Annotated in this window: 41 protein-coding genes (2 of these 41 cut by a window edge); 14 read left to right on the forward strand and 27 right to left on the reverse strand. The window is 50.3% G+C overall.

The features are described 5' to 3' along the window. From ABFZ83_RS06430 to ABFZ83_RS06445, 4 genes are all read right to left on the reverse strand, one after another. A protein-coding gene (locus ABFZ83_RS06430) for a DUF2341 domain-containing protein (protein WP_411818612.1) crosses the window boundary here: on the reverse strand, nt 1–1430 show its 5' portion. Its footprint begins 385 nt before the window's first position; the window shows 1430 of its 1815 coding nt (coding positions 1–1430); its start codon is at nt 1428–1430; the stop codon falls past the left edge of the window. Nucleotides 1431–1447: 17 nt separating this feature from the next. Continuing rightward, nucleotides 1448–2959, reverse strand: coding sequence for a ShlB/FhaC/HecB family hemolysin secretion/activation protein (locus ABFZ83_RS06435; protein WP_411818613.1), 1512 nt, complete (start codon nt 2957–2959; stop codon nt 1448–1450). A gap of 480 nt (nt 2960–3439) precedes the next feature. Further along, complete coding sequence (locus ABFZ83_RS06440) at nt 3440–4402, reverse strand: FecR family protein (RefSeq protein ID WP_411818614.1); 963 nt, start codon at nt 4400–4402, stop codon at nt 3440–3442. Between the two features lie 8 nt (nt 4403–4410). Continuing rightward, complete coding sequence (locus ABFZ83_RS06445; protein WP_411818615.1) at nt 4411–4899, reverse strand: RNA polymerase sigma factor; 489 nt, start codon at nt 4897–4899, stop codon at nt 4411–4413. Nucleotides 4900–5786: 887 nt separating this feature from the next. Between ABFZ83_RS06445 and ABFZ83_RS06450 the strand changes: the two genes are divergently transcribed. The 3 genes from ABFZ83_RS06450 (at nt 5787) to ABFZ83_RS06460 (ending at nt 12682) form a co-directional block, all read left to right on the forward strand. Next, the gene (locus ABFZ83_RS06450; RefSeq protein ID WP_411818616.1) at nt 5787–7991 is read left to right on the forward strand and encodes a TonB-dependent receptor domain-containing protein; all 2205 of its coding nucleotides are present in this window, start codon (nt 5787–5789) and stop codon (nt 7989–7991) included. Between the two features lie 261 nt (nt 7992–8252). Further along, entirely contained in the window at nt 8253–9575 is a 1323-nt protein-coding gene (locus ABFZ83_RS06455) for a putative porin (RefSeq protein WP_411818617.1), read from the forward strand. 80 nt (nt 9576–9655) lie between these two features. Then, nucleotides 9656–12682: an amidohydrolase family protein gene (locus ABFZ83_RS06460; protein ID WP_411818618.1), complete on the forward strand. Its 3027-nt coding sequence runs from the start codon at nt 9656–9658 to the stop codon at nt 12680–12682. A 61-nt stretch (nt 12683–12743) separates the two neighbouring features. On the opposite strand, the gene ABFZ83_RS06465 is transcribed toward ABFZ83_RS06460, so the two are convergent. Beyond that, a complete protein-coding gene (locus ABFZ83_RS06465; RefSeq protein ID WP_411818619.1) occupies nt 12744–13415 on the reverse strand; it encodes a Fe2+-dependent dioxygenase in 672 nt (223 codons plus the stop codon). A 14-nt stretch (nt 13416–13429) separates the two neighbouring features. Next, nucleotides 13430–13993, reverse strand: coding sequence for a hypothetical protein (locus tag ABFZ83_RS06470; protein ID WP_411818620.1), 564 nt, complete (start codon nt 13991–13993; stop codon nt 13430–13432). Between the two features lie 448 nt (nt 13994–14441). On the opposite strand from ABFZ83_RS06470, the gene ABFZ83_RS06475 reads away from it, so the two are divergent. After that, on the forward strand, nt 14442–14915 hold the full coding sequence (locus ABFZ83_RS06475; protein WP_411818621.1) for a hypothetical protein: 474 nt from the start codon (nt 14442–14444) through the stop codon (nt 14913–14915). Nucleotides 14916–15229: 314 nt separating this feature from the next. Here the strand turns inward: ABFZ83_RS06475 and ABFZ83_RS06480 are convergent, their stop codons facing one another. From ABFZ83_RS06480 to ABFZ83_RS06500, 5 genes are all read right to left on the reverse strand, one after another. After that, nucleotides 15230–17314 (reverse strand): TonB-dependent siderophore receptor, encoded by a 2085-nt coding sequence (locus tag ABFZ83_RS06480; protein ID WP_411818622.1) that lies wholly within the window; start codon nt 17312–17314, stop codon nt 15230–15232. Nucleotides 17315–17700: 386 nt separating this feature from the next. After that, entirely contained in the window at nt 17701–18432 is a 732-nt protein-coding gene (locus ABFZ83_RS06485) for an SDR family NAD(P)-dependent oxidoreductase (RefSeq protein ID WP_411818623.1), read from the reverse strand. Nucleotides 18433–18556: 124 nt separating this feature from the next. Further along, on the reverse strand, nt 18557–19876 hold the full coding sequence (locus ABFZ83_RS06490; protein ID WP_411818624.1) for an MFS transporter: 1320 nt from the start codon (nt 19874–19876) through the stop codon (nt 18557–18559). Nucleotides 19877–20090: 214 nt separating this feature from the next. Further along, nucleotides 20091–22202 carry a TonB-dependent receptor gene (locus ABFZ83_RS06495; protein WP_411818625.1) on the reverse strand — a complete coding sequence of 704 codons (2112 nt, stop codon included), beginning with the start codon at nt 22200–22202 and terminating at the stop codon, nt 20091–20093. A gap of 205 nt (nt 22203–22407) precedes the next feature. Further along, complete coding sequence (locus ABFZ83_RS06500) at nt 22408–23598, reverse strand: alpha/beta hydrolase (protein WP_411818626.1); 1191 nt, start codon at nt 23596–23598, stop codon at nt 22408–22410. A gap of 290 nt (nt 23599–23888) precedes the next feature. Here ABFZ83_RS06500 and ABFZ83_RS06505 point away from each other — a divergent pair, with 290 nt between their 5' ends. From ABFZ83_RS06505 to ABFZ83_RS06515, 3 genes are all read left to right on the forward strand, one after another. Next, entirely contained in the window at nt 23889–25487 is a 1599-nt protein-coding gene (locus ABFZ83_RS06505; protein WP_411818627.1) for a carboxylesterase/lipase family protein, read from the forward strand. A gap of 227 nt (nt 25488–25714) precedes the next feature. Continuing rightward, nucleotides 25715–27352: a long-chain-fatty-acid--CoA ligase gene (locus tag ABFZ83_RS06510; RefSeq protein WP_411818628.1), complete on the forward strand. Its 1638-nt coding sequence runs from the start codon at nt 25715–25717 to the stop codon at nt 27350–27352. Between the two features lie 114 nt (nt 27353–27466). After that, a complete protein-coding gene (locus ABFZ83_RS06515) occupies nt 27467–28168 on the forward strand; it encodes a TetR/AcrR family transcriptional regulator (protein WP_411818629.1) in 702 nt (233 codons plus the stop codon). Between the two features lie 142 nt (nt 28169–28310). Here ABFZ83_RS06515 and ABFZ83_RS06520 read toward each other — a convergent pair whose 3' ends face one another. From ABFZ83_RS06520 to ABFZ83_RS06565, 10 genes are all read right to left on the reverse strand, one after another. Further along, nucleotides 28311–30512 (reverse strand): S9 family peptidase, encoded by a 2202-nt coding sequence (locus ABFZ83_RS06520; protein ID WP_411818630.1) that lies wholly within the window; start codon nt 30510–30512, stop codon nt 28311–28313. A gap of 14 nt (nt 30513–30526) precedes the next feature. Beyond that, on the reverse strand, nt 30527–33139 hold the full coding sequence (locus ABFZ83_RS06525) for a TonB-dependent receptor domain-containing protein (RefSeq protein WP_411818631.1): 2613 nt from the start codon (nt 33137–33139) through the stop codon (nt 30527–30529). 254 nt (nt 33140–33393) lie between these two features. After that, nucleotides 33394–34431, reverse strand: a complete 1038-nt coding sequence (locus ABFZ83_RS06530; RefSeq protein ID WP_411818632.1) for a FecR family protein — start codon at nt 34429–34431, stop codon at nt 33394–33396. Further along, complete coding sequence (locus ABFZ83_RS06535; protein WP_411818633.1) at nt 34424–35044, reverse strand: RNA polymerase sigma factor; 621 nt, start codon at nt 35042–35044, stop codon at nt 34424–34426. Before ABFZ83_RS06535 ends, ABFZ83_RS06530 begins: the two co-directional genes overlap by 8 nt. A gap of 36 nt (nt 35045–35080) precedes the next feature. Next, the gene (locus tag ABFZ83_RS06540) at nt 35081–36466 is read right to left on the reverse strand and encodes a hypothetical protein (RefSeq protein ID WP_411818634.1); all 1386 of its coding nucleotides are present in this window, start codon (nt 36464–36466) and stop codon (nt 35081–35083) included. Between the two features lie 957 nt (nt 36467–37423). Further along, nucleotides 37424–38557: a LuxR C-terminal-related transcriptional regulator gene (locus ABFZ83_RS06545; RefSeq protein ID WP_411818635.1), complete on the reverse strand. Its 1134-nt coding sequence runs from the start codon at nt 38555–38557 to the stop codon at nt 37424–37426. Nucleotides 38558–38781: 224 nt separating this feature from the next. Continuing rightward, nucleotides 38782–38988 carry a DUF2783 domain-containing protein gene (locus tag ABFZ83_RS06550; RefSeq protein WP_411818636.1) on the reverse strand — a complete coding sequence of 69 codons (207 nt, stop codon included), beginning with the start codon at nt 38986–38988 and terminating at the stop codon, nt 38782–38784. Between the two features lie 8 nt (nt 38989–38996). Beyond that, a complete protein-coding gene (locus ABFZ83_RS06555; protein WP_411818637.1) occupies nt 38997–40628 on the reverse strand; it encodes an FAD-dependent oxidoreductase in 1632 nt (543 codons plus the stop codon). Then, nucleotides 40625–41590: an MBL fold metallo-hydrolase gene (locus tag ABFZ83_RS06560; protein ID WP_411818638.1), complete on the reverse strand. Its 966-nt coding sequence runs from the start codon at nt 41588–41590 to the stop codon at nt 40625–40627. Before ABFZ83_RS06560 ends, ABFZ83_RS06555 begins: the two co-directional genes overlap by 4 nt. A 14-nt stretch (nt 41591–41604) precedes the next feature. Beyond that, nucleotides 41605–42093, reverse strand: a complete 489-nt coding sequence (locus tag ABFZ83_RS06565) for a 2,4'-dihydroxyacetophenone dioxygenase family protein (protein WP_411818639.1) — start codon at nt 42091–42093, stop codon at nt 41605–41607. A 286-nt stretch (nt 42094–42379) separates the two neighbouring features. Here ABFZ83_RS06565 and ABFZ83_RS06570 point away from each other — a divergent pair, with 286 nt between their 5' ends. Genes ABFZ83_RS06570 through ABFZ83_RS06580 form a run of 3 tightly spaced genes read left to right on the forward strand, consistent with a single transcriptional unit; the run spans nt 42380 to nt 45767 of the window. Further along, complete coding sequence (locus ABFZ83_RS06570) at nt 42380–43156, forward strand: SDR family NAD(P)-dependent oxidoreductase (protein WP_411818640.1); 777 nt, start codon at nt 42380–42382, stop codon at nt 43154–43156. 23 nt (nt 43157–43179) lie between these two features. Then, nucleotides 43180–44796 (forward strand): long-chain fatty acid--CoA ligase, encoded by a 1617-nt coding sequence (locus ABFZ83_RS06575; RefSeq protein ID WP_411818810.1) that lies wholly within the window; start codon nt 43180–43182, stop codon nt 44794–44796. A gap of 26 nt (nt 44797–44822) precedes the next feature. Then, the gene (locus tag ABFZ83_RS06580) at nt 44823–45767 is read left to right on the forward strand and encodes an alpha/beta hydrolase (protein ID WP_411818641.1); all 945 of its coding nucleotides are present in this window, start codon (nt 44823–44825) and stop codon (nt 45765–45767) included. A 1-nt stretch (nt 45768) separates the two neighbouring features. Here ABFZ83_RS06580 and ABFZ83_RS06585 read toward each other — a convergent pair whose 3' ends face one another. The 4 genes from ABFZ83_RS06585 to ABFZ83_RS06600 form a co-directional block, all read right to left on the reverse strand. Then, nucleotides 45769–46320: a VOC family protein gene (locus ABFZ83_RS06585; RefSeq protein ID WP_411818642.1), complete on the reverse strand. Its 552-nt coding sequence runs from the start codon at nt 46318–46320 to the stop codon at nt 45769–45771. 17 nt (nt 46321–46337) lie between these two features. Continuing rightward, complete coding sequence (locus ABFZ83_RS06590; RefSeq protein WP_411818643.1) at nt 46338–47123, reverse strand: glucose 1-dehydrogenase; 786 nt, start codon at nt 47121–47123, stop codon at nt 46338–46340. A 9-nt stretch (nt 47124–47132) separates the two neighbouring features. Then, the gene (locus ABFZ83_RS06595) at nt 47133–49442 is read right to left on the reverse strand and encodes a TonB-dependent receptor (protein ID WP_411818644.1); all 2310 of its coding nucleotides are present in this window, start codon (nt 49440–49442) and stop codon (nt 47133–47135) included. Between the two features lie 762 nt (nt 49443–50204). Continuing rightward, a complete protein-coding gene (locus ABFZ83_RS06600; RefSeq protein ID WP_411818645.1) occupies nt 50205–50453 on the reverse strand; it encodes a transposase in 249 nt (82 codons plus the stop codon). Nucleotides 50454–50722: 269 nt separating this feature from the next. On the opposite strand from ABFZ83_RS06600, the gene ABFZ83_RS06605 reads away from it, so the two are divergent. The 4 genes from ABFZ83_RS06605 to ABFZ83_RS06620 all read left to right on the forward strand — a co-directional run bounded on the left by ABFZ83_RS06605 (nt 50723) and on the right by ABFZ83_RS06620 (nt 56199). Further along, nucleotides 50723–52507 carry a hypothetical protein gene (locus ABFZ83_RS06605; RefSeq protein WP_411818646.1) on the forward strand — a complete coding sequence of 595 codons (1785 nt, stop codon included), beginning with the start codon at nt 50723–50725 and terminating at the stop codon, nt 52505–52507. Between the two features lie 144 nt (nt 52508–52651). Next, nucleotides 52652–53320, forward strand: coding sequence for a DUF4386 domain-containing protein (locus ABFZ83_RS06610; protein ID WP_411818647.1), 669 nt, complete (start codon nt 52652–52654; stop codon nt 53318–53320). An 879-nt stretch (nt 53321–54199) separates the two neighbouring features. Then, nucleotides 54200–55483 carry a site-specific DNA-methyltransferase gene (locus tag ABFZ83_RS06615; RefSeq protein ID WP_411818648.1) on the forward strand — a complete coding sequence of 428 codons (1284 nt, stop codon included), beginning with the start codon at nt 54200–54202 and terminating at the stop codon, nt 55481–55483. Then, nucleotides 55480–56199 (forward strand): DUF5681 domain-containing protein, encoded by a 720-nt coding sequence (locus ABFZ83_RS06620; RefSeq protein WP_411818649.1) that lies wholly within the window; start codon nt 55480–55482, stop codon nt 56197–56199. The genes ABFZ83_RS06615 and ABFZ83_RS06620 overlap by 4 nt, the downstream gene beginning before the upstream one ends. Before the next feature lie 301 nt (nt 56200–56500). On the opposite strand, the gene ABFZ83_RS06625 is transcribed toward ABFZ83_RS06620, so the two are convergent. Both ABFZ83_RS06625 and dgcA read right to left on the reverse strand, forming a co-directional pair. Then, complete coding sequence (locus tag ABFZ83_RS06625) at nt 56501–57583, reverse strand: hypothetical protein (RefSeq protein ID WP_411818650.1); 1083 nt, start codon at nt 57581–57583, stop codon at nt 56501–56503. Then, nucleotides 57580–57671 carry the 3' portion of an N-acetyl-D-Glu racemase DgcA gene (gene dgcA, locus ABFZ83_RS06630; RefSeq protein ID WP_411818651.1) on the reverse strand. The gene runs 898 nt beyond the window's last position, so the window shows 92 of its 990 coding nt (coding positions 899–990); the start codon falls outside the window, past its right edge — the gene reads right to left on this strand; it ends in the stop codon at nt 57580–57582. The genes ABFZ83_RS06625 and dgcA overlap by 4 nt, the downstream gene beginning before the upstream one ends.

A 57671-nucleotide genomic window follows, 5' to 3' on the forward strand; every position in this document is an offset into this window, starting at 1 on the left:
GCAGTTTCCGGAGCCATGATGTATCCGTCTACTGAGCTACCTTCTGCGCGAATTCTTCGGTTCAATTCTTCCTGACCAATGCTGAACAAACGCCCTAATGAAGAATGGCTGTGCTTCTTCGTAAGCTCTAGATTCGTAACCGCAGCGCGGGAATCAGCACCATGCGTGTGCTCTCGGAAATACTGAGAGAACTTTTTGTTGTATCCGTTTGTTCGCCCAAACATTCTCCATTTGGCAAACATAATCATCCACGAAATCGCGGACATGATTGAAAGCAGTATTATGATTACCCATGCATCAGTGGTTAGTGCACCAACAAGTATGGCAAAGTAATTGTGATGCTCTTCTTTGACCTGCTCAGGTTCTGGAGCAAAATGTACAAACCTGGTTCTCACGCCCTGACTGTTGGCCATCAATGCTATTCGTGACGAAGACCTTGCTTTATTCGACCGATAAACCTCATCTAGTGATCCGATAAAGCCATCCGAAAGCCCATCGCTCGTAGCACCGATTCTCTCGCCCTTTGTTAATGCCGGCAGTTCCGCTTCACCTACAGCGGCAACCGCCCCATCAACAAATAATTTTATTGTTTCGTCGTCGGCGACGATTGCCAAATGGGCCCATGTACCGCGTGACAAAGGTTCAGATGCTGTCCATGCGCTTTCACCAAGCCGGACTGTCGGAACGTCATCGACGATAACCAACGATAATGATGTGTCCTCATTTGATTTTGAGAAAACCGTCTCAACACGCGGCTCGTCGGCTTCTTCACCTTCGACCTGCTTTGGCCGTATCCAGGCAGCAAATGTTAACTCGCCGTCTTCCTCTTGAACTTGAATAGACGCGCTTGATTGTACGTCGATGCTACTCTCGGCACCGACCTCGATTCCTGCGCCGACCATTCCCGATAGAGTCGGCGATACACCCATCGCTTTGAAGACATTATTATTGTCAGTTACGTCTTCCGGAATTCCAGCATCGTCGCTTAGGTGAAGGACATAAGAAACGTAGCCGTCATAAGTTGCCGGCGCATCCGCCACCGCTTCCGCGTCGTCATTTCCATAGTAAAGCCATAGCTGTTGAACCATCCCCGGGGTAACTACAGGAACTTCAACCCATGCATATGCCAACTCTGCTAGCGGGTCATACCGCTCAAAATGATAGTCGAGCGGCATTCCATCCGCCTGGTTGACGAAACGGATATCGCTTCCGTCTTCTTTGGCTTTAGTGAAATCTAGAATTCCTGAATGGATACGAACAAGCACTGGCACATAAGGTACATCAGTATCCATCATCTCAATTTGCGCTGCATCTAACGTTAATTCATGACGATAGCCCCAATCCTCATCTAGGCTTGACTGGGCCAAAGCAGGTGCCGCCACACTCGCGAACAGAGTCGCAAGACAAATACGCAGTTTTTGTACTGACATTTTTTGTTGTTCCTTACTTAGAATTCGTTCCACACTCGGAATTGAATTCGGAATTCATCACCAATATCGAGTAATGTTGAATTTTCACGATGAAATGGCTTAGCGATAGAAACGTTTGCGTTAAGTCCGCTCAATGCACGCAGGCGAATACCACCGCCAACACTAACTAACTCCGCCGCGCTGTCCTGAACACTCAAGGGATTATAAATGCGAACATATCCGGCATCGCTAAACGTATAGAGGCGCAACTCATCGATTAGGCCGTTTGTCACGCCGTGAAATGACGGTGAATCAATTTGAAGCTGACCCGATAGGCCATCATCCCCTAATTGGAAACTCTCGTAATAGCCACGAACACTCTGTACACCGCCGATAGAAAATTGTTCATTCGATATGACAGGCTCTCCCGCCCATTGCCCGGCTATTCCCGCGCTGACATGCCAATCACTGTCGAATTTATATTTGTAGGAAGCATTGGCCCGGACGACAGACCAATTCGCTTTAGCGTTAAACCGCTTTATGCCGAACTCAGCGTCACCCGCCGCTAAACCGCGAACCCCAAACACCGCCGTTAGGCCAAGGTCCATATCATAGCTCGTACCTCGCTTTGCCTGCGAGTATCCGATAGAAACCGGCATGTAGCTGATAGGCGTATAAGACGGATTATTTTCCGAGAATAGGCTTTCTTCAAAATCTTTATAGTCAATTCCGAAAGTGAACTGGTGAATACGTGGTGAAATAGGATCACCCGTTACCTTCGAGTAAATCGTTCGTAAACCGAGGATATTACCCTTCCCCAAAACATTGATATCTCCAATCGCAGAAACATCACTATCCGTATGAACAGCATAGCCCACTAGGGTAAGTGGCAATTTACGTAATGGCGCAACATAGGAGGCCGAGACAACCCACGATTCTCCGGGAGCCTCCGGGCTCATCTGGGCCTGGAGATTCATACTGTGCTCGCGCTGAAAGAGATTTCCGTAGCTAATCGAGGCAGCAACTTTGTACCGTTTCGTGTTAGAGCTAGCGCGATCATTCACTTCGATAGAACCGTGAAGCGGCAACTTGTCATCAACCATGAGGTCGACATCGACAGTACCCGGCTCAAGACCAGCCCGCAGCGTCGGCGTCACCAATCGATCTGCAGATTTATTCACCGCTGCGAGTTCTTTTGATACCGCGTTATAATTAGGTACACCGCCCTCTCGTAGAGAAGGTACGCGTTCCCTTATGTCTTCTGGGGAGTAGTAATCAGCCCCGTCAACGCGAAGACGACCAATCTTCATCTCCACGACCTTCAGGCGAACAACACCATTGCGAACGTCTTGTGCGGGGATCACCACATTGACGGTTTCAAAGCCTTTTTCCTGATATGCCGCGAGGAGCGCTTTACGCGCTTCGTCCACATCGCTCACCAACTTCTGATGCCCTAAATAAGGCATCACTGCGGCCTCAACCTCTTTACGCGACAGAACGCTGTTCCCCTCAACCTGATAGTTCAGAACATCAATTCTACGCTCCTGCACGGCTTGCTCAGATGCGTCCTGAGCACAAAGCTTTGGAGGAAAAAAAACACATAGAGCCGCTATGCTCACACAACCAACTGCGCGCAGATACATTAATATACTCCGTTATCGGATAAAGTGCCCGGCAGCATCAAAGGCGGGCAACAAAAAGCGTAATTAAGTAAAGCGGATTACCCGGCTAAATCGCGACCGAACCATTTTGCGTAATAATCAATTTGCCGTTTGTGCAATGTGATTGCGTCAAACATGCCACTTCCCCAATTCCAATTATTGGCGCTCCGCCCCAAACGTCACACCAAACCCACCGTGATACGCACCCGGCATTTACCGGCGCGCAACGCGAAAGCCCTTCGTGAACTTGCGCTGTCACATCAAGGACGTTGCAGCCCCCGATGACCTCAACAGATTTTTAAGATTTTAAAAAAGGTTCACAAAAGGCAGCACGATAGAATTGCAATGCCTAATTGATCCGCAAAATTTTCAACGAAGAACTCTACGTGGCGCGAGCGTCAAATAGCCATTGTCCTCATATAAATTGAGGTCGTATATTTCTGCGACGCTTTCCGCAAATGCACGCGAGTCAGACAATCTAAATACGCCGCTTAGCTTGGCCTCCGCCGCCAAACTACTTGCGAGGCGAATTTTATTATTGCTATAGCGGTTCATCTCATTGAGGGCTTCCGCCACTGGCGTTTCGTTTAAGATTAACTGCCCTTGGCGCCACGCGGTAACGACCTCGATCTGAGGTTGGTCTATCGCAATGCTAGGATGCACCTCGCTTTGACGTAGTCGATCACCAGGAACAAGCTCAATCTTTTCAGCTGAGTTCTCACCACGGGTTACCTCAACAATACCGCTCAATAGGGTAACGTCTACGCGCTCATCATTACGGCGCACAAGAAATGATGTTCCAACCGCGCGGACTTGGCTATCGCCAGCGTGAACTATAAACGGCCGAGACGTATCATGCGCGACATCGAACCATGCCTCGCCTCGCTCAATTTCTAAGTGCCGGAAATTACGGTCGTACCGCACGATAGCTCGCGTATCAGTGTTAAGCACCATTTCGCTACCGTCAGGTAACATTACATTTCGCTGTTCGCCGATCGCGGTTTCATAAGCGGGGGGACGTCCCGATAGAAACAGGACAATACCAACCGTTAGGAATAACATCGCTGCTGCGGCAATGGGTTGGAAAACAGTTTTCCACCGCCGCGGCCTGGTCGTCATTTTTACATCAAGATATTCGTCAACCTCAATTTGGCCTAACCCGTCCCAGACATCGTGAATTTTTGTATATTCCGGATCGGCCTCCGACTTACGCAGCAAAATAGATTGAAAGGTACTCGAATGCCCTCGCGTGCGGTCACTAAGGCGCACAGTTTGCAGCGCTGCTTCGTAAAGCTCAGGGCGGCGTTGCTCTATCGAATAGGCATTAGTCATCGCGCGCTTTACCACCCCTCCATCCACTCAGCCAAAATGGCGATTCCTTTCGCAATGCGCTTCTCTACGGCGCTTACGGACATGCCGTGTCGATCAGCTATAGTAGAAAGGCGTTCACCATCCAAGCGCTGCGCCTTCAACATTTGTCGAGTAAGCGGATCAAGCTTTTGAAATCCCTCATTGAGGCGTTCCAACTTTTGTTTAGCGTCATAGACTTCATCAGGACCTGGAGCTTCATCAACGATTGAAAATTCTTCTACCGGTTCCGCGGCTATGCCATTTCTTGCTTGCTGTCGCGCCTGATCAATCGAGAGGTTCACAGCGGTTCTAACGAGGAAACCTTCTGGCCGCTCCACAACTTGGTTCTTTTTATACACCTCAAGGCGTCGATATGCTTCCTGAACGAGATCATCGACCGCGTCACTCGCAAGGCCACGCTTGTAAAGCGCGCGCCTGACGCTGGTCAGAACATCGCTAAGTACTGGCGGGAACGACACGCAAGCGAACTCCACTCGTAAAGCGTCTCTATCCCGGACATTTATGTAATATTTATGTCATTCAGAACATTCATTTAAAATGAGCAAACCGTCAAAGGAACACTACTTCGTATTCTTGACTTGAAATTTTCAAGCCCCCCTTAACGCGGATTGCTTTTTGGTAGAATAACTTACGAGTAGACAACCTTATGGCGATCATCGCACGGGGGTATATTAGGTGAATTTTCAAGAATAATTCCTTGCGCCCAATAAAACTCGTTCGCTCTGCGTACGGTCCACTGATTTTTATTTGCGCACAATTAATTCTACCTTGTGATTTTGTCACCAACTTGTTATCTCAGTGGCACGTACCGCACAAAGGTTCCGTTCAAAAATTCCTGAAGTTGGTCTTCCGCCTTTAGATCAGCTAACGGAGCATACTGAAATTACAGAAATTAAGTTTAGTCATTTCAAGACTAAGGCGGAGCAGCGCGTAGCGCTCATGGGGAATGTATGATGTGCGAGTTGCCGAAAGTAACGGCACGTGTCGCGTTAATGTGGGCATTAACGCTCACGTTAGTCATATCCGCTCTCGGTATCGCCGCACATGATATCCAGGCAGAAGATCATGTCGCGCTTCATTGTTCGTACTGCGTAACTGCTTCGCAAGTTGATAATGGCGATACGTCAACGTCACTCCCCCTCCTTGATGGGCCACATTTTACCCTCATCGAACCCACAAGTTTTAAAAGCCCATCCACTAATGTTGTTTCCAGAGGCTATGCACGAGGGCCACCGCGCTAAGTAGCGCATACGCTCTCAGATTTCTCCCAACTATTCGAAAATTATCTGGCCGCGTTCCTGAACGGGAACACGTCGGTCGTGCTCAACCTTTTTTAGGAAAACCAATGAACAGTAAATTCAAGTTATCACTACTCGTCAGCGTTGCGTTATCGCAATCGATTTCGGCTTCTTTTGCGCAAAGCGAACCGAATGCGGGCGTGACCAATCTGAACCCGGGAGATGACACAATTGTCGTCGAGGGGCTCATGCAAAAAGCGCAAATCAATCCGGTTAAGGTCCTTTCTGGTGAAGAACTCATTCGTCGCCGACAAGGAACCCTCGGCGAGACCCTAAGCGGAATGCCGGGTGTCCATATGGATAATTTCGGCGGCGGTGCATCACGGCCAGTCATTCGCGGCCAGACCATTCCCCGGATCGAAATCTTATCCGATGGCGCTAACATCTTCGACGCTTCTGCGCTGTCGCCTGATCATGCCATCGTAACTGACCCGCTATTGCTTGACGCCATCGAAGTACAACGTGGCCCCGCAGCTGTCGTTTATGGCGGGAATGCACTTAACGGTGCGATCAACCTGGTCGACAGCAAAGTGCCAAAATCACTGCCCGAAGACGGCATCGACGGCGCTGGTGAGGTTCGGTACAGCACGGTCGATAATGGTGTCTCAACCGCCGGCCGCGCAACCATGGCTGCAGGTCCTTTCGCAATCCATGTCGAAGGATCAACAAGCGATGCCGATAATTACGAAGTGCCGGACGAATTCGGCGCAGAAGAACTAAAAGACTCCTTCGCGCAAAGTAACAGCTACAGCGTTGGCGCTTCATGGGTAACCGACAAAGGATATATCGGCGCTGCTTACACAGTACAAAACGCTGAATACGGCCTACCCGGTCACAGCCACGCCAATGCGGCGTGCCACACCCATGGCCTTGACCTTCATTGCGCGACCCATGGAAGCTATACAGACCCGTTTGTTGACTCCAATGATGATCATATTGCGAGAATCAACCTTAGAAATGAACGCGTCGATGTTCGTGCCGATTTTGAGAAATTATTGCCAGGGCTCCAACATGCCCGACTGCGCCTCTCCTACACAGACTACAATCATGACGAAGTCGATGGATCATTGACTTTTTCACAGTACACAAACGAGGCATATGACGCCCGCCTTGAGTTGACTCATGAACCCTTTTTCGGGTTCACCGGAACTTTAGGAGGTCAATATACGGATGCGGCTTTTACCGGCCTTAACTTCAACACGGCTCATGAAAATGACGACCCGCAAGAATATACCAGCGAGAATATAGGGATTTTCTTGACGGAACAGCGCTCTTTTGGGCCGATTGAAATTGCACTGGGCGTACGGAAGGATTGGCGCACACTCGAAGCAACAAAAGGGGTATGGAGCGATTATTTTAAGCTCGTGCCGGGTTATGATTATCCTCAAGAACTTCTCGACCTTTTCCCGGTCTGGTATGATGAATATTTCGAGAAAAATTTCCCTGCAACAAAACACAATCCCCTTTCCGCATCATTAGGCGCAAAGTGGAACCTCGATAACGGCTATTCAGTATCCGCAACACTGGCACGCTCGCAACGCGCGCCAAGCGTTCGCGAACTTTATGCCCGGGGCAATAATCTTGCGACAAATAGCTATGAAGTCGGCCTCGCAAAAACCGAATCTGTCTCTAGCCAACTTCCACCAAGCACAACTGACGTTGAAGAGACGACAAAATCGATCGACATTACCTTAAGAAAAGAAGGTGGGCCAATCGAATTTGAGTTAGGCCTATTCCATCAAGACATTGATGATTATATTTTCGCGCAATTGATTGAAGAAGAAACCAACGGTCATCGCCTCTTCGTCTATACCGCGGAAGACGTCACCTTTACGGGTGTTGATGGTCAGGTCAGTTATCGTTTTGACGACACCGCAATCGTAACTCTGTTCGGTGATTATGTTCACGCAAATCTCACCGATGATAATAGTGACGAACTACCGCGCATTCCGCCGGGACGGCTAGGCGCACGCTATGACTTCGATCAAGGCCCATTCGCCGCTGGTCTGGAATTCTACCGGACCTTCAGCAAAGATACGGTCGCCTCATATGAAACCGTCACCGACGGTTACAATATGCTCAATGCGACTTTTGCCTATCGTTTGGAATTATCGTCAAACCGGACCGCAGAAGTCTATGCCCGCACGACGAACCTTACCGATGAACTTGCATATGTGCACACATCTTTTGTGAAGGATCAGTCGCCACTCCGTGGACGTAGCGTCGTCTTTGGTCTACGCACGACATTCTAATGAGGGTGCGGAGATGCTTTACCGGCATCTCCGCATTTCCCCCGGTTCATGCTTACTCGCTAAAATACCGTGTGTAAGATAGAACCCTTCGGATCACTCGCCTCTTTCTCGTGTCCGAAATTCTCAGCGCAAATCCCAAAACTTATCCCGGTACGGTAATTTTTTAGCGGATTTTACCCGGCATTGGCGACCTTTACCCACTGCATTGACGCGATCATTTGGAAATTCCCGCTAAGCTTTGCCTAGCAACAGGAATTCCCCATGCGCCGAACTGGATTGAATATTTGGGTTGCACTGTTTGCCGCTCTCATTTGCGCGCAGCCCGTATCTGCCGCGCCGGAAGCGGTAGACCGACCAGATGAATTGCGGTCAATGCTGACCGAACTCAGGGCTGAACAAGCAAATCTTGCAGAGAAGATTGATCGCCTCGAAGCCTTGCTAAACAGCAATTCAATTAAATCCCCCGCCGGCTCTGTTGTTCGACTGCAGCCGGATGAGCCAGCGATAACGGTTTCCGATCAATCTGAACGCGGACGTCCGAAAGCAGACGCCACCCCAAGAAACAAGCTTGATTTCTCGGGCGATCTTCAACTCCGTTACGAGGGTAATTTCAGCGATGATGACCTTCCCGACAGAAACCGTGGCGTAACTCGTGCGCGCTTACGCGCGAACTATAAAGTCAATTCTCTATTCTCAGTTGGCACAGAGATTTCAACTGGTGACAGTGATGATCCGAATAGTGTCCATGTTACTCTTTCGGATTTCGCGGATGATTTTGAAATCAGTTTAAGTCGGCTTTTTGCCCGAATTGACTTGGAAAACGGCGTTACGTTACTGGGCGGAAAGTTCGCAAACCCTTTCCTGCGAACCGACCTGGTTTGGGATGGTGATGTCAATCCTCAAGGGGCTGCAGCAATTTTCGACCTTGCCTTGACGGAAAGCATCCGCGTCACGACCGCGGGTATTTATTCGATCCTCGACGAAGTGACGCTAGGCCCAGACAGTGATATGATTGGGGGACAAATCAATGTTGGTCTAAGACCCAATCGGAATTGGCAATTTTCAGGTGCGGTCAGTTATTACGATTATAACTTAAAAGCGCTCGCTGGGGCTGACGCTGGTGATTACCGCAGCAATCTTCGCGACAATTGGGGCGGGTATTTATCGGAATATGAGCTTTTAGACCTATTGGGGAGTGCCTCTTATTTTGGTTTGGGCGAGCGCTGGCCCATCACCATCAGCGGCGATTATGTGAAAAATTATGGCTCGGCAGCTGGTAATGATCATGGTTACAGCACGATGCTGACCATTGGGCGCACCACTTCGGTTCATGATTGGCGACTGGCCTATGGCTATTCGCAAGTCGGCATTGATGCAGTCTTAGGTGCATTCTCAAATGACAATCTGGCAATTGCTACAAATTACCAATCCCACTTATTGGGCGTTGATTTTACCCCGTTTGATCATGTCGTGCTAAACGCGACACTGTATCATTACAAACCGCTAGAAGCGGTATACGCTGGCAATCATGATCCCGACGATTGGCTCGATCGGCTGCGTCTAAATATGACGGTCAGTTTTTAGCGCGGGGCATTACCCCAAAAAGCGAGAGTTTACCCTTAGCCTCAATTGCTCAGTGTTTTGAACGACACCATTCTTGAGCGATGACAATTCGCGAATGGCCTAGAGCACTCATCAACCGGCGAGACATGCTCGGCGCGGGCAGCCTCGCCGCCGGCATCGCGGGCCTTTCGGCCTGCGCACCCGCTTCTCAAAACAAAATCAGCAAGAGCGCGCTCTCCGCGACGACAGTCACTGAAGTGACGAATATCTCAGTCGCACCATCACCCGACGGGAAATGGCTCGCCTTCGATCTGTTGGGCTTGTTATGGATCATGCCCGCATCTGGTGGTGATGCGAGATGCATATCCGATGCGTATGCCGATCTTGCCTATCCATGTTGGTCGCCCGATGGAAGCCGCATCGCTTTCCAATCCTATCGATCTGGCAATTTTCACATTTGGTCAGTGAATGCCGATGGGAAAGATCTGCAGCAACATACGAGCGGACTTTTTGACCACCGCGAGCCAATATATACACCCGACGGAAAAGCATTGCTCTTTTCGTCAGATCGTACTGGCCGTTACGCGATTCACAAACTTGAATTCCGTACAGGCATCATCAGCCAATTGACCCACGGTGAAAGTCAAGATAGTGAACCCTGCATTGCCCCGGACGGCAAAACCATTGCCTATGTAGCAGACGCTCTGCGCTTGATGCTATTGGATAAAGCCGGCGAAACCACATCAATAGCATCCGTTAAAAAGCCCGCAAATTGGACGCGGCCTGCGGGACTATTTGCGCCGACCTTCAGCCCGGATGGGCAGTTATCCTATGTCACGATTGTAGATGACGAAGCAAAGCTGCACGTGGGAAGCAAAGTGACCGTCGCGAAGGAAGACATATATCCCTTCCGCACCGGCTGGCTGGGCGAAGGCGGCTTTTATTACGCATCAAATGGAAAAATTAGGGTTCGGTCAGCATCCGGCAAGACGCGCGTCGTAGAGATGACGGCTAGCGTGCCCGTTTCGCGACCATCCTATCTGCGTAAAAACAATAAGCCGACGGATGATAGTCCGGTTCCGGTTAGAGGTATAACTTCGCCTACCCTTTCGCCCAACGGAAAACAGATAGCATTTGGTGCGCTGAATGACCTCTATCTTTTGACCATCGGCACACCGCAGCCAAAAAAGATCACGACGGGAACCTATGCTAAGCAGCACCCTGCCTGGTCCCCGGATGGAAAGTCCCTTGTCTACTCTTCCGATCGCGCCGGAACGATGGACCTATGGCTGCATGATTTAGAAACCGGTAACGAACGCCAATTGACTGAATTAGATGATGAAGCCGCTGTATTTCCCTGCTGGCACCCCGATGGATCAAAAATCGCTTTTCTGAATCATGCAGGCGCTTTGCATCTTCTTGATCTTGGCACAAATGAAATAACGCAATTATTTAACGCATTGTGGCTACCTGGCCGACCGAGCTTTAGCCCTGACGGATCGAAGATCGCCCTCGCCGCGTTCAAACCCTACTCCCGACGGTTTCGTGAGGGCCTATCGGAAATTCTCGTTATCGATGTTACCACGGGCGAAGGCATCTACACGCCCATCGCAAAAGATAAATCCATTGCAACCCGCGGCGATGACGGACCGATTTGGTCACCGGATGGTAATTATTTCGCCTATGTCTTTGCGAGCACGCTTTGGATACAGCCCATCGACAAGCATGGCGCATTTAATGGTGCTGCGCGGAAAATAAGCAGTGAAGTCACCGACGCCCCTAGCTGGAGCGGCGATTCAAATACACTTTTATATTTAAGCAACGGAAAGTTGCGGTTAGCTGAGATCGATAGCGACAATATATATACCGCACCGCTCAACCTGACTTGGAGCGCAGCCAAAGCGCCCGATATAATGGTCATTCGCAATGCTCACATATGGGATGCTCTTGGTTCTGATTACCGCGAGGGCGATGTCGTAATACGCAATAATCGCATTGCCGGCATTGAGCCCGCCGGTAGTATTAGCAGTAACGTCTCGCATAATATTGACGCAAACGGTCAAGTCTTGATGCCGGGTCTTATCGACATGCACACCCATCGGCAGGTGCACGGTTCCGGCTATGGTGATCGTATCGGCCGCGCGCTTTTATCTATGGGCATAACCGCAACGCGATCACCTGGTGGTGCCGCCTATTACATGACGGAAGACAAAGAAAGCATCAACGCCGGACGGCGGATCGCACCACGCCATTTCGGAACTGGTGAAGCGCTTGACGGGAACCGCATCTATTACAATTTCATGCGCCCGGTGACAGAGCCCGGGCAGCTTGATCTCGAACTATCGAGAGCCACGGCGCTTGGTTATGATATGGTAAAAACCTATGTGCGGATGGATAATCAGACACAGGAAAAAGTAATCAACGCGGCGCACGCAATGGGATTACCCGTCAGTTCGCATTATCATTATCCGGCATTGCGCTTTGGAGCCGACGGTGTCGAACATATGGGCGCGACCAACCGTTTTGGTTTTTCCAGAACCACCACAAGGCTTGGCGCGGGCTATGACGACGTCAACAAGGTCTTCGCGGCCGCACGAGGGGGCCGTACGCCCACGCTTTTTTCCGCAAATGCGCTCTTACCGGAATATCAGGATCTCGTTTCCGACGTCCGTATTCGTACCCTCTTGCCGCCGTGGGATCTCGCGCGTTTTGATGCGCTCGCGGAAATGATTAAAAACGAAGATAGAGAACCACTATTAGCGTCACTGGAAAACAAAATCGAACAAATCAAATCCATGATGGCTAATGGTTGGCGGGTCCATACAGGGACCGATGCACCTATTGATACAATCGGCGTGAGTTATCATCTCAATTTGCGCGCGATGACCCGCTATGGAATTTCAGCCTATGAAACGCTATTAACCGCCACCCGCAACGCAGGTGAATATTTGAATGAGCCGATCGGCACCATCGCGCCGGGTCAGATTGCGGATTTGATACTGGTAGATGGTGATCCGCTTACGGATATTGCCGATCTAATTAATGTTAAAACCGTTATCTGTGGCGGTATTGCCCACGACGTCTCTACAATTGCCGCACCTTTTGCGACCACAGAAAACCAGAATTGATTTTCGATAGAGAGGGTCTCTGCGACCCAAAAAAACGCCGAACGGAGACTGAATAGGCAGATCAGGTTTCCGCCCACATTCTCCAAAGATCGCTGGTATTTCGAGTTAAAGTGTCAAATGCCTCGGTTTTACCCGTTTCCGCAAACATGGTGGCGCGCAGATTTTCAAGTTCGAACAAGACTCTGCGTTTATCGGCTTCGCGAACAAGGCTTTGAATCCACCCCACCGCAACATCACGACGGCCTGATGTAACTTCAGTGACCTGATGCAATGAATTTGCGGGATATAGAATTGCCGCGCCGGCCGGCAATTTAAACGAACGCGTTCCCGCAGGTTCATCTATTTCAAGTTCGCCACCCTCATAGGAATCCGGATCAGAAAGAAAAAGCGTAAACGCAAGATCGATGCGCGTTTGGGGTGCCTCGCCCATGAGCGCATTATCGACATGGGGCCCGTAGCGCATTCCGGTGGTATAGCGGCTAAACAAAATGGGCGGCATTACGCGCGGCATAGCCGCCATCGAAAAATATCTGTTCGCCGACAGGGCCCCGACGACCATGGCCTGCATTTCTGCATAGTCGTCTGAGGCACCATCAACTTGTTTGTTTTCTTTTACACCCGCGGCGGCCCATCCAGCGGTTGCGCTACCGTCGATGAACTGTTGTTTGTCAAATTGCGCCGATAATTTAGAGAGTTGATCAGCGGTCAATATATCCGGGATGCAAATAAGCAAAACTAAATCCTTTATTACATATCCGGTGCAGCACCCTTCTTTAAGCTATGCGCCTTCCCGGAAACCGTGCCGTCGTCTTTAACAAACGCGACGCTATCCATAACGAAAAAGACTGTAACGCAATCTTCGATTTGTGTCTTACCGGCCCATGCAATATCCACGCAGAGCTTATTGTCTTTTGCTTCCCACGTGCCGGTCACAGGCTCCTTTACCTGTGCGCTACAAACGCCTTCATATAGCAAATAGCCGTCATTCGGAATTTCAGTAGTCGGGCATTTGCTCAATTCAACTTGATCATAGCGGATGTTGTATCCACCAACTTTTCCATCATCGCTATATTGGTGCGCATAATGATAAGGAATCACCAGCGAGTTCCCTGTTACAGCTTGATCGATTTGCTCTGTGGTTAACGCAGGAAACGATAAGGTGGGCCATACTTTGTGGACACCAATACCATTCTCACCGCCTTCACCGGCCAACATCAGCGACAACGCTTTGCCGAAACCAGTCGGATAAACAAATTCCGCAGGATCCGCCGGTTCTTGTGGCGCACCTGCCGCTACTGCCTGCGTAGCCATTGCTGTCGCCGCTACTGTCCCAGCTGCCGCAGACCAAAGTTTGATCGTAAATTTTTGCATGTTTTAGAACCTCGTTTGGTTTTAGATACATCAACAACCGAACTGGTCCGCGCCAACGCACAGACTAGAACAATCTTCATCCGCCAAACACACCATAGCCTACTGTCGAGGTCAGCTAATTCCTCGGGTAAGTCATTTTGATTAAGGGTAACGCGTTCCAGAGCGGCAGGATTGCACTGGCAACCGCCAGACGGAACGCCAGATAAACAATTGAAATACTGATGAAATCAGCGCCATTTAAAGTAAGAGATTATCAATTGGGGCGAGCCGACGATGCGCGGCATAACCTTCATCGCATTACCCAAATGTGCGGGCATCTAACCCAACCATTTTATTGCCGCCATACGCCCTAAATTCCACAATGAGCTTTATAAAAAGGATTGGTGCCATGCTTCAAAAAACATTCTGCTCGGTTATCGCACTCGCAATTTTCAGCGTGTCGGACGCTCAAGCTGAAACAGCTCAAACGAGCAACACCGAGGTTGAAATGACAACACCGGTCTTTGAAATGTTTCGCTTGGCACCTGGCCAAACCGAGGCGTTTATTCGCAGCATGGCAGAATGGGACAAAGTAAGTATTGCCGGAGGCCAACCCCCGACACAGCTATTTCTACATGCTGGGGGTGAAGGCTGGGATGTTCTTCTCTATAAACCCGCCCGCCCGAAACCTACGCCGGCCCAAGAAGCGGCAATGGCGAAAAAGGTCGAAGAGCTTGGTCTTCCCACTGGTGCGCTTTACTTTGTGACGGTCCGCGAAAAAATGGCCGACCACGTCCATTTTGAAGCGTCAGGACCAACGACTGCTGCTCAGTGGGTTGCGGAACTTGATCGCTTACGCGCAGACAAACCCCGTAAAAAGTAATTCCAACTCTCTTCGCCGAAAAAATATTGCGGAATGAGCACAAGGCTCAATTTGCCGCCTGGCGATAGACATCATTACTTTAAGTCATTCAACGCCAAAATAGAGAGCGATGCGCATTGTTGTTCGCTTCGCTTACTTTCGATTGAATTATAGACGATACGAAGTGATTTGACCGATGGGATGTTGATCCGGTGTTCTTACGGGCGTGTTAAAAGCGCGAAAAATTAAATAATAAACACACTATTCGGATCACATGATTGGCATACAAATAAAAAGGCAGGCCCAGATTGGGCCTGCCTGATCAACATTATTTATTAGAACCGATACGACAATGTCGCATTGAATAATTGGTCGTCGCCAAATTGACATGAGCCAAAATGACTGCACGACGAATAATAGAATTTATCGAGTAAATTCACGGCATTAACTCGTAGTTCCCAGTCCTGATATTCGGCCGAGACGACCGCATCAACAAGCGTATAACTAGGCACTTCAATATAAAGCGGTGATGCAGTATCGCCACTTGTCCGCTTACTCACATAACGAACACCAGCACCAAACCGGAATCTAAGATCGTCTCCGGCCTCGATGGTTTTGGTGGCAAAGAAGCTAGCGGTGTTTTTAGGCAGCGTATCGCGCTGTCTGTCCTCACCGGATACGAGCGTCGAGTTGTTCGCAAAACTCGCGGTGAGCGTAATATCACCCGGTACGCGGTGATCTGCCTGGACCTCAAAACCCTCTGACTTGATTGTACCCGTCTGGATACTTGTCAGCGGATTCGATGGGTCCGGACGAAGGGCATTTTTTTCTTTGATGTAATAATAGCCAACGCGTACCAATGTGGTTCCCAATGGCTGCCATTTGATGCCGCCCTCATATTGCTCGCCTTTAAGCGGAACATAGGAGTTCCCGAACTGGTTCAGACCGGAAACTGGCTCGAATGACTGTGAGTAACTGCCATATGGCGAAATCGTATCGGTCACATCAACCGTCAAACCAGCGCGGAAGGTTGTCGCCTTGGCCTCCTGATCAGCTGAAAACGTATCCGTCTGATCGACATTGTCATGCCGGACCCCAACCACTAGCGATGCGCGATCCGCGATCCGCATCTGATTTTGCGCGTAGAAACCATAAGATTTCTGAATTTGCGTCGCTTCAGGCCCAAAGGCCGCCGCAGGCGCTGATCCGTAAACCGGATTATAGATATCAAGCGTTCCCCCGCCGAAGAAGGCGAAAGCCTGAGAGGTTATTTGTTCGAAACGGGCAAAATCAGCGCCGACTAGCACTTGGTGCTCGATAAAGCCGGTGTCAAAATTAATCACCGCGTGGTTTGCAGTGTTAAACACTTTATAGTCAGCATTAATCGCAAACAAATGCCGCGCAACCGTCGTGTTGCCTGCATCAATGAATGGATCTAGCGGATTGCTGAAATAATCACCGTAAATTTCGCCATATTCCGTATGCGCATCTTGGTAGCGAGATGAACTATGGAAACTCAGCATGTCCGAAAATTCGTGATTGATAATCAATGTAGCCTGAAGGTCGCGTTTAGGCCCTTTATTGAATTCCGGCTCGCCAATTTGCGTGCGACGGCTGACCTTTTGAAAGCCGAGATCATCAGCCAGATATGTCGCTGCTGAAGGCGCATATTGTACTGGCCCTGTGTAATCCCGCTGGAACAAACCAATAAGCGTCACGTCTGTCGCGGCGCTTGGCTGCCATGTAAACGAAGGCTGGATAACCACACGGTCATCTGGCGTACCGCGCTGAACCATGTTTGCGTCCCGAACCACGCCAACAATACGCGCTGCCACGGTATCACTTAACGGGCCAGTCACATCCAATACCGCTTCTTTGCGGTCATAGGTGCCGTAGCTGATTGATGCTGAGCCGCCAAATTCAAATTGTGGACGCTTGCTCTGCATATTCACAAGGCCGCCCGAACTACCTGCCCCATAAAGCACAGCAGATGGGCCAAACAATACCTCAATGCGCTCAAGCGTATTTGGGTCTGCGCGCGGCGTATAAACGAACCCGAAGTTTCGTTTCAGTCCATCAAGATAAGTGGCGGAGAAAAAACCACGCGTATAGTTGAAATCACCCCGCGTATCATCACCACCACTCGTCACACCTGCGGTGTAGCGCAGCGCCTCACGGATGTTGAGCGCGCCCTGCTCCTTGATCTGATCAAGCGAAATAACCGTTATTGATTGCGGAATTTCGGTATTGGGTGTGTCCGTTTTGGTAGCGGTAACTGCGCGCGTACCCGTAACAACGATTTCGTCGTCTTCGCCACCTTGTTGCCCCCATGCAGGTGACGCAATGATCGCCATTGTCGCCGCCGACGCCATCAAAAGTCGCCCCGCGGACTTTGGCAGTCTGTCGTATTTTCGAGCCATTTTCGGCCCCCCTCTTATAGTCATTGCTGATTTCACAATCCTATAAGCGCAACTTGTGCGAGTGATAGTTACCAAGGGGGGTAAGGACTGTGGTCTTTGGGTAAGAATGGGCCGCATTTTCATCGACCACGCGACGAAAACCGGAAAATTCTCCAAATTGGTGGTTAATGTCGTCTACTTACTCTTTAGTAGCAGGTTTAGAGAATTTAATGACCATGATAGCCGCTTTATACTACCGCCTGACCTCGACAGAAAACCGTTGGCTAGGGTTTCACCTCACCCGTCTACGTCCTACAAAGCGTCCTGATTGGCGAGTTTCGCGGAAACATCGCTAGGCGATAATTTCAATTAGGCAAATAAATGATACGCTATTCTCTTTAGTGTTATTAAACTTGTTTAGCACCCCCATCAACACATAACTCCGTACCCGTAATAAATGACGCGTCATTACTTAGTAAAAATTTTGCAGCGGATGCTACTTCGCGAGGATGTGCCATGCGACCTAGAGGAATTGTTGAAATGATTGAGGCTTTCACTTCCTCCGGCACGGAGGCGAACATTGATGTCTCAGTCGGTCCGGGGCTAACGACATTTACCCGAATACCCTGAGGTGCCAATTCTGCTGCCCAACTCCGTGCGAATGATCTGAGCGACGCTTTCGTTGCCGCGTAAGCACTGTAATTCGGCACACCGGCTTGACCTGCAATCGAACCGATCAAAACAACCGCCCCACCACGCTCCATCGCCGGCAATGACGCCTTTAATGCAAAGACGTGATTGCGCACATTTGTCGTAAAATGGTGATCAAAATGCTGAAGCGAAAAATCATCAAGCGCTAAGGGTTCTGAAACGCCCGCATTCAATATCAACGCATCAATTTTTCGGTGTTTCTTCTGAATATCCGAAACGACGCTTTCCAAATCATCAATACGGCTAGGGTCTAAAACCACGCCATGCACATTCTTGCCGATATTACTCACGGCCATGTCGACATCATCTTTGTTACGACTGGTAATAAAAACGATTGCGCCATCTCCAACCAACCGCGCCGCAATAGCAAGGCCAATCCCCTTTGCTCCACCTAAAACGAGGCATATCTTGCCGTTCATATCACTCATATTATGGTTATCCTTGGCCATTGCGCATTACGACTGCACTCATCAGGAAGGCCAGCGCAACTGTTTTAAGGCGTTAATCAAATACCGATTGTTTCACCCGAAAGCCCGAAAGACTCTCGACTTTCTAAAATGTTTTTCGATTACTCAGAAGTAAAATGCACACGAATGAAATTGCACATGCGCAGAAGAGGTAAATCGCAATTGATAAGCCTGACTGAAATTGTTCATAAAGCGATGTTGCGATAATCGGTGCGAATCCCCCGCCAACGACAGCCCCGAGTTGGTACCCCATCGAAGCACCCGAATACCGTAAATGAGCCGGGAACAATTCTGCGAATAACGCCGCTTGCGGTCCATACATCATGCTCACAAATGCTAACTCAATCGCGATTGCTAGGGTAATCAACACGAACGATCCCGTTCCAATTAGCGGGAACAATGCAAAGCTCCAAATACCCGTAAGTATCGCACCGGTCATAAATAATTCCCGCCGCCCCCACCTGTCAGATAGCCAGCCGGAGGCAATCAGTACCGGTACCATAGTCAAACTTGCGATCATTACCGCGGAAAGCATGACGTCTTTGGGCAATTGCAGAGCCGATACGCCGTAGGTGATCACATATGTAATAGCCACATAGAAACAACAATTGTTCGCAAGAAAGGCACCCCCAGCGAGTAAAATCTCCTTCGGATGATTCAGTGCAGCCTGAAGCACCGGCGATCGTTTTTTTGACGGTGCTGAACTTTGCTCAACGCTGCTCTCAACTTTTTTGAACTCTTCTGTCTCTTCAAGCCGAAACTGAATATAAAGCCCAATACCGACGAGCCCGATACTCAACAAGAACGGTACGCGCCATCCCCATGCCTGAAAATGTTCTGGCGCAAGAGTCGCGATTAACACCAAGTACAATAGGTTCGCGAAGACCACACCGACCGGGACGCCGATCTGAACAAAACTTCCATAAAATCCGCGTTTGTCACCCGGTGCATTTTCTGTTGCCAGCAAAACCGCACCGCCCCATTGCCCGCCAACAGCGAAGCCCTGAATCACGCGCAATAAAATGAGCAGGCATGGCGCAATCGGACCTGCATATTCATAAGTCGGCAGTAAGCCAATTAATGTTGTGGCCACCCCCATTATGACCAATGCCGCAACCAAGGCTGTTTTACGACCGACGATGTCTCCAAAATGTCCAAACAGCACACCGCCTATCGGCCTGGCAATAAACCCGACCGCAAACGTGCTGAATGCTGCAATCTGCGCAATAAATGGTGATAGATTAGACGGAAAGAATAGTGTCGGAAAAACCAAGGCCGCCGCCGTTGCGTATATAAAGAAATCATACCACTCAATTGTGGCACCGGCCGCGGCTGTTATGGCCACTTTAAAATTTGATTTTTCAGTTTTCGTCGTACCCTGATCTACCACGCCGACATTTACCATCGCCAATTTCCCCACTAAATAATTTGCATGCGGTAATTTCATACCACTGTCATTGAATAACTATTGCTCGCCTATTCATTGCATCGAATAGGTACCCACTTGGCGCGTTGAACTAGTAACCTCGCAGTGGTGCAAAACTAAAATCCATGCGACGGTCTCAACGCCCTCCGGATTACTCTCAAGAACGTCGGTAATCCGGAGTGACTAATTCAATTTAGTAACGATAGTTGACCTGTATCCCGAACTCACGACTTGGCTGAAGTGTACCTGCGGCCATTGAATTTAGGACGGTGGAATAAACCAATCCACTGCCATACGCCGCAGAGTCGGTCAGGTTTCGCCCATAAAGACCAACCTGCCATTTCCCATTTGGCAGCGTATAATTTGCGTACGCATTTAACCGTCCGGCAGGACCTTGCGATACTTCGGGAAGATTGAATTCAGAAAAGTAAACTGTACTTTTCCAATCAAATCGAACACCGAGGTTCAATTCGCCGCCGTTTGCTAAAGGCGTATTATATTTTGGTTCTATACCGACCATAAATTTGGGGGCGTTCGGCAACCTATTGCCGGAAAGATCCAGATCACCAAGGGACTCTCGCGCAGGGTCGCCGGTTATAAAATTATTGAACGTTGCATCCAACCAGCCGCCATCAAGTTTAAGCGTAAACTCCGGTGTCAAATGGAGAGCAAATTCTGCTTCAGCGCCGTTAATTGTCGCCTGCGCGGCATTCGTAACGCTAGAGCCCGAACCATCCTCAACGGTGAACCGAATTTGATATACTTGTAAATTTTCATAGTTCATCCGGAACAATGCGAGATTGCCGGTCAGAAGCCCATCAAAGTAGGAGCCCTTTAGACCAAGTTCCCACATCGAATTTGATTCTGGCTCGAAGGTACTATTGTTATTGAACCCGCCCCCTTTGAAGCCGGTTGCATATTTTACATAACCCGTTCGATTATATCCAAAGTCGTATGATGTTCCGACCTCGAATGTTGGCTTAGACCAGTCCATTGCGGTTTCGGCCGTAACCGCGCCCGCTACAGATAATTGTGTATCTTGCTTTTTATCCTTGGTGTATCGCGCGCCGCCGAATATTTTCCACGCCGGAGTAATCTCATATTTTGCGTGCCCGAAGAACGCGTAAGATTCGGTATCAACTGTATTGGGGTTACCGATCGGAAAAGGAACGACAAATGGAACTATAGTGAAGCCTTCTGCATATGCGCTGTCATCGTAATAATTTGCACCAAGAATATATGTAAGGCGACTTGAGTCGTCCGAGCTGAATAATATTTCAGCCGTGGTCGTTTCCCGCTTAACAAAACGATCATAATCAATGTATTGTACGGCCGTTCCGTCCCCGTCCACAATTCTGGAATTTTCGGATTCACGTCTGGTGACTGTACCACTGAGCGAGCCAAACCCAATATCCCAATCCCAAAAGAGCCCTGTGCTCCACTCCATCAACTTCACTTCGCCCTGGTTTACGGCAATCTCGGAGTCACCGGGCTTGGCCATAAACGTATCCTCGAGCGGTACCGGAAGGTCATGCGCCACCTGCCCCGCATAGTAATATGGCGCACCAGCAGTATTGGACTCCTGATACTGACCAAGAATACGCGCGCTAAATGTATCTGTTGGTCGCCATTCAAACTGAAGCCTGCCCGCAAAGTCATTTTTATCGTTCAGTCGACGCGGGCCTGTTGGGGCAATATTTTTTACATCACCTCTGCGATAAGTTTGCTCGAAGGCAATTCGTCCCAGTAACGTTCCATCTCCACTAATTGGACCACTAGCGAAGCCTTCGACGTGCTCGCCAGCTGGCAGTCCAGCTGATGCACTAAGACCAAACTCCGGATCATCGGTCGGTGTATTGGAAATGATATTTACCGCCCCACCGGTCGCATTTCTTCCAAACAGGGTCCCCTGAGGACCGCGCAACACTTCGACCCGTTTCACATCAAAAAGGGTAGCCAGCGCCAATCCGGGATCAGCCACATACGCTCCGTCTACATGGAAACCAACACCCGGATCACTTGAAATCCCTTGTAGGTTTGTACCGATACCCCGGATCGCAATATTTGTGTTATTACCATTAAACCCAAAATGGACGTTCGGGCTTTGTGTTACGAGATCAGGAAAGGTCTGAATATTTGCTTCCCTCAACTGCTCACCACCATATGCAGAAACGGCAATGGGTGTCTCTACAAGGGTCTCTTCCCGGCGAGACGCAGTAACAACAACCTGATCGTGATTGGTTGACGCATTGGCGACATTCTCGGTTGTAACATCTTGTGCAAACGCCAATCCCGCTGCGCTCATGACACCTACAGATGCTGCCGAATACAAACTTAATTTATATAAATTGAATTTTGTAGAATTATAGAACATAAACAATTGCCCCTCCCTATGGACACTTTGTTACAATTTCCCTCGCGCTTTATTATGGTCGCGCCTATTTTCGATTAGCGCCTATTAATTCGTATCGGCACTAATTGAATTTCTTCGAAGTTGTTAAACTGCAATTTTATGAAAGTGTTCTTTTTGTGAAATAAGCCAGGTCAGCTGCAGTATCCTGACTAATGTCAGTACACCACGCAGGAAAGACTTCCACCGCATGCGTCGTACCCATAACCTGCCGACATCGTGCGGAAACCCCGGACCGTAAAAGTAGCCTATAGAACTCCACCCCCTCATCACGCAAAGGGTCACATTCGTTTACGCTTATGATTGTTGGGGGAAATCCTTCCACATCCTCTTGCTTAGCAAATGCGGGCCAGGCCAAGACGTCTTGAGATTGAAACGCCTCAATACCGTAGGCCATCAGCCCACGATTATTATAAAGATGCAGAAATATGCCGTTATTTTCGATTGTTGATGGATATTTTGGGTCTGGGTATTTTCCCGCAATATAGGGGCACATGGCATATAGCCCCTTGATCAGGTCAAGCTTTTTCTCTCGCTTAAGCGATAACCCCGTGGCGAGAGCGAGATTTGCCCCGCCACTATCACCAGCGATCACAACCGCATCCTCATCAATGTTGAGTTGTGCTGCATTGGCGCACAGCCACTTCAAACCGCTCACACAGTCATTTAAACCTGCGGGAAATGGCGCAACTTCAGGTGAGGATGAGGCGCGCAAGCTATTGCGGAAGTCGACCATTGCAACGGCAACACCCTGAGCGGCGATAATGCGGGCCCATGCCTGGTAATTTCCATCAAAGCAGGACCCCGTCATCATGCCGCCACCATGTATGTAATATACACACGCTAGCCGATCAGCATTATCAGGCCGGATGAAGCTTATCTTTACCGAGTTTCCATCGGGGTCGGATTTGAAGGTCAATACTCGTTGCGACAACCCAGCAGAGGGCGCGACTTCTTCCGTGTTCATCTGAGCACGCGATGCTTTTAACGCCTCTGCTCGCTCTGCCGCTGCTTCACTCTCCTGTTCAGCAAGTAGATCTTCGCGACTTAATACATCCGTACCCGGCGTGGCGCGCAACCGCTCACCTAAAGCCGACTTGATCCGCGGATCAATTCGCGGGTCGATGAGAGGATTTCTTGTCGGCTGTAAATTTGAGACACATCCCCCATCGCTCGCCTCATTAAGGGGCGCCTTCGCGCTGGCTGCACCAATAGCCACCCCTGAAACGGCACCGCCAATTAACAATTCGCGACGACTCGGCGCGCGCAGCGAAATCGAAGATTTTGCCATTTTCCATCCCTTTTATACCCTCGGCTTTGCCGCCGACGTGACTTCGTTTCTCGAGTCACAATCGAAGTATGTCTCCAAATCAAACTGATTTCAACTTATTTCTTTTCTCAAAGAGAAATAAGTTGTTGACAGCCACGGGCCGCCACTTCAATAGTAATTGCAGGGACTTATGCAGCTTAACGGCCGCCCTCCACGTCGCAAACTATAAAAGCGACCACAAAAAAAACCGATTGCACAGCGATAAAAAATCGGGATTGAGGGGCACGCTGATTAAACAGGGAGGAATATAGATGCTGTTTCACCGACGCGAATTGCTGGGTAAAGGAATTGCTCTTGGTGCGAGCTTAACGGTGCTGGGCGGAAGAGCGTCGGCAATTTCAACAAAGGACTTATTTCCAATTGTCGAAACTGAAAACGGGAAACTAAGAGGATTTACAAGCGGCGGCGTTCACGCCTTTAAAGGCGTTCGATATGGTGCCGACACATCGGGGAAAAACCGGTTTATGCCCCCGGCCCCACCCCCAAAATGGGCAGGCATTCAAGATGCTTTAGACTATGGTCAGGTTCCGCCCCAAGGGCCTGATAGTCGTATTCGCGATTACGCCGGTCTCATTACGTTCGATGTGTTACCGGGCGGTATGGGCGAGGATTGTTTAAATCTGAATATCTGGACACCTACATTAGATCAGAATGCCAAGCGACCAGTAATTTTGTCTTTGCATGGTGGCGGGTTTTCATTCGGGTCGGGCAATCAATCCGTGTTTGATGGAGAAGCTCTTGCGCGATACGGAGATTGCATTGTTGTCACGGTCTCTCATCGCCTTGGGGCTTTTGGGTTTATTAAATTATCCGATCACGATAAAAATTTCGCCACATCCAGCACCGCTGGCATGCAGGATCTCGTTGCAGCTTTGCGCTGGGTTAAAACAAATATCGAATCCTTTGGCGGAGATCCAAATCGGGTTTTGATTTTTGGTCAGTCCGGTGGCGGGGCAAAAACCTCAACGCTGATGGCTATGCCCTCGGCGCAGGGGTTATTCCATCGAGCCGGGGTAATGAGTGGAAGCCTGCTGCGCTCACAATCTCAAGAAACTGCACAGGAAAACACACACCTCCTAGCCAAAGAACTAGGAATAGGAAAGCGCGACCTTGCGAATAAACTTCAACAGCTCTCGTTTCAGGACCTGCTCGCAGCTCAGCTAACGATTACAGCCATCCCCGGTCGGCGATCAGAACGGCAATTTGCTCCGTCCATCGATGATGAATTGCCTACAGATCCATTTGATCCGAGTGCGCCTGATATATCAAAAGATATTCCAATGATTATTGGCACAACGTTAGATGAATGGACCTTCCTGTCTGAAGAATTCGACCTAAGCGAAGCAAGTTTACTCGAAACCATTAACGAAAAGGTCGGCGAAGACAACGCCGCTGACCTATTATCAATGTATCGCGACGAAGATTTTTCTGCGAGCCCTTATATCATCCAAGGCAGATATCTCGCCGATTCAGTGACACGGGTGAGAGCAAATCTCCAAGCAGACCGAAAGGCCGCACAAGGCGGCGCACCTGTCTGGACATATCTGTGGTCGGCCCCAAGTCCCGCTTTTGGTGGTCGGTACGGCGCAACACATTCTGCTGATCTCGGCCCTAGCTTTCGCAACCCGCAAACACCCCTAAGTGGCGCAACCATCGAAAGCGCCCGTCTGGCTGATCAAATCTCGTCATGCTGGGTATCCTTTGCAGCAACGGGAAATCCGAACCATGACCTCATTCCTCACTGGCCAAACTTCAACAGTGAGGATCGATCAACCCTGATATTTGATCGCAGAACACATGTAGAGAATGATCCAAGGTCATCTTTCCGGACATATTGGGAAAGCACCTAACGATATCTTGGGGGCATCCTACCGCGAGCGATGAAATACATCTTCAACCAAAAGCGTTCTTATGAATAAAGGCTTTTTCTCTGCCCAACAGCGCATTGCAGCGCTCGTTTAAATTAGATGTCGAGTAAATCGATGACCGAAAATGCTTGGAAAACATAGTTGTCGCTTGGTTGTCGGCTGGATACTAAGATATAATCAGTGAAGGGAATATTATTTTGCTAGGACAAATGCAGTCGTGGGGGCTAACTGTCGATAAATTCCTCGACCACGCCAAGAAATGGCATGGTCAACGCGAAATTGTAACGCGCAGCATAGAAGGTCCGATAACACGCACGAACTATTTCAACGTCCATGAACGCGCAAAGAAGCTTTCAAGTGGGCTTATTGATATGGGTATCAAGCCAGGTGACCGCGTTGGCACGCTTGCGTGGAACACGTCGAGACATCTTGAAGTTTGGTTTGGGACAATGGGAATTGGTGCTGTTTGCCATACCCTCAATCCGCGTTTCACGGCGGATCAATTAGCCTATATTATAAATCATGCTTCGGATCTTATAATTTTTACCGAGCACGCTTTCCTTCAGCAACTAGAGTCGATCAGAGAACGCATTCCGAGCGTAGAAAAAATTATCGTTCTCTCCGACTCTTTGCCAGATAGCGAATCCAGCACGTCGGTAATCAATTACGAAAGTCTGATTGATGGCGGAGATACGGATATCGAGTGGGGTAATTTTCCAGAGGATACCGCCGCCGGCCTTTGCTATACCTCCGGCACAGTTGGCAATCCCAAGGGCGTATTATATTCGCACAGGTCGAATGTTCTGCACACCTTAGCAAGCTCCTCGACTGATATTTTTTCCCTCTCCGCAAGAGACGTTGTATTGATATCTGTACCAATGTTTCATGCGAATGCATGGGGCTTGACATTTCTTTGTCCAGCGATGGGTGCAAAGATGGTGTTACCGGGCCAGAAGCTAGACGGCCCCTCACTCCACGAACTCATCGAAACCGAAGGGGTTACGTTTTCAGCCGCCGTGCCCACAGTGTGGCAAATGCTTCTCACGCATCTGCGCCAATCTAAATCTAAACTAACGTCACTTACGAGAATACTCGTTGGTGGTGCGGCTGTCCCCGCTTCTTTAGCACGCGCATACCAGGACGAATTCGGCGTCAAAGTAATTCACGCTTGGGGTATGACGGAAGTTTCACCGATTGGAACGGTTAATACCCCAACGGCCGAAACAATTACCCTGAGCGAAGAAGAACAATTTCGCGCTTCATTAAATCAAGGCCGCGCGACGATGTTGACGGATATAAAAATCGTTGATCAAGACGGTGAGGATCTTCCTCATGATGGTCTAGCTTCTGGGCGTCTGATGGTTCGGGGGCCCTATGTCGTTGATCGATATTTCGGCGACGCAGCAGATACCGAAAGACTTGATGACGAGGGCTATTTCGACACCGGCGACATCGCAACGATTGATAAGAACGGGTTTATGAAAATCGTCGACAGGTCAAAAGATATAATAAAATCTGGCGGAGAATGGATATCATCGGCAGAGATTGAGACGCTCATTCTCTCGCATCCTCATGTTGACCTCGCCGCCGTGATTGGCATACCCCATGAAAAGTGGACAGAACGGCCACTTTTGGTGTTAAAGTTGAAGACCGACGCGGAGCGGACCAAAGAGAGCTTCTTATCCTTTTTGGACGGAAAAGTCGCTAAATGGTGGGTTCCTGATGACGTTGTCTTCGTAAACGATATGCCCGTAGGACCGACAGGCAAAATAGACAAGAAACTCGTTCGGCAATCGCTTGCCGGCTACAAATGGTCAGAAAACCCGGCGACACATAGCCGCCCCTAGGCGGCTATTGGTTCTCATCGAACTCCACCGTACTAGTTCGAAAATAAGAAAATTCATTGACCCGTATAAAAACAGAGAATTAAGCAGGTCGGTAGACAAACAGGAATTCAAGCAGTGGAATCGAAACAAAAACCAGTCAGAAGAAAGACACGCGGTAAAGTTCAAGCCGCCCGACGCTCTGCCTCGATGACGTCAATTTTGAATCATGCCGAAACTGTTTTTGCAATAAAAGGATTTAACGCCTCTTTCAAAGAAGTCGCTCAGGAGGCCGGCGTCGATACCGCGCTGTTACGCTACTATTTCGGCAATAAGAGTAAGCTATTTAAGGCTGTGTTCCAACGTCGCGCGCCGAAAATCAATGACCTCAGACTTAAAGCAATGGCGGAGTACCGTAAAACTTGTAACGGCGAAATGACGTTAGAGGGAATTATCGATGCATTCGTTAGGCCATCTCTCGAAATGTCCATCAAAGACAAAGGCTGGCGAAATTACATGGCGATCGTTGCCTATGTGAACAGCTCCGGCGGCGAGCTAGACCAATTAATGTCGGAAACGTTTGACCATGTATCTCAAGAACTAATTTCTGACATGAGAAAAATTCTAGTCGATGCTTCAGACCAAGAATTATACTGGGGATATCACTTTCTAACGGGTGCCTTCACATTTTCACTGGGTCAAACAGGACGTATCGACATACTCTCTCAAGGCGAAGTCTCATCAAAAGATATGGCCGCCATTGCCGATAGACTACCGGTATTTATCGCTGCTGGCGTTCGCGCGATCTGCCAAGGAAATATGAAAAACATAACGACATAAGCTGAAAACTATCGAATGTATTTTCCATTGGAAGGTCTATTCAGCCTATTACGGCCCATAATACACCGCTGGAGACGACTAACGGCAACCTTAACGTTACTTATACTCTCTATACGTATTTTTTAAACTAATTAGATACTAATCAAAATTCGCAATATGTAATCATCGCTGCTCCAGGTTTATTTTCCCGGCAACTTTCGTCACGCATCTCGCGCCAGCGCTCAAATTGATCATGCTGCGCCCGCCCTTCACCTTCGATTCCTAACATCCAGAACAAAAACCAATCCAGATTTCTCTGCGCAATTTCCTTTTTGCGGGTCGGTTCACTAACATTGTGACCTATCTTCGGATAGACAACGAATTCCGTCGGCATTCCCGCAAGGTGCGCGGCTTTAGGTGAACCCATCATAGAGATTGCCTGCGACTCGACTCCCGCCTCAAACAGCGCCGCCGTATCGAGTCCATCGAAAAAGAATACGGGAGAGGTTTCCAAATAACGTTGAGGCGACTGATAAAGCCCGGCTCCCCACAGTTTATGATAGCCCTGTTCGTAAAGGTAACCGGGACTAAAAATATAGGTGAGCATATTGTTCTGCGGTCCCTCCCCGAAGGACGCCGCGACAAATTTCTTGAATTTCGTCATGACCAATGCGCCTAACCACGCCCCATGACTGTGCCCAATTATTCCGAGACGGTGTGGGTCCGCCAGATCAGCGTCGATCAATGCCTGAATGCCCAGGATCACATCTTCGGGTGCTCCGACATCGGAATGTTCTGGATTAGCGTGATTATAGCCAAAACTATCGGTCCCACGATAATTCGGAATGAATACGGCTATGCCGTTCAGCGGAAAAACCTCCAGCGGATACGGCCAGATTCCGCCATATAATGTATAATATTGTGCAAAGGCATTCGTCATGGGCATCGATGGACCACCATGCAAAAAGGTCAGCATAGGTACCGGTTTCTTCGTCGCATTCTTGCTAGGCGGCGTCAGAAGCCATCCCTGTATTAAAGCGCCATCTTCCCCTTTCCACTTCACCTCTGTAACAATCGGCATTTTCTTTTTGTTAATGCGGTTGTTGAGGTTCGTGATCTGTACGACCTCGTCATTTCGCCGCACAAAAATCTCCGGCGCGCGCGCTATGTTTTCATTGACGAATGCAAGTACGGTCTTATTCGCATCAAACTGAGGCAATGCAATATCACCATCAATGTTTCCTACTTCTGGGATCGGTTTCCGCGCATTTAAGGAATAAATTGATCTCTTCGCGTCGCTGATCGCTGATACGAATGGGTCACCCTCGTCAAATTGAGATATCCGTGCACTGGTCGGGTAAAAGGTTACGTCATGCCACCCATTTTCATCATTCGATGAAAGCGCCTTTTCAATTGAAACGCGCCGCCATTCCCGCTGGCTTCGCCAAAATCCAGAAGTTCGGTTACGGCGAACAAAAATCTCCTGATCATCGTTCGTCCATTCTCCCCCTGTATAATAGACAGTCTGACTATTCTCCAGACCATGATTTGCTGCCCCAATCGCGAGAAAATCCCGGCTTTCAATATCGAACACGCCTATACTGGTGTAGAGACTTGCGAAGGGATTATCTGTATTCGGATCATCTAAATATCTAACCGATAATTTGTCGCCGCTTGATGACCATTCAAACCCGGTCACCACACCCGGGATATTCGCCTTGCTGGGTTTTCCGCCAATGCGCGTGATCCACAACGACCGTGCCGACGGCTTTCCCGCCTCGCGAAAATGTGGGCTCACAAAGTGCGTGAGCCTCGTTTTGAGGTGATCAATCACGACGCCTTTTTCGCCGCTATGTAGCTGCTCATAAAGGGTTGGTTGACGGCTTTCTTTTGCTCTATCGGATAAAGATATCCATGCGAGCTTTTTTCCATCATTGGAAAATTTATAGGAAATAACGCGTTGCGTACCGTCTGTAAGCCGTGTCGAATTCCGCGCGTTAATATTCGTCTTAAATACCTGCGGGGTACCATCTACCGTAGATATATAAGCCAGTTCATGCTTGTCAGCGATCCAAGAAAGGTGGCGCGCGTCCTGCGGCACGGAAACCCGGAGCGGTTTCTCATTCGCCGCCGCTTTTTGAATGACGATTTGTCGCCCAGTGACCGACATAGTTTGTTCGGGCGGTTCGACAGCGTAGGCAAGCCACGCACCATCAGCAGAGAGCGCCAATTCCGACACCCGCCGAATTTTGGCATAGTCATCTATTGTAAAAGGCTCGGGATCTGAAGCGGCGGCGTTGCCGCCAGCTCCAGAAATCATGAATGCAAAAATTACAAACCAAGTTCTCAGCTTGCTGAATTGCATTTAAGCGTCGCCTTTTAGAATTGAGTTGAGAGTTCAACTGAAACAAAGCGACCCAAGGGTGACGCATTTGTGGGGTCGTAGCCGAAAAGCGAAAATGTCGGCGCATCAGGCGTGCTTGGTGGGTCCCGGTCAAAAAGATTGGAGACCGAAACGCGAATTTTCGCGTCGCCTAACGCAGACATAAAGGATGACTCCCCGAACGCATAAGACGTCGACAGATCAATCGTCGTGTACGAGTCAACAGTTTGGGAATCCGGTAGATTGTCGTATTTGTAGCTATTTGTATGGTTCACGAACAAATTCGCGTCAAACCCACCATTCGAATAACCCACGCGCCCTCTCAATCGGAGGTGTGTCGGATTGTACAACGTGTCAATTCTATTGACGGATGCCGATGTTGGGCTGGCTTGTTGTTTGTAATGTAACAAATACGAACCAGACAGGCCAATTGCAAAGTCGCCTACCGATGATTCATATTGGTATCCCGAGTCAAAATCGATCGTCTGTACCGAATTCAGTGAAAGATTCTGTGTCAGCTGCACTGAACTAATGATCTGTGCATCGGCCGCATCAACATCATCTTCATACGTAACAACACGAGACACACCGGCCATGATCGCGTTGATTTCATCCAATGTCGGCGAGAAAACAACAATTCCGGGCGGGAATGCAGCGGGATCATTGAACGCAATATTCGGTGCATCAAAGACGCTTCGGTTACCAGGAATGGGCGTGTTACCGAGGCGGTTCGCATATTTAATGTCGAGGAACGTACCCGTAAGCGTAAAAATATGGGGGCCAACCTCATGATCGAAATTGAAACCGGCTGAAAACGTCCTCGATGTTTCCGCTGACAAATTCGGTGCCGTACCAGAAATGTAAATTGCCGTTACATCAGCGATGGACGGGTCTGCCGCCGTCAAACCGATGGCATTATTGATGAAACCGGTCGTTGCAACAAATGCCGCATAATCGGTCGCGCCAACATAGCCAAGCGGCGGCGGGCTAAACGAGCGCCCATACGATCCGCGGAGACGAAGCTGTTCGATCGGTGCCCATAGAACGCCGACTTTTGGCGTCAATTTTGTTCCAAAATCGGAATAGTCTTCGAACCGTGCCGAGGTGCTAATCTCTAACCGGTTTACACCCGGAACGTTATTATCCTCAGAGACCAAAGGCGCGTAGAGCTCGCCAAAGACACCATAAACGTTTCGGTCGGCCGCTCGTTGCACTGTATCCGTATCAATTCGCTCATTAGAGAAAGACTCTTCACGATAATGGCCACCGACGGCAAGTGAAAGATCGCCCCCCCAAAGCGCGAATAATGCACCCGACGCTTTCGCATCCATCGTCCATAGTTTTGAATCGAGCGATGTATGCCACGATGAATCACCGGTTGTCGGAATTTCACCGTCGGTCGTACTGAACGCACCGGATAAGTCCACTGACCAATTTGAATCGACATCCCATCTCAACGCACCTGATGCGTGAATTGTCGTGGTGTCGGGTAGAATTTTGAAACTATATGTTCGACCCGAGGTGTCCCTGACGCCTTTTCGGTTGCCATATAAAAAGTCTGCTGAGAACTCCAGATTCGGCAGTAATTCCTGCGACCCCGAAACCAAAACAGAATGGCGCTCTTGACTCGGGAATAGATCATTCGGCAGGTAAGCCCCCTGCGAGAAGGACCGATCTTCCGCGCTCAGATTACCGCGATCGAAATATTCATATGAGACAAGCGCGTTACCGCTATCCCAATTTTCACCTAGCGTTACGCTAGCGCGATATTCATCAAGATCACCGCGGGTATCGCCACCATAACGCGCAGTCGCTTCGATACCGTCGAAATCATCGCGCAAAATATAATTGACCACACCAGCAACGGCGTCACCGCCATAAATTGATGCCGCACCATCGGTCAGCATTTCGACGCGCTGAATTGCGGAAGCGGGTATCAGTGAAATATCGACAAAGTTACCAAGACCTGATGCCGGCGCGATACGCTGGCTGTTCAATAGAACAAGTGTACTGCCCGAACCCAAGCCGCGTAAGTTCGCACTCGATCCATAGGTCCCTGCACGGCCACTATTGTAGCTTGCGCTAAAATCATTAGGCAGGCCGCCGACAACGGTCGCATTTGACCCACCACCAAAATTTTGCGGAATTGTTTGCAGGAAATCCTGAAGCGTGGCCGCACCAGTGATATCCAGATCGTCTCGATCGAAGGTCATGGTTGGCGAACTATCCGGCGCTATGCCGCGAATATTCGTACCCGTTACAATAACTTCGTCGCGTTTATTCTCGTCTTCTTTTTCCTCACGAGTTTCATCGCTGATTGTTTCGACATCCTGGGCGTTTGCCACGCCGAAAGCCAAGCTAGCAACCCCCGCTAATAATGTAGTCTTCATTTTACCGTCCGCCATTTGCCCCTTAGGCTCCTGCTTCTTGCGTGAGACGACTATCACCTCACTCTCAGTCAGGTCGGCGGAAAATTCAGTATTGCGGAGCAACCCATCAAGAGCTTCGACCACGGTCATTCTGCCCACAACCGGATTGGTGTTTGGGCTATCAGCCAATTCATAAGGATAAAGTGAGCCGACACGTGCTTGGCGTGATAATTCAGTCAACGCCTCACCCAGAGTTTCTTGATTTATTTCAAAATCAAACTCTCGCGGCGGTTCTTCTGCTCGGACAATATCAGCACACGTAAGAATGCAACACGCAAAAAATATAATTGCATGCCCCCACCCTATTATCTTTGCAGAGCCCCTATGCATTGGCCGCGCGGATCAAATCCCTTTCCTTTTCGCCGGCCTCATACTCAAAGGACTGACGAAATTTTTAAATCCTCGTATTCCATTAACATTTTTTTGCAAAATTTTTATGCATCTTTCGATAGAATGATTTTTCCTTTTTCATCACGCTTCGCCTTAATGCCAAACGCCCGCTCAAGTGAGTCGAACATCCCCTGTATATTTCCGGCTTCATAAGATCCGGCGATCGGCAACAACTTTAGCTCTGGATCGGCGATAGATATCTCAAGATCGGTATAGCGGCTCATCTCGGCGACGACATCTGCCAATGGCTCGCCAGAAAAAGCCAAAAACCCATCGCGCCACATTAGCTTTTTCCGAACATCCGATTTATCCAATTTTTCACGGCGCGCCAATTTTTCATCGAACACAGCACTCTCGTTCATAGAAAGCGCAGTAAGGGATCGCCATTCCGCGTCTATTTTTTTCTCTTTCGCCTGAGCCGTATTCACATCTTGTGTAAACAGCTCGACCACCCCTTCCGCGACCGTGACCTCTACTTCCTCGCCCCGCAAACGGACCGTAAATGCGGTTCCTACGGCTTGAACCAAACCTTGATCTACATGCACCTGGAAAGGACGGTGTTTCTCTTTCGCGACTTCAAAATGCGCCTCACCTTTGGCTAAGCGTATAATTCGCGCCGCGCGATCAATGTCTACCGCCACTTGCGTATCGGTGTTCAAGATCATGATCGATCCATCAGCAAGTTGAATTGTTCGTTGCTCACCAATAGCCGTACGAAACGCATCTTCTTGGCTGCTCGGTGCCCAAGGTCCTAGCCCAAAAACAAATGCGGAAATGACGACCATCAATGATGCCGCGATCGCGCCAGATGCCATTATCCATTTTTTGGCAACTGGAACGCCACTGCTTTCCACTTTCAATGGATCAATTCGGTTATACTCTTCGAGCAAATCCGCCACGTCCCACATATCGGACATGCGCTCAAACGCCTGACGATGCCGCGTGCTTTGCTTAATCCACGCGCCAAAATCCAGACGCGTCTCTGTCGTCATCGCGTCATCTTCCAAACGCATGACCCAAAGCGCGGCCTCCTCCTCTATGAGGTCGTTGTCAGGTAATTCAACTACATTCTTATCATTCATGATCAGGCGTCACTTTCGCTTCCCTAAATGAATCTTTTCTATTTATTACGCCGCCCTCTTTTGTCTTAATTGCCCCGAATTCGTGCGGATCGTAGCCCAATTCCCTCATACGCCGACTACATTTTATCAACCCCTGCGCGCCATGCTTTTCGACAGAGGAAACAGATATTTCCAGGCGCGCCGCAATTTCCTTAATTGGTAGACCTTCAATTTTCCGCAGTATAAAGACTTTCCGGCAAACTGGTGGCAATTCAGAAATCGCAATCGTCAATGCATTCAGCTTGCGCCGGCCATCCCATATTTCCTCGGCGTTGTTTCCAACTTCGTCCAGTGTGTTATCGTCGCCGCCAAAATCCTCTAGATAGTCGAAATCTTTACTCTTGCGTTTTGCTAACTCAGTTAGGGCAGCATGCTTCGCCGCTCTGAATAGCAGTCTTTTTGGGTACCGAACCTTTGTTCTCGCCTCTGTGGCAAAGACCTTGATAAAGGCTTCTTGTGCTACATCATCAACATCCTGCGGCCGCGAAAAATAGCGGTATAGGTACTTCTTTATTGCCTTCTCGTGACGCAAGTAGCTTTCCAGCACCTTGCTCATTTGAGATTTACGTCTCATGCCCCCGCCCTACACCGCGTACAAAATTCGATACAATTAGTTGGCTCCGCTCACATTCGAATAGATTCTTATTATCTCTCCCGACGATATATTGTTATCCGTCATTCCATCAGCGGCAAGGCCCAAAAACCACTCACCATCAAGATACTCAAACGAATAAGCTATAGCTTGCGTCTCAATCTTCTGCACCTCATTCCAGTTTTCCAGATCGCTACTCGAAAGAATAATTGCCTGATAGTTTTCCGCATCGAACGACGTGCCGAGCACATAAACCTCGCCTTCCAAGATCAAGACGTCATTGATATGCGGTCGCCCCGGGATTTTGACGATGTCGACATTCCCGTTTTGCGTTAACCGATAAAGATTACGGTGCGTGAATGACCACGCAGCTATAATTTTATCCCACCAATTTCTAAAATGAACATTTGACTGATAAATCGGAGCCAAGGGAAAGTCACGTAATTGCGGATTAATCGGCATACGGTCGAGTTTCGGAGTGTATAGCACATCTCCACCGAACGGCACTGCCCGCGAAACCGTTAAACGTAAGTCCGCATCTCCCATATCCGGAAACAGATCTGTGTCATGGAATTGTAGGTGCCAATTTTTGTCTAATGTCCAGTACCCATTCCGGGCGCTCGATTGCGCAACGAAAAGTCCTTCGCCGAATTCGGCCATTCGCCAATATCGGTAAGCATCCCTGCTTTCTCCATGAGAAACAGGTAGTCGCATCCATGACACACCATTATCGGTCGATCTATACAAGCCGGCAAAACCATTGCTGTTCTCGACAACGCCGGCGGATGCCACGATTGCACCCTGAAAACCAATTACGTCAAACACGTGGACTGCATGTTCGAGGTTTCGATATTTGAACCATCCGTCATTGTCGAGGGCGTATATATTTCCATACGCCCACGGATCTTTTGGATCGATATCCGGCACATAAAGGCGACCGTCTATTTCGCGGAAGAACTCGATGGCCTCTCCGTAAACCGGTTGCTCCTGTGCGATGCGGATATTAGCGTTTTCTTCTTTTGGCTTTTGCCAATAGAGCGACCAAATTGGTACCGGGCCCTGATTTAACCCCCAATCACCACCGCCGAAATAAATGCGCTCTCCTTTGCCGCCAATCGTCGCCGTTTCCATATCCCAGACACTGCGCGCATAGGCATGTTCCGCAGTTGGCTCAGGCCAACGATCAGCGTTTGGATTGCCGACAATCTCGCAGTCATAGGTCTGAGCATGCTGTCCGATTAATCGACAGGTGGACCCAACCGTTTTCGGCGAATCGGTATGCTGGGCATCATTCGTCGCACCCGCCAGCAACAAGCGATCCGCGGGGTCTTTCGATAATTGAAACGCTATAATCCAGACGCCAATCATGGACGCCACGGCAGCGAAAATTGGAATAGCCCTCACGAAAAACAGCCCTCGTAAACTCAGAATTGACGAAAGCGGCTGGATATGCCGCTCTCCCGACACAATGACTGCGGAATTCACAAAACCCGTAAGGCAGGAGCGGATTAATTTGGATTTCGCATAAAATTACCACGAGCGGAGAAGTTCGCAGAACACCGCCAAACCGCACGTCTGCTCAGAAAATCGTCTTTAGGAAAGGACTGAATGGTGGACGGTGCAGTCTGCCGCTAATGCTGCTTTGCGTCTTGGTTTTCAAAAACAGGATATTTACAGGGAATTTGATCGAATCTGGCTCGGTTTTGCGGATTTCCACGCCCAAAAAGCGCGAAAACTCGGACAGTTAAGCGCAAATTGGGCTTTACACCATGCCGACGGCTCAGCTCCCTCACCGCAAAAAAACAATAACGCGCTTACGTGCTTTCCTATAACAATCTCGCCGTTTACGCCGGATGCGACGAGTAACGCCTCGCCGAAGAACTTGAAGAATTGGTCAGCCTAGATCTCAGTTTTGAGATCGAAGCAACCGGCTTTTCGATCCTAAAGATCAATCATCTGCTTGAGGGCTTAAAGCCCGGGGAACCAAATGATCCTGCTGATTACCTTCCCGCGCCTGATGGCCCGGCGCGATACAGAGATGGACGAGATGATCAGCCGAGTAATTACGGATTAATATCTTGAGATAATACAGAAATCACGAGCTGATTGAACATTACAACTTCGCGCTACCGCACCGCAGTTCACCAAAGAGGTCACCTACTGCGCGAGAATGCGAGGTCGTTGGGCACATCATCTCGCACTCCCATTTGGGCGAATTGCATCATGAACACGGAAGATTCTAGCTTTCAGCTGGGACAGATGGCGAATTCACAAATTGACTGTTTGCAGCATTACCGGCCAAAGCCAAATCTATCGGATCACTTTTAGACTGCAATTGAGCGCCGCGCGGTGCTAAATTACTTACGTCAAATTGAACAATCTGGATATCATCTGGCTGCGCGAATTCACGCCGACCTTTGCATAGATTGATCGCAAATGGTTTTCCGTCGTGCGCACACTGATGCCCAGATCAGCAGCGATATCTTTATTAGATGCACCCTGCCCGAGCAGCCTTGTGATGTCTTGCTCGCGAGCGGTCAGGCCCAATGAGCTGAGTTGATCACCCAACAACGCCGCCTGCGGCTCATCGTCATCGGTCATCACTAAGAAGGCACCGATGCCCCTATCCCGCATCAACGGCTGTATACGGACCGATAGATTATCGGCGCAGTCGGCTCTGATTTTGATCAACTTGCCAGTCTCGACTACCTTGGTACCGCGCCAGTCTTCTTCAATGCATGCGCGCGTCACCTGCTGCAGTTTTTCCGTGTTGCCATCCACATGATAGTCTCCGAACTCATCGCGCACTATTGAAAACGATGCTGCACCTTTTTCGTTCGCATAAACGACCGTGCCGTTCCTATCGATCAGGACAACGCCCGTTTTCTTCGATGCACGCTCAAGGCTTTCGATGATCGTACGGTTTTTGACTAAAGCGTTTTCAACCGTCAGGCCGTGTAATGCCGACAATGCAGCCGGAGCAAAATAGCGAGCACGGATCACATCCTGTTTGGTGAAATTCGGCGCATCCGATGGACGATGAAAACCTAAAAGGGCCACTTGATCTCGGTTTCCGAAAAGGCGGAAGGCGAGCACCAGCACATGGTGTATGTGGTTCGGCTCGAAGAATTCCTGATAATATTCCGATCTGATTAAGCGCCGATAATCGCAGATATCAGCGAGGCAAAAGAGATCGTAACCGAATCGAGAGAGATTGCCGAGCCGTCCGCCCGGTGCCATGCCGAACTGTAGCACCGGATCCTGACGATAAAAGTAGGCCGCATACTGCTGATGTGAGCGGTCGGCGACCTGATGGCAGGCGTTCTTTCCGATGGCAAACGACTTTCCGTTTAAATGAAACTGACGAAATGATGCCGTCTGCGCGGACACACATTCGGCCAGCGGCCGTAAAATTTTGTCGGCAACATCCTCGAACTTCCTACAGGCCAGCATCTGGCTGCAGACTTCCATCGGGTTGCGTTGACTCGCTTGCATTACTCCCATCGCCCACTCTTCCCTAGTATGTCATTCTTTTTAGGCGCTATAAACCCGGGCTGCCATAGACTCCAAACTGCTGTCGCAAACAGCGAGGATTCCCAGAAGTCCGGTTCCGCAATGCTACATGAAATCAGCGAACGCGGAAACAACGTTATGAATAACAATACAAAACAGGCAATTATTTTCATACTGCGCCGCAGCATGGGTTCATCAGTGTGCGACTAAAGGAGTTCCTCTTTCGCGGTCCGAATCGCCTCATGCAATACATCTTCGGCACCGATCTGATTTGAAAGAATCAAGGCAAGGCGAGCGAGAAACTGCGGTGCCGCCTCATCTCCAACAGCGTCTACCGCTTCAACAAGCGCTGCATAAAATGCGTCCGCATTCTCATATGCAGGCTCGAATTTAACCACGCCGGATGTTTGCATTCCGCTTTTCATATGCGCCGTCCCGCTGCTCGCTCAACACATTCTTCAACGCCTGTGCCGGACCACTTCCGCCAGCGCGCAGCAACATGCTGGTCAGGTCGGAATAGATAGGCAGTTCCGGGTTTCATATCGTAGCGCCGGCGTAACGCACCGCTGACGTCGTCAAGCGCTGCACCTTTGGCAATTGTCTTCACCGCAATTGGAATGCCGCCGATATCTAGGCGCGTCGGTAGGTTCAGCCCGTTTGGTTCATATGCAACGACAGTGAATTCACCTTTCAACTCTTGCAAAAACCAATCGTCTTTGCCGTTTTTCGATAATGGCGCATCTTCCGCGGGCGAGCCCGGAGCGATATGGCAGGCAAAAATGTCATTATCAGGCGTGTTTAAGGGGGTATCTATTAAATGCGCGGGCTCGGACAGGCGACCAGAATTCACTAGTTTCTGAGCAAACGGATATTTCGCGGCGAGCGATAACGCCTGATCGCGCAAAATGCGGCTCGCCTTTGACTTTGGTGTTATAAAGTCGGTCGCACGCGTCGAATGGAGAATGTTTTCACGCGCGGCGTAAACGCGCTCGCGGCTATACGTATCCAAAAGACTGCACGACGCCTCACCATCGAGGACAAGTTTCATCTTCCAACCGAGATTATCTGCGTCCTGAACACCAGCATTACCACCGCGCGCGCCGAAGGGCGACACCTGATGGGCAGAGTCGCCGGCAAAAATGACCCGCCCATGAACATAATCGCTCAGTGTACGGCATTGAAAAACATAGACGCTGATCCATTCTATTTCGAATTTTGCATCATCACCGAGCATTGCTTTTATACGCCGTTTGACGTTCTCCAGTTTCTTTTCTTCCTCGGCATTCGCTTCCCATCCAAGTTGGAGATCGATGCGCCATATGTCATCTGCCTGGCGGTGCAACAATGCAGTCTGTCCTGAATGAAAACTCGGGTCGAACCAGAACCACCGTTCGTTCGGAAACTCGCCTTTCATTTTTACATCAGTGATCAGGAATTTGTCCTTGAACACTCGCCCGTCAAAGGTCAGCCCCAAATGACGGCGAATATCGGATCGCGCGCCGTCGCAGGCGATCAACCATTCGCAGTCAAGATTGTATGGGCCGTCCGGCGTCGCAACCTCGATGCACACACCGTCATCTGACTGCCGGATTGACCTCGCCTCGTGGCACCAGCGGACTTCCCCACCCAGTTCAAGCAGCCGCTCCAATAGATATTGTTCTACCCAATATTGCTGGAGATTGACGAAGGCCGGCATTTTGTGACCACCTTCGGGCTGTAGATCGAATGTATATAGCAGATGGTCGTCGCTGAAGACCTTACCTTTACGCCATTCAACACCGCGTTTCAGCATGATGTCGCCGACGCCTAGCCTATCCCAAATTTCAAGCGTACGTTTTGCCTGGCAGATTGAGCGCGAACCTTCACTCAACGTGTTGGATTTTTCCAGCACCACTGCTTTCACACCCTTCGACGCAAGGTCTATCGCCATAGTGAGCCCGACAAGCCCCCCCCCAACGATTATAACTTGATGTGCAGCCGGACGTGCACCGTCCTGGTCACGTGAACGTACATAACCGAAAGAAAGCGATGACGCGCTCCGACTGTCCATCATGAATCAGCCGCGCCTTCAAGTTCCAACCACATTTGGCGATCCCGCTCATCTGTCCAAACGCGTGGATCTCGAATTCCATTGGATTCATCGAATGCACGTGTCACGTCGAACGGCATGCAGTGATCGAAAATCACCCAGTGTCCGTATTCTTTTGAAAGACGTTCATACACTGACTTGTATGCAGCGTTCAGGTCGCTACCCGCTTTAGTTTCTTTTTCGACGGACCGATAAAGATCGGTGACGAAAGCGCGTGTTCCGTTGATGCCGTCCGCAATCGACTCCTCTGTTATCAATGCGTCGCCACGCCCTGGCACCACTGCTTTCGCGCCAAGCGCTTCTATCCGGTCTAGCGTCAAGGGCCAGTCGGTCAGATAGGCGTCGCCGGTATAAGGCGTTGCACCATACTCGACAAGATCGCCAGCGAAGAGCACCTTCTCCTGCGGCAACCACACAACCGTATCGCCCTTGGTGTGCCCACGGCCAAGTTGCAAGATCTGCACCTCTAGCGACCCGAGATAAAGCGTCATCTTACCGTTAAATGTCATGCTCGGCCAAGTAAGGCCAGGGATTGAGTCAACGCCCTTAAACAAGCGCGGGAAGCGCCCGATTTCAGAGGCCATATCCTCCTTACCACGTTCGACAATCAAATCGCGGGTATCCTGGCTCGCGATCACATGTTCCGCGCCATAAGCCGATGCGCCGAGGACACGCACCGCATGATAATGCGACAACACTACATATTTAATCGGCTTGTCTGTGACGCCGCGGATTTTGTCGATCACATCGGTCGCCATTTCTGGGGTAGCCTGAGTATCAACAACCAATACGCAATCATCGCCGATGACGACGCCGGTATTTGGATCTCCCTCCGCAGTATAGGCATAAGCGCGCTGGGGTGAGAGCTCGGAAAAAGTTACGACCTTTTCTTCAAGGTCAGCTTGCGATGCAAAATTCTTGTTCATGATACCTGTGCGAGTTACGAAGGAAAATCTGCGAGATGCGCGAGGTGATCCGCGGCACCATTGGCGGCCGCGAGTTCGTACATCAACCGTGCATCAACAACGCCCGCGACGCCGCCGTCTTCGTCATGGCCAACGATAGGACCGTGAACGACGGCGAACATAATCGTACCGGTCGGAGAGTCAGGTTGGTGACGGGTCGCAGCTTCCTCGTAAAAATACGAACCAACCCCGCCGCGATCGTCATCATAACCAAACTCGCCTTCTAGCACGATGCCCTCAACCGCACCGAGATGACTGTGAACCGGAGTATCTAGATCGGGATCCACTTTGAGCAGGATGGTAAACCCACCTGTCTTCTTATCGAAATTGAGCAGCTTGAAATTCGTGCCTTCCATGACCCATGGCGTCCACGGCAGCATCGCCGGGTTGAAAAACGCTGGCCGCGCCTGCTTGAGAATATCAAGCTTGGTATGGCCTAGGATAGGTTCATCATTTCCGTCCATGTTTTATCTCCCTTACGTTGCAGGCACATAAGCCCGCTTTATTTGACCGACAGGTTACACATCACCGAACAGTACTAAATGACGGATTATACCTAGTTTTCTCAGACTCGACGGCGCTAAATCGCGCCGGCCGAGGTCTAGCGTCAAATATTGCAGCGCAACAATACCAGTGAGTGATTTTCGCTATGGCCGCTTAGGCGTCGCGGCATTTAAACATTGACGAAGAAATCTCGAGATTGACGACAGGTTGGTTCCCATACGTAGGATACAGCCGAGGAGCAGTAATTTGACGCAACGCCTATTAGACAGAATAGCTATCATAACTGGTGGTGCCTCCGGTGTCGGCAAAGCCGCTTGCAGACTATTCGCCGAACATGGTGCGCAAGTTGTCGTCGCCGATCTACATTTGGAAAGGGCGCAAGCTGTTGCAGAGGATTGCGGCGGGGACGCTGTCCTCCTCGATGTCTCAAAAGAGGATCAATGGCGAAACCTGATCGAGCATTGCCTTGAGCGCCACGGCAGGCTCGACATTCTCGTTAACAGCGCTGGAATTGGACGAGCAGGTGATTTTGAAAATTTATCAGCGGACGACTGGAATGCCATGATCGCAGTTAACATGACTGGCGTTTTTTTTGGATGCAAGCACGGCGTCAGTGCCATGCGAAAGTCTTCCACAAAAGGTTCTATAATCAATATATCTTCGCTAGCAGGCCTTGTTGGCGGCGAAGATATCGCGGGCTATAGCGCCACCAAAGGCGCGGTCACCATGCTGACTAAATCAGTTGCGCTTCATGCTGCAAAATACGGCATCAGGTGTAACAGTGTGCATCCTACATATGTGGATTCGGAAATGCTCGACGATGTCGCCCAACGATTTCCCTCACGACAAGCAATGTTGGATGGCATGGCATCGCTTGTCCCCCTTGGACGAGTGGCAAAACCTATCGACATTGCGGAGGCGATATTATTTCTTGCTTCTGATGAATCTTCGCTGATTACTGGTTCGCCTCTTATCATTGATGGTGGACAACTCGCCGGGCTTCCAAGCCGTCATAACGGATAAATCCAATGTCTCTTCCAGGTTTAATGCAAGATGCCCCGTTGATGATTTCCTCCTTACTCCGATACGCGGCGACATACCACGGCGGACGCGAAGTCGTGACACGAACCGTCGAAGGACCGATTCACCGCTACACTTATCGCGACGCCTATCGGCGCGCCGCAAAGGCGGCTAACGCCCTTCTCGCCGAGGGGATCAAGCCTGGCGATCGCATCGCAACCCTCGCTTGGAACACCTATCGGCATTTCGAACTGTATTACGGTGTTTCCGGTATTGGTGCCGTGCTGCACACGGTCAACCCTAGGCTGTTTGACGAGCAGATTAAGTATATTGTCAATCACGCTGCAGACCGGATTATGTTTGTCGATCTGACTTTTGTGGAGTTGGCTGAAAAGCTGCAGAGTTCATTCAACTCGGTTGAGCGGTATGTCATCCTAACGGATGCGGCGAATATGCCGGATACGCGCCTGCGCGACGCCGTATCCTATGAAGAATTCATCGAAGGCTCCAACGATTATATCGAATGGCCCGAATTCGATGAAACAATAGCGTCTTCGCTTTGTTATACCTCAGGCACGACCGGCGATCCCAAAGGAGTCCTATACAGCCATCGGTCCACCGTTATTCACGCCCTAGCCGCGGCTCAGCGGGGCGCGCTTGATCTGGGTGCGGAGGATGTGATCCTGCCCATCGCGCCAATGTACCACGCTAATGCTTGGGCAATGCCTTATATAGCGCCGATGGTCGGTGCCAAACTCGTACTACCCGGCCCAAAAATGGATCCCGCCAGCATAATTGAACTGATCAACCAGGAGCAGACGACATTTTCCTGCGCCGTGCCGACTGTATGGACTATGGTGCTCGACCATCTCGAACGCCACGGAATGCGAATCGACTCAATGAAACGAACTACGATTGGTGGTTCGGCCGTACCGCAGTCGATGATCGACAGATTTCGCGAAAAATATGGTGTCACTGTAGCTCAGCTTTGGGGCATGACTGAAACCAGCCCCATGGGCACCGTGTCGTCCCTCACACCGGAGGTCTCTGCGCTACCGATTGAAGTTCAGCGGGCGCAATTGTCTAAACAGGGTCGCGCACAATACGGTATCGAGATAAAGATCATCGATCCAAACGGCGCTATGGCCCCCCGCGACGGCGAAACGTCGGGCGACCTCTGGGTGAAAAGCCCCTTCGCCGCAAAATGCTATTACAAATGCGAAGACGAAACGCCGTTGGATGAGCAAGGATGGTTTCCAACTGGCGATGTCGCCACTTGGGATCGCTACGGATTTATGAAGATTACTGATCGTACAAAAGACGTGATAAAATCAGGCGGCGAATGGATAAGTTCCATCGAACTTGAAAATGCGGCGACGGGTCATGAGGCCGTAGCGCAGGCGGCCGTTATCGGCGTTTATCATCCGAAATGGGAAGAACGCCCGCTGATGCTCGTGGTGCCGTCAAGCAGTGCCGATCTCGACACCGGCGCACTACTCGAATTTCTCGCCGGTAAATTCGCCAAATGGCAGTTGCCGGACGACATCATCATTGTCGATGAACTCCCGCTGACCGCGACCGGAAAAATCAAAAAGTCTGCGATACGCGAGACCTATAGGAACTATAAATTTCCGACTGCCTGACCGACACCACAAAAAGGAAAGCACATTTGGCGCTTGAACCGCAAACGAAAGCTTTGATGGACGCCATGAACGCCATGGCGGCACCAAAACTTTACGAAATGCGGGTGGAGGAAGCGCGCGTCGCGCTCGAAGCGATCACCTTAGAATATAGATGCAAGCCGCAGGTGGTCGCCCGCGTCGACGACCGGCAGATAAATGGCCCCGGCGGCGACATTCCTTTGCGGATTTATCAGCCCGTAGAAGGCGGTCGCGATCTGCCGTTATTGCTTTACTATCACGGTGGCGGATTTGCGCTTTGCAGTATTGAATCCCATGACACGATCTGCCGATCCTTGTGCAATGACGCTGGAGCAATCATCGTTAGCGTCGATTACCGCCGCTCGCCCGAACATCCCTTCCCGGCCGCACCGGAGGATTGTTATGCGGCGCTCGAATGGGTATCCGAACAGGCCGAATTCCTGGGCGGCAACTCCAACCGCATCGCGCTGGCGGGCGACAGCGCCGGAAGCAACCTCGTCGCGGCGGTAACCCTGATGGCGAAAGCGCGCGTCGGCCCGACTATCGCTTTCCAGGCGTTATGCTGCCCGGGGCTCAATCTGAATCCGGCGTATATGACACCATCGCGCCGACAGTTCGGCGGCGGCGAATTTTTCCTTTCTTTCAAGGATCTCCACTGGCTGACGGAGATGTATTTCCAGCAACCACGCGATATCGAAAACCCGATCGCCTCACCGCTATTGGCGACGAATTTGTCGGGCCTGCCGCCGGCTCTGATCATCACTGCCGATCATGACATGCTGCGCGATGACGGCGCGCTTTTCGCGGAAAAGCTGCGCGATGCTGGGGTTGATGCAGAGCATGTTGAATTTGAAGGTACAATTCACGGGTTTATCGCATTCGCCGGCGTCCTCGACGCGGGCCGTGATGCAATTTTACTAATCGCGCGCAGGGTCAGAGAACGTCTTTCCTAATCTATCCTAGCCGGCGGACAGGGTCGACCCCGTTCCAGCCTTCTGACTGGACCCTGATGCTGGCGAAAAGATCTTCAACTGCGTCGTTCAATTCAATCAGCTCAATCATGCCCGGCAGGTTCCCGGCGGTGTCGATATAGGCGAACCGTTTTCGCCCGACCGGCACGACCTCTCCGCTGAAGGCGAGCATCGCGCCGTCATTGAGATAACGGTCAACATCCGCATCGAAATTATCTGTTGTAATCGCCCAATGGTGAAACGCGCCGAACCCATGCTTTTCAATAACATCTTTATAAACGGACGGACAATCATCATGCTGCACGATCAGTTCAAAACTCATCGTTTCCGTGAACGCCATGGCAACCGACAGATCAACCGACGTCGGTTCATCATAATATTTCATATTCTCGGCCGCGAAATGCTCCATAATCATCCACGGCCCGATGTTCAGGTTTTTCACCCAGTGCATGGCCGCTTTTTCAAGATCATCGACCACGTAAGCGACCTGCATGATCGTCCCGACGGGTTTGCCGAATTTGCACATTCGCGCCATTCCATCATCCTTCTGCGTCAGTTGACCAAATTCATGCCGCCATCAACGACGAGCCGACTGCCGGTGATAAACCTGGCCTCATCAGAGGCGAGAAACAGTGCGGCGTTGGCGATATCTGCCGGATCGCCGAACTCGCCCATAGGAATCCGCGACAGATAATCGTCGCGCACCGCCTCGAACGGTGCCCCTGCCAATTTCGCGGTGTCTTCCATCAATTTATCATGCATAGGCGTGCGGATCTGCCCAGGATGGATTGTGTTGCAGCGAATCTTATAGCCATTCTGCGCGCAATGAAGCGCGATAGACTTCGTCATCTGCATCACCGCCGCCTTGCTCGCACCGTAGGCCGTCAGGAACGGCGTAGGCACGAGCGCAGCAATCGACGATAAATTGATGATCGAACCACCGCCACTTTCCGCCATCACGGGGATTGCCTCACGGCATCCGATGAAAACACCTTCAGTGTTGATCGTGAACATACGCCGCCAATCGTCTAACTGCGCAGTTTCGGGAGAATCCTTGCCGGAAAGATCGCCAAGGCCGGCATTGTTGACGAGAATATCGAGACCGGAAAAACGGCGGCGCGCCTCATCAAGCGTTGACCGCCAGTCGTCTTCGCTAGAAATATCCTGAACGAAATACGGAACTTTTAGCTCGTGCGATGCGGCTTCGGCGGCCGCTGGATCAATATCCGTCAGTAGGATTTCGGCACCCTCATCGCGAAAGCGGCTGACAATCGCCGCGCCGATTCCTCGCGCGCCTCCGGTGACGACGGCGCGCTTTCCATTCAGCCTGCCAGACATTGCTGCCACCTAGAATGATTTCTTGACGGAAACACCCCAGCGCCGCGGCGAACCAAACACACCTTCGACATGACCGAAGCTGGACACGGCCGAAACGCCGCCAGTTAGATAAAGCTCGTTGGTCAGATTGGTTCCATAGACGGCGACGGTCCAACCGCCGGAGTCGTTGACAAGCGCGAGGCGCGCGTTGAAGAGGCTCACCCCTTCTTGATACAGCTCTGGCGTATTGGCGGAGTCAATGAAGTGATCACCACGATAGCTCCAGTCTCCACGGATATTAGCAATCCAGTCATTACTGATAGGATACTCAAAGTTAACGCCGAGATTGGCAGTCCAATTCGGTGACCGGGCAAGCTCATTGGTGAGCGCTATCGTCGCCCCCGGATTCAACTCATTGTATTCCGCATCGAGAAAACCAATGCCGCCGTCGAAAGAAAAATACTCGTTCGGACGCGCTTCGAATTCAGCCTCGACACCAATCGTCCGCGCTTCGCCTGCATTCTCAACGATCAGCACGAGATTGCCGGTCGTGTCCGCACTCACGATGTTAAGCTGAATGTCCTTGTAGTCGTAATAAAACAGCGACGTGTTGACGACGAGCCGGCGATCGAAAAACTCGGTCTTGACGCCGGTTTCATAAGCCCAAACGAACTCTGGTGCGAAGGAGCCGACCTCCGCCGTCGTGGTGGGACGACCGTTAAAGCCGCCGCTCTTGAACCCGCGCGACGCCGACGCATAAAGAAAGGTGCGGTCTGTAGCCTGGAATCCAACGCTGGCTTTCGGCAGGAAGGCCGACCACTCGTCCTCCACCGTCGTCGCTGGAATAATCGGCGCGCCTGAATTCACACGCAGATGTTCGAGGAAATAAGTCTTCTCATCCTTCGACCACCGGAATCCACCGGAAACCGAGAAGCGATCGGTGATATCCATTGTGTTATGCGTGAAGAAAGCGATGCTTTTCGTGTCTATGTCATTGTAGATATCAAAATCGACATCGAAGCCTACATTGACCGGATTGCCCATACCGCCGGCGCAAACGACGGTCGGGTCAATTCCGAAATCGGCGCAGGTCGTGCCCGGCGCGCCGCCGAGATAAATACCCGCTCCCGGTAAAGCCTCAAGCGCATCAAACAGGCCCGACGCCAACCGCACATCGTTCTGGTCCGTCGCGTTCTCATCGAAATAATATCCGCCGAGAAGCCAGTTAAGGCTGCCGCCCATAGCGTCGCCGCTTAGCTGTAGTTCCTGACTAAATTGGTTCTGATCGACAAAATTATGCGTCTGAATATATTGCACCGGAGAATTATCGCCGTCGCGGGAAAATTCCGCTTCCATTGAACGATAAGCGGTGATCGACTTCAAGGAAACCCAGTCTAAATCCCAGGTGAGCGTGCCACCAACACCCCAGATGTCATGATCATCCACATTAGGTCCGGTGGCGGAGCTGTTGAACGGATTGCCGGGATTCACGATCACCGGCGTAGTAATCATCATTGGATCGCCGACGAGCCCCTGCCAGAGCGGAGCCAGGCCCTGTGTCGGGTCGTAGGATAGCGCGGCGGTATTGGCGCTGCCACCTTCCTTATGCGAAATGTCGAACGACAAAAGCGCATCGAAATTGTCCGTAGGCGTCCATTCAAGAAGCGATCGCCCTGCGATAACCTCATCATCGCCGAGTCGATCGCCGACATTTATTCGGTCCGTATAGCCATGCTCGGTGTTAAAATAGATCGTGTGACGTGTCTTGAGCTGATCCGAAAGAGGCAGATCGACAGACCCGGTGACGGAATAATGCGAAAATCGCCCGGCGGTCGCCTTAATCTCGCCACCGAATGAATCCGCCGGCCTTTTGGATACCAGACTGATGGCACCACCGATCGTATTTCGTCCGAACAATGTTCCCTGCGGGCCGCGCAGAATTTCAATCCGCTCAACATCGAGAAAATCAAGAATTGTCCCGATAGAGCGAGCGTAATAAACATCATCAATGTAAAGGCCGACGCCCGGGTCCGTAGTGATCAGGAAGTCAGTTTGACCAATTCCCCGGATGAAAATGTCGGAATTGCTTCCACCGCCCGATCCGTTGCTGGCAAAGCCTATGGCGACGTTCGGCGCAAAACGCGCCGCATCGTCGATATTTTCAGCGCCGCGCTGTTCCAGCATGTCACCGGTCATTGCAGTGATCGCGATTGGGACTGTTTGCAGGTTTTCTTGCCGCTTTCGCGCGGTGACCGTGATGGTGTCAACGCCTCCATTTTGGGCATATGCCGTAGTTTCCGCAGCCGTCATCGCCACAGCCAAGACCCCCGCTGAAGCCATTGCCTTATATCTACGACTGGTGCGACGTTCCCCGAGCATTCTGCGGGTTGATAGGATAAAACGCATATAGACCTCCCTCATGGACACGCAATTCTTTGTAAGCGTGCTTTTTTTTTTGCAGTTTGCCCAATTCACCGCATTCCGTGCCATAGCGGAAAACACTCAGAGATTACGGAAAAACTACATGAGGGACGTTCATTCGGATGGTATTGGGTAAAGTATTAGGTATCTTGCGCTGAAAAGCCCCCAGACAGTCGATGCCAGAAATTCGTACGCCGCTGATCGAGAAACTTCCATGCGGTTGATAAACAAGACGCTATTTACACAAGATAAACAGCAAACTAAATGCATACGCCGGCTGGAACATTTTCCACTTAGGTTACGCCGTCGAAATTGGCGTCAGTCGGAATTCACCTTTTGATTTTAAAACCGCAGACGCTCGATAGGCTATGGAACAAGCCCCGCGCGCAGATTGACCGAATTACGCCGCATTTTCCATTATTCTACAAAGTTTCGCGCGTTGATGATTAGTGCGATTTGTCCAGGCCCTCCCTGTGCCCCCCAACATCTTGCCTAGAGCGCAGTTCGCCAAATGAATGTGGTCCGCACACAATCTTATACAATCCGTACCAAGCTGATGTATTCGGCGCTAGCGGAGAGCATCGGAGCGGTTATCGGCGACGAGGGTACTGATAGCGATTAGTTACGCGGTACCCCCGGCGCGAAAGACACGACACTGTCCGGCGGAAGCGATAAGAAGATTCACAAGTGGCTGATCCGTGTGCGCTGCTGACGAGCCCCCGATAGCGCAGCCACCTTCTCAAGGTCTTTCAGGCGCTTTGCCTGGTCGACCTTCATCCCGCCGTACCCCTGACGCCAGCGGCAATAAATGATCTTGTTCACGCCCAGACGTCGGATCACTTCTCCAACTTTGACGCCCTCCTCAAGGTAAACTTCGGCCTCACGCAACTTCGATATGATTTCTTCAGGTGAATATCGCTTTCCCCACATCCTTCTTCTCTTTTGATGCAGTCGTTTTACTACCTTCAGGTGGCTGCGTTCAAAGGGGTCGGGGCAGTACGCAGTGTGTTCCAACTTTTTGGTAGCGATAAAGCCCGCTTTTCAGACGCCAGTTTCCTGCAAAACCGCCCTGAATTCAGGCCAGGATGGGAGGCTGTTCCTTGAAATGTGCTGACGGAGATTTGACAAAAAATCTTACTCATCAAAAAGTAGCCTTGGAAGAGATCCAAATCATATAACAAGCATGAGGGGGTAGAGCCTTGTTATTCAATTTATTTTCTAAAGATCCGTCCCGCCCATGGTATCTTGGTTGGAAAGGGGCGGCTGCTTTGATTGTGGGCCTGTTGGCGGTTTCAATCCTCACCCCATCAAAGTCTCGGACCGCGACCATATATGGTAAGCGGCTGTATGATTTCTGCATCAACTACGGCAAAGAAGACAAATCCGAAAAGCCAAGTGAATCCAAAATAGCCACCTGCGGATGTCTCCAGAACAAAGCGGTAAAACATATTAATGAGGGCGGCTCAAAAGAGGAATTTGGTGGGGCGTGGTTTGCTACGACCAAATTGGTTTGCAGCACTGAAGCCATCATGGAGAGTCTGGATAATCTGGAGACAATTGAGGACGATCTCGATCGTCAGCCAGAAACGCAGCCGGTTATTCTAGAAACAAATAGCAACGCCTCCCCCCGCCCCACTGCAAGGGAGGGGTCACACCAGACCTTCACGCTCAGAGGTAAACACGCAAAGCTTTTCAAGCGCATCCAAGCGGGCGACTATGTCTGGTCAAAAGCTTTCCCGAAAAAAGACAAGGCGCTTTTGGGATATGCCATCGCTTTGCGCGAGAGTGTTGATCAGTACTGCCCGGGAACGATCAGCGCTGGCCATTCCATTAATATTGAGTACTTCACCGGTGCCCTACAAGGTGATCAAATCATTGATACCCTACAAGGACGAAAACCAATTGAATTTGCAGAACTGTTTGCACAATCGATCATCGAGACACCCTATTATAATACATCAAGGTCTCACTTCACCCAGATGGTCAAAGCCAATGGCTGCGATGGCGCTCAAACACAGGCCCTGACAACCAACCTTGCCCATCTGCTTTCAGGACGCCGTCCCGCTTACACCCCAAAGCCACAGCCGACGACGTTGGTGGTAGAGAAGCTCAGCCCGATCGAGGCAAAACACGCCTATGAGAATAAAAGCGGTGCAGCTCTCACCTCTCGTGGAGCAAAGCAGCTGGATCATGATTTCAACCAAGCCAAGTCAGCTGGCATGACCCTTCTGGAATGTCATTATGATGAGAAACCCAATGATGAATGGTATCATGTCCAATATTATTGGGGGATCGGCACCGTTACCAGTATTGGCTATCTAGCGCCAACATTTGCTGATGCTTTCCAACGCTCCTCACAGGAACGCATAACCAAGGCAAATGGGCGCGCTTATACTCATCCGTTTACGACTTATGGGTTCCCGCGCCTGGAATGCCCGCCAATCATTGATCCAGCTTTGGGTAGCAAGAAGATATACGCCCCCCGTAAATCTATAGCTCCAGACTCAAATTCTGTCCCCATACCAACAAACCCAATAATCACAGAGAAGCGGATGTCGGTTAAGTATGAATATGGTCCTTCACCAGAGAGCTTTGTGCCGCCAATTCCAAAAAACTTTCCAAACAAAACGATCTATTTGAGCATGGAAAAACATGGAGCAGGATCTCTATCGGATATAGAAATCCAATCCTTTGGCTATTGGTCCCTTCCGCGCACGGATATGGACTATGCAAACCGGCCAACACAACAAGCCGCCCTGCAGGAAGATGTCAAAATCATCTCCAAACAGCGCCCACGGGTCTTGGTATGTAAGTATCTCGCAGAAAGGCGCGGCATCGTGCGAGTTTCACGGCACTGGTATATGAAAGCCCCAAAAGGTACAGATCGAGACCGCCTGAGAAGCCGGATAACAGATCATCCGGTACTGACGATCTATGAAGAGAGAGAGAATTGCCCATCAAGGTATGTTCAGCCTAAAGACTGATAATTCACAAACCCGCTAATTCTGGGGAGAGTTTGAAACGCTCACCCTAGGTCGTCTGCACAAGCGCATTCCGAGACTTGCGTGCCCCTCCCGGGGGTGTTACCGAAAGATCTAATTAGGGTATTTGAATATGGGGGAGTTCTAATGTCAGTGCGCACACAAGGCCGGATCGCAGGCTTCATTTATCTTGGGCTCGTGGTGACGGGGGTTTTTTCCCTTGCTTATGCGCCGAGCCAACTTATTGCTCGCGATGATTCGGTAGCGACACTGGAAAATTTGCAAAACAATTTGCTCCTCTTTCAAGCGATGATCGCGGCCGGCGTCATCATGGCCGCCTTTTTCTTGGTGTTGCCGTTTGCTCTTGCTAAATTTCTATCAGCCTACGGTAAGAATGCAGCTCGTTTGATGATCCTTCTTGTGGTCCTGAGTGTTCCGGCCACGCTTCTTGCTATGTTTCAGTATGGCGAACTCGCTCTGGCCATCACAGATAACACGGCGCAAGTCGATGATGTCGACGGCGCACGCACCGGATACCGCCACTGGATTACCGTCTCGACATTTTTCTGGGGTGCATGGCTAGCGCCATATGGTTGGTTGGTGCTCAAGTCAGGAAGCATACCACGTTGGCTTGGAGTCATGTTGCTGGTCGGGAGTATCGGCTATTTGTTTGAGCTCTTCGGCCCCATGGTCATTCAAAACTTTAATGAAATCCCTTTCGTAGATTATGTGACGAAGCCGGCCTCAATCGGCGAGATTGGGTCTTGCTTCTGGCTCGTTGTTTTCGGTGCCAGAGCACCAAAATCCGGTACCTAAAAGGCTACTATTGGGCACTGTGTAATAAAAGTCTTGTTCTAACTCGTGTGATTGTGAATGACTGCTATTGCGCGCACAGTTGACGTTTCACCAGATTGAATGCACGCCTATTTGAATTAGTGCCACAGTAATTCGTCAGAAGCGATCTCAACGCAGCTTCTATTCCCGAACAATTCATTGGACTTCCTCCTTACAAAGAGCGTTGCTGTGGCTATTGCGAATTCCTTGTTTCGCACCCTGCCCGACCGTATCCGACGCCGGGCTTGTGGCGGTGCAACAACGAGGAGGCAAACATCGGCCAAAATATAAAGGCTACCAGCAGGAAGCGAACCAAAGCTGCCGCAGTTGATAAAGGCGTTACAACCAAACCAAGTAATCCCCTATCGGGCAGGCTGTTATCTGCCACCCTGCGGGCGTCTTAGGCCATATTACCTTTTCGCGGAGAACCAGAGGAATAAATGGTGGGCGGCGCAGTCTGCCGCTAACGCCGCTTTGCGTCCTGGTTTTCAAAAACAGGGTATTTACAGGGAATTTGATCGAATCTGGCTCGGCTTTGGGGATTTCCACGCCCAAAAAGCGCGAAAACTCGGACAGTTAAGCGCAAATTCCCTGCTCGTTGAGAGCAGGGAATAGAAATCGAGGATCTGGGAAGCCGCTCGCCAATAACAGCGAATTCCTACTCAAGAATACGGAACGCGATGTTGCCGAAGTTGCGACTGAGAACGGCTCTTTCTCCCCATCGGCTTGGGAAAAGAATTCCGCGGGTCCGGCGATTTTTTGTTGTGATGGGCCTTGATCAAATTCTCGAAAAATAGGAACGTAAGGGGAACAGGGAGACAAAAGAGGAATATTTGAAAAAAATGAAAGGCATCATATCCGATGTTAGAACACCTCAATCCCGACTCGTTAAAGCCCAATCCGCGTAACGCACGCACCCATTCCACAAAACAGATCAAACAAATCGCCGAAAGCATCCGTGCCTTTGGCTTCATCGCCCCTGTTTTGATCGACGAACACTGCATGATCCTTGCTGGTCACGGCCGGGTCGAAGCGGCAAAACGCATTGGGCTTTCCACCATTCCCTGCCGACGGGTCGGCTCCCTCACCGCAAAACAAAAACGCGCTTACGTGCTTGCCGATAACAAACTCGCCCTTAACGCCGGATGGGACGAGCAACTCCTCGCCGAAGAACTTGAAGAATTGGTCAGCCTGGATCTCGGTTTTGAGATCGAAACAACCGGCTTTTCGATCCCAGAGATCGATCAGTTGGTGGAGGGCTTAACGCCCGAGGAACCAAATGATCCTGCTGATGACCTTCCCGCGCCTGATGGCCCGGCGCGATGCAGCCTCGGGGATGTCTGGCAACTTGGGCGGCACCGCCTCATCTGCGGCGATGCTCTTGATCCCGATGTCGTATCTTTACTGATGAACGGCCATAAGGCGCAAATGGTCTTCACGGACCCGCCATACAATGTGCCCATCGATGGTCATGTGTCAGGCCTTGGCAAGACCCAGCACCGTGAGTTTGCAATAGCATCCGGTGAGATGTCCGCGCCACAGTTCACACAGTTTTTGAAAACGGCCTTTCGCAATCTCGCCGAGGTCAGCGTTGATGGCGCTATTCATTTTATCTGCATGGATTGGCGGCACCTGTCCGAGCTCATGGCGGCGGGTAGCGAAGTCTATAGTGAGCTCAAAAACCTCATTGTTTGGGCGAAAGACAATGGCGGCATGGGCACATTCTATCGGTCGCGTCACGAACTGATCTTTGCCTATAAAGTTGGGGATGCGCCACACACCAACACCTTCGAACTCGGCCAACATGGTCGCTATCGCACCAATGTTTGGAACTATCGCGGCGTCAACACCATGAAAGCCGAACGGATGGAGGAGTTGGCACTGCACCCCACTGTCAAACCGGTACAGATGATTGCGGATGCCATCAAAGACGTCTCCGGGCGCGGCGACATTGTCCTCGACCTCTTTGGTGGCTCGGGCTCCACTTTAATCGCTGCCGAAAAAACCGGGCGACGCGGATATTTGTGTGAACTCGACCCTATTTATTGCGACCGGATCATTCGTCGGTGGGAAGCCTTCACAAAAGATGAGGCAGAACAAATTATTTGCGGGGTTGCCGCCCATCCGAAGAAGGTGGCGGCATGACCCGGAAAACGATTCAGAAACACAAGCAACGCGCCAAACTCTCGCGATCAGACACAGGTTACGAGGTCGGGTATGGCAAGCCGCCGAAATCTTCTCGTTTCAAGAAGGGTAAGTCGGGCAATCCAAAAGGCCGTCCGAAAGGGTCTAAGAACCGCCGTCCCTACCTCAATGAAGAGCGGCTCAAGGACATCATTATTGAAGAAGCCTATCGCACCATCGACGTCGTCGAGGGCGGCAAAACCGTGTCCTATCCGATGGCACAAGCCGTGATACGAGCGCTCGCCGTCAATGCCGCCAAAGGGCAACTTAGGGCACAAGAATTGTTTACGAGCCTTCTCGCTTCGACAGAAGACGCAAACAATCAGCTCTATGCTGAATATTTTAACACAGTGATGTCGTACAAGCTGAACTGGGAGCGCGAGCTTGAAGACCGAAAATTGACCGGTCGGACCGGCCCTGAGCCGATCCCTCACCCCGACCACATCGTGGTCGATATGAAGACAGGCTTGGTTGTGGTCAAAGGGCCCATGACGAAAGCAGAAAAGCGAATATACGACAAACTGCGGGAACAAAAGACGTGGGCATTGGAAGAAATCGAGGAACTCACCAAAGATCTAGAAACAGAAACCGATCCTGCCATACGGAAATTAATGGAAGATGATATCCGGCGCGATACAGAGATGGTCGAGATAATCAGTCGGGTGATTACAGATTAAACACCTTTATTTTGCGAACCTAATTGTTCGCTCCATTACCTTCTCAGACTCAAACCGTGACGTCGAAAATTAAATTTTCAATCTCCCGAGCGACTCTCCATTTTTTCAGGACAAGACCAAAACCTTGTGCCGAGCCAATGAAGACGTGTGATTGAACTGTGTTCCCTACCTATCTTGTCCGGTCCAATTTATACTGGTGAATAGATAGAATTACCGAACAGCATCGACCATCTAGGACGTTGCTTTTATGGGCCTACTCCTAGTCCCAATTTCGCACGCATTTTGTCTTTATGCTGAGATCCTATTTTGATCTCAGCACTTTGTAGGCTCCGACTGTGGCTAGGGGGAATACCACGACCGCAAGGAATAAATAGGACATTGCCATGTACCCCTTCGCAATCAAGCTAATCACACCAAACGCATCGGCGAGAAAAACTGCCGTCGTTAAAATACCAACCGCAATTAGAAAGCGCCACATTTTTGGTAATAACCTGCCCCGCTCGGCGAGACTCGATGCAATACGCTCGTTAATCGAGTGAACAAGCCCGGTTCCGGTTTCTACAAACGTACCAAAGAGGATAATTTGAAAGAAAATGAAAAACATCGGAGATTGCACGAGTCGTAGCAATTCCGTGACAGGGACCGCTGCATCAATGATATCTGGATAGCCAGCCAACATCGCAATGAATAGGAATATTGCTGGTACCATCCCGATGACGCTGGCCAAAATTCCCGCCGTTATTGCTTGCCCTCGGGTTTCAATATGGCGCAACGCAAATAGCAATGGCGCGAGAACGACGAAATTATATGCCGCGTAACGCAGACCATCACCACCCCAATCGCCAGTGACGGCCCCATCGTCAAAATGATCACTAATAGCCTGACCGTGGCCAAACATTACCCAAATCAACAAAACAGCATACATAACGTAAAGCAATAGTGACCAGAAAGACAGTACACGCTCTATTATGCTACTGCCTAGAAACGCCAAAACACCGACCCCGGCCAGCAAACCAATTGTACCGACAATTGGCGGCAATCCAAAATTGTCATTAATAATTTCGCCCGACGCAGACCCAACCACTGCAATAACGAGTAAAGCCAATAATAAATAGGCGACTTCAAACAATCGCCAGAATGGCCCGATTAGGTAGCGAAAGAAGCTACGATAATCATAGGCCTTGGCCGACCGAGCACAATCAAAAGCGATAGCCAATAGAAAACACCAGACGGCGATCGTTACAGCCATCCCAAGCAAGCCACCTATAGGTCCATGCGATAAAAAGAACTCAACAATTTCACGGCCCGTCCCATATCCACCGCCGATTAAGACCGATTGAAAAACCAGGCCCGGCAACAAATAAATCTGAAAAACTCGTTTCATTGGCTGCCGCCCCAAAATTTATGGCGTGGGGGGTGAGCATACCCGTCAGAATAGGTTAGGCCTTCGCGATAATCATCGCGCAAATGCA

Source organism: Hyphococcus formosus, assembly GCF_046736345.1.
Classification (GTDB): Bacteria; Pseudomonadota; Alphaproteobacteria; order Caulobacterales; family Parvularculaceae; genus Hyphococcus; species Hyphococcus formosus.

Bases quoted from the DNA above. Each gene is read 5' to 3' on its own strand.
- ABFZ83_RS06610 (WP_411818647.1), top strand. From the start codon at position 52,652: ATGTCAGTGCGCACACAAGGCCGGATCGCAGGCTTCATTTATCTTGGG.
- ABFZ83_RS06560 (WP_411818638.1), bottom strand. From the start codon at position 41,590: ATGAACAAGAATTTTGCATCGCAAGCTGACCTTGAAGAAAAGGTCGTA.
- ABFZ83_RS06480 (WP_411818622.1), bottom strand. From the start codon at position 17,314: ATGGCTCGAAAATACGACAGACTGCCAAAGTCCGCGGGGCGACTTTTG.
- ABFZ83_RS06495 (WP_411818625.1), bottom strand. From the start codon at position 22,202: ATGAGCGCAGCGGGATTGGCGTTTGCACAAGATGTTACAACCGAGAAT.
- ABFZ83_RS06520 (WP_411818630.1), bottom strand. From the start codon at position 30,512: ATGCAATTCAGCAAGCTGAGAACTTGGTTTGTAATTTTTGCATTCATG.
- ABFZ83_RS06550 (WP_411818636.1), bottom strand. From the start codon at position 38,988: ATGCAAACATCCGGCGTGGTTAAATTCGAGCCTGCATATGAGAATGCG.
- ABFZ83_RS06475 (WP_411818621.1), top strand. From the start codon at position 14,442: ATGCTTCAAAAAACATTCTGCTCGGTTATCGCACTCGCAATTTTCAGC.
- ABFZ83_RS06450 (WP_411818616.1), top strand. From the start codon at position 5,787: ATGAACAGTAAATTCAAGTTATCACTACTCGTCAGCGTTGCGTTATCG.
- ABFZ83_RS06590 (WP_411818643.1), bottom strand. From the start codon at position 47,123: ATGTCTGGCAGGCTGAATGGAAAGCGCGCCGTCGTCACCGGAGGCGCG.
- ABFZ83_RS06505 (WP_411818627.1), top strand. From the start codon at position 23,889: ATGCTGTTTCACCGACGCGAATTGCTGGGTAAAGGAATTGCTCTTGGT.
- ABFZ83_RS06455 (WP_411818617.1), top strand. From the start codon at position 8,253: ATGCGCCGAACTGGATTGAATATTTGGGTTGCACTGTTTGCCGCTCTC.
- ABFZ83_RS06575 (WP_411818810.1), top strand. From the start codon at position 43,180: ATGCAAGATGCCCCGTTGATGATTTCCTCCTTACTCCGATACGCGGCG.
- ABFZ83_RS06470 (WP_411818620.1), bottom strand. From the start codon at position 13,993: ATGGCTACGCAGGCAGTAGCGGCAGGTGCGCCACAAGAACCGGCGGAT.
- ABFZ83_RS06545 (WP_411818635.1), bottom strand. From the start codon at position 38,557: ATGCAAGCGAGTCAACGCAACCCGATGGAAGTCTGCAGCCAGATGCTG.
- ABFZ83_RS06440 (WP_411818614.1), bottom strand. From the start codon at position 4,402: ATGACTAATGCCTATTCGATAGAGCAACGCCGCCCTGAGCTTTACGAA.
- ABFZ83_RS06565 (WP_411818639.1), bottom strand. From the start codon at position 42,093: ATGGACGGAAATGATGAACCTATCCTAGGCCATACCAAGCTTGATATT.
- ABFZ83_RS06615 (WP_411818648.1), top strand. From the start codon at position 54,200: ATGTTAGAACACCTCAATCCCGACTCGTTAAAGCCCAATCCGCGTAAC.
- ABFZ83_RS06485 (WP_411818623.1), bottom strand. From the start codon at position 18,432: ATGAGTGATATGAACGGCAAGATATGCCTCGTTTTAGGTGGAGCAAAG.
- ABFZ83_RS06620 (WP_411818649.1), top strand. From the start codon at position 55,480: ATGACCCGGAAAACGATTCAGAAACACAAGCAACGCGCCAAACTCTCG.
- ABFZ83_RS06625 (WP_411818650.1), bottom strand. From the start codon at position 57,583: ATGAAACGAGTTTTTCAGATTTATTTGTTGCCGGGCCTGGTTTTTCAA.
- ABFZ83_RS06585 (WP_411818642.1), bottom strand. From the start codon at position 46,320: ATGGCGCGAATGTGCAAATTCGGCAAACCCGTCGGGACGATCATGCAG.
- ABFZ83_RS06595 (WP_411818644.1), bottom strand. From the start codon at position 49,442: ATGGCTTCAGCGGGGGTCTTGGCTGTGGCGATGACGGCTGCGGAAACT.
- ABFZ83_RS06500 (WP_411818626.1), bottom strand. From the start codon at position 23,598: ATGGCAAAATCTTCGATTTCGCTGCGCGCGCCGAGTCGTCGCGAATTG.
- ABFZ83_RS06490 (WP_411818624.1), bottom strand. From the start codon at position 19,876: ATGGTAAATGTCGGCGTGGTAGATCAGGGTACGACGAAAACTGAAAAA.
- ABFZ83_RS06600 (WP_411818645.1), bottom strand. From the start codon at position 50,453: ATGTGGGGAAAGCGATATTCACCTGAAGAAATCATATCGAAGTTGCGT.
- ABFZ83_RS06555 (WP_411818637.1), bottom strand. From the start codon at position 40,628: ATGATGGACAGTCGGAGCGCGTCATCGCTTTCTTTCGGTTATGTACGT.
- ABFZ83_RS06535 (WP_411818633.1), bottom strand. From the start codon at position 35,044: ATGAGACGTAAATCTCAAATGAGCAAGGTGCTGGAAAGCTACTTGCGT.
- ABFZ83_RS06510 (WP_411818628.1), top strand. From the start codon at position 25,715: ATGCAGTCGTGGGGGCTAACTGTCGATAAATTCCTCGACCACGCCAAG.
- ABFZ83_RS06460 (WP_411818618.1), top strand. From the start codon at position 9,656: ATGACAATTCGCGAATGGCCTAGAGCACTCATCAACCGGCGAGACATG.
- ABFZ83_RS06530 (WP_411818632.1), bottom strand. From the start codon at position 34,431: ATGAATGATAAGAATGTAGTTGAATTACCTGACAACGACCTCATAGAG.